Origin of the sequence: Serratia sp. 1D1416, assembly GCF_003641105.1 — a bacterium.
Classification (GTDB): Bacteria; Pseudomonadota; Gammaproteobacteria; order Enterobacterales; family Enterobacteriaceae; genus Serratia; species Serratia ficaria.
The window spans coordinates 4,661,054-4,716,173 of sequence record NZ_CP032738.1 but is presented as its reverse complement, the minus strand read 5'-3'; the positions used below and the strand labels follow the sequence as shown (position 1 = coordinate 4,716,173).

Here is a 55,120-nt window from a genome sequence, read left to right as displayed (position 1 = left end):
TCGTTAATCCTCCCACAGGCCGCAACGGCGGCCTGTTTTTCACGGTACTTTCATGAATCTTCATTTACCTCATTTGATGCCGCTGGTGCTGTCCGCGACCTTGCTTGGCGGCTGCACGGTGGTGCCGGGCACCCATCTGCCCACCGGCGGCAAAGCCACAGTCACCCAGCAGGACGACGACTTCAGTCTGAACGAACAGGTGCAGGTCTACCGCATGACGCCGATGCTGCTGGAAAAAATGCGCCGGGTGGAACCGGTGGCGCGGCCCAACCCGGCGCTGGAACAGCGGCTGCAGAGCTATCAATACCGCATCGGCGTCGGCGACGTGCTGAACGTGACCGTCTGGGATCACCCCGAATTGACCACGCCGGCCGGCCAGTACCGCAGCGCCAGCGACACCGGCAACTGGGTGCATGCCGACGGGGCGATCTTTTACCCCTATATCGGCCGGGTGCAGGTGGTGGGCAAAACCGTCTCCGAGGTGCGCAACCTGATCGCCGGTCGGCTGGCGCAGTACGTCGAAAGCCCGCAGGTCGACGTCAGCATCGCCGCCTTCCGCTCGCAGAAAGCCTATGTCACCGGCGAAGTGAAAACCTCCGGCCAGCAGGCGATAACCAACGTGCCGCTGACCATTCTGGACGCCGTCAACGCCGCCGGCGGCCTGACGGAAAACGCCGACTGGCGCAATGTGGTGCTGACGCATCAGGGCAAGGAGCAGCCGATATCGCTGCAGGCGCTGATGCAGCGCGGCGATATCAGCCAGAACGTGTTGCTGCAGCCGGGCGACATCCTCTACGTGCCGCGCAACGACGAGTTGAAAGTGTTCGTGATGGGCGAGGTCGGCAAGCAGTCGACGCTGAAGATGGACCGCAGCGGCATGACGCTGACCGAAGCGCTGGGCAGCTCGGAAGGCATCAGCCAGACGGTCGCCGACGCTACCGGCGTGTTCGTGATCCGGCCGAACGGCGGCAGGCAGCCGCAGCGGCTGGCGACGCTGTACCAGTTCGACCTCTCCGACGCCACCGCGCTGGCGATGGGCACCGAATTCCAACTGCAGCCTTACGACGTGGTGTACGTCACTGCGGCGCCGATCGCGCGCTGGAACCGTTTGATCGGTCAGCTGGTGCCGACCATCAGCAGCTTTAACGATCTCAGTGAGGCAACCTTGCGCGTGCGCAACTGGTAAATCCGCCGGGTGAATAAGGAACATAAGATGAAAAACAATGCGCTGCCAATCGTCATGGCCGAACAGGACGAAAAGCTGGAGTGGGAACGCCTGGTGGGGCCGCTGTGGGACAGCCGCTGGCGCATCGCCCTGGCCACCGGCGTGGCCGGTGCGCTGGGCGCGGTCTACGCGCTGCTGGCGACCCCGGTGTATCAGGCCACCGCGCTGGTGCAGGTGGAACAGCCGGCCGCCGGCGCCTCGCTGCTGCAGGAGACATTGGCCACGACGCTGGGCCAGTCCGCGTCGACCCAGGATGAAATGGTGCTGGCCAACTCACGCTTTGTGCTGGGAAAAACCGTTGACGACATGAACCTGACCGTCAGCTCCCGGCCGGACTCTCTGCCGTTGGTCGGCAAGGGGCTGGCGCGTCTGCGCGGCGAGACCGCGCCGGTGCTCAGCATCGCCGCCATGACGGTGCCCGGGGAGATGCTGGGGGAAACGCTGCGGCTGACCCTGGACGACAAACGGCATTTTACCCTGAGCAGCGATGGCAGCCCGGTTCTGTCGGGTGTGGTCGGGCAGGCGGCGGCCAAGGGCGCCTGGAGCATCAAGGTCAGCGCGCTGGACGCGCCGGCCGGCACCCGCTTCCGGGTGATGAAGGTGGCGCGTCAGCAGGCCATCGACGATCTGCGCGACAGCCTGAGCATCGCCGGGGTGGGCAAAGACAGCGGCATCATGAGTTTCCGGCTGGAGAACGAGGATCCGCAGAAGGCGGAAGCGGTGCTGAAGAATATTGCCGACAACTATTTGCAGCAGAACGTCGATCGCAAAACGGAAGAGGCGCAGCGCACGCTGGCGTTCCTCGGGGAACAGCTGCCGCGCACCCAGGCCGCGCTGAATTCGGCGGAAAACCAGCTCAACCGGTTCCGCCAGCAAAACGACTCGGTGGATCTGTCGCTGGAGGCGAAGTCGGTGCTGGACACCTCGGTGCAGCTGGAGGCGCAGCTTAATGAGCTGACGTTCAAGGAGGCCGAAATTTCCAAACTCTACACGCGCCAACACCCGGCGTATCGCGCGCTGCTGGAAAAACGCGCCACGTTGGAGGAAGAGAAGGCGAGGATGGGGCGGCAGGTGCAATCGCTGCCGAAGACTCAGCAGGAGATCCTGCGTCTGACCCGCGACGTGCAGGTGGATCAGCAGGTGTATATGCAGCTGATGAACAAGCAGCAGGAGCTGAGCATCAGCAAGGCGGGCGCGGTGGGCAACGTGCGCATCATCGACGAAGCGGAAACCGCCATCAAGCCGGTCAAACCGCAGAAGGCGCTGATCGTGCTGTTGGCGCTGATGCTGGGCGCCGTGCTGTCCGCCTCGGTGGCGCTGCTGCGCGCGGTATTCCACCGCGGGATCAACGATATCGATACCCTGGAGAAACGCGGCATCAATGTGTACGCCACCGTGCCGCTGTCGCCATGGCAGGTCAAACACAGCCGGGGTCAGCAGCAGTTGCTGGCGAAAAGCGGGGCGGAGCGCCTGCCGATCCTGGCGTTGGCCGAGCCGACGGATCTGTCGGTGGAGGCGATCCGCAGCCTGCGTACCAGCCTGCACTTCGCCATGCTGGAGGCAAAAAATAATATTCTGATGGTGTCGGGCGCCAGCCCGGAAAGCGGAAAAAGCTTTACCAGCACCAATCTGGCGGTGGTGATCGCCCAGGCGGGGCAGCGGGTGTTGCTGATTGACGCCGACATGCGCAAAGGGTTTCTGCACCGCTGGCTGGCGACAGACGCGCGCAACGGGTTGTCCGATATGCTGGTGGGCAAGGTGACGGCGCAAGACGCGGTGCGGAAAACCGCGACCGCCAACCTGGATTTCGTTTCGCGCGGCCGGGTGCCGCCGAATCCCTCCGAGTTGCTGATGCATCACCGCTTCGCCGATTTTCTGCATTGGGCCGGGCAACGCTACGATCTGGTGCTGATCGATACGCCGCCGGTGCTGGCGGTGACCGATGCCGCCATCGTCGGCAACCATGTCGGCACCGCGCTGATGGTCGTGCGCTTCGAGGTGAACACCGTCAAGCAGATTGAAACCAGCCTGCGTCGCTTCGAGCAAAACGGCGTGGCCGTCAAAGGGGTGATCCTCAACGGCGTGGTGAAGAAGGCGGCGACCGACATGAGCTATTACAACTTCGCCTATCCAAGCCATCGCGAAGATCTGCCGCAGGCAGGGGAATAAGCGGGTGAAGGCCATTATCGCCAATGCCCTGTGGCTGATGCTGGAACGCGTCTCGCTCAGCCTGTCCGGCATCTTCGTCTCCATTTACGTCGCGCGCTATCTGGGCCCCGCGCAGTTTGGCGCGCTCAACTATCTGTTGGCGACGATCGCCATCCTGGTGCCGCTGGTGCAGCTGGGCGCCGACAGCGTCATCTTCAACCGCATCGCCCGCCGACGGTCGAGCGGCATTCGCCTGATGCTGGCCTCGATGCGGCTGCGCCGTCGGCTGTTCCTGGTGGCGGCGCTGCCGATGCTGACGTGGAGCCATTTCAGCCAGCCGCCGGCCACCCAGCTGATGACGCTGCTGCTGCTGATCAGCGCCTATTTCTCGATTCAGGACGTATACAAAATTTATTACGACGCCCGCCTGCAGTCGAAGCGCAATACGCTGATCAACAACCTGGCGCTGCTGCTGTCGATCGCGCTGCGGCTGGCGCTGGTGAGCGCCGCGCTGCCGCTGGTGTGGTTCGCGGTGCCTTACATCCTCAGCAGCGCCGTTCCTTACCTGGCGCGCCTGTGGTTATTCCGCGGGGAAGCGGCGGCCTCGCCGCGGGTTACGCCGCGCCAGGCCGGGCGCTATGGCCGTTATCTGCTGAAGGTGGGGCTGCCGCTGGCCATCTCCAGCCTGTCGATAGTGATCTATACCCGCATCGATCAAATCATGCTGGGCAATCTGGTCGGCGAACAGGCGGTCGGCTGGTTCAGCGCCGCCACCACCCTCAGCCAGGGCTGGGTTTTTGTGCCGATGGCGCTGATCACCTCGCTGATGCCGGGCATTGCCGGCTGCCGCGATCCGCTGGAGCAGGAGTACCGCATCCGGCTGCTTTATCTGGTGATATTGGGCCTGTCGTTGCCGGTGCTGCTGGGCCTGTGGTGGTTCGCTCGCCCGGCCATCGCGCTGCTGTATGGCGCCGCTTTTCAACCGGCCGCCGACATCCTGGCGGTCTGTACGCTGACCTCGCTGTTCTCGGTGATGGGGACGGTTTCGTACCGCAGCATCGTGCTGTTCGCCGGTTATCGCTTCATCGCCATCAAGATGCCGCTGGTGGCGCTGGCGAACGTGGTGATGAATCTGCTGCTGATCCCGCGCTACGGCCTGATCGGCGCGGCGGTGTCTACGCTGCTGGCGGAATTCATTTCGTTTTTCGTTCTGAACAGTTTTTTCCGCGGCGGAAAAATCACCCGACTGCAGCTGACCTGTTTTTACTGCCTGCCGCGTCTTATCAGCAAATTAAGGAGAGAGCATGTTAAACACCCTGGTTAAAAACATTTCCAAGCGCCTGCCCGATGCCTGGCACCATCAGGTTAAATACGCGCTCTGTTTCAAAAAGCTGCCGCACCTGTCGAAACCGACCGGCTTCAGCGAAAAGATCATGCGTCGCAAAATTTACCCGCGCAGCATCTACACCACCCTGTCGGACAAGTACAAGGTGCGTGAATTCATCGCCGGCCTGTGGGGCGAGGAGTATCTGGTGGAGCTGTATGCGCACGGCACCGAGCTCAGCTACGACACCTTCAGGCAGTTGCCCGACGCCTTCGTGCTGAAGGCCAACCATGGCAGCGGCTATAACCGGTTGGTGTTCGACAAGCGGCAGGTCAGCTACGCGGAGCTGTACGATCTCAGCAGCGCGTGGATGCGCAGCAACTTTTACGAGCAGAGCCGCGAAAAGCATTATCAGGACATCGAACCCTGCATCATGGTGGAGCGCATGCTGCTGGACGGCGAGCAGGTGCCGAACGACATCAAGTTTCATTGTTTCAACGACAATCATGAAATTCGCATGTTCATCCAGGTGGATTACCAGCGTTTCGGCACCCATCGGCGCGACATTTTCGATATCGACTGGAACCGCACCGAAATCCGCATCGGTTTGCCGAATGCCGACGAACCGATGCCGCGCCCTACGCGGCTGGAGGAAATGACGCGTCTGGCTCGCCAAGTAGCGCAGCAGTTCGCTTATGTCCGCGTGGATTTCTACCAGGCCGGCGAGCAGGTGTATTTCGGCGAGCTGACGTTTACGCCCGGCGCGGGGTTAAGCAAGCTGATGCCGAAAAACATCGAGCAGGAATGGGGCAGTTATTTTACTGAGTAAACGCTTATGCAGAGAGTCGCCTCCAGTTTTCACGCGCATGCCAATGCCGGTTATAATCAGTCGCGGGACTTGGTCAATCAATCAATAGTGTTGACCTTTCTGTTGATATTTTTCGTGAAAACCTTCCTGACCTCGGGATCGTTCAACAGCGATCTGATCAATAAAGCCGTGATGGGGCTTAATGGCCTGATGTTGCTCTATGTCGGCTATGCTTTTTTTATCGCCACGCTGGCGGAAAAGGCGGTGGCGGGATTTTTGGTTCTGCTGTTTCTGATTAATATCGCTACCGGGCATGGCGATTATCTTTTTGGCGCGGTATTCAGCACGGCGGTGATCATTTTATTTCGCCGCATCGAGATGGCGCGCGGCGCTGAAATGTTCGCCATCGCCTTTGTGGTCGCCGGGCTGTTGATGGTTATTCCCTATACCTTTTACACCGATGGATTTGTTTATCTGGATGAACGTTACGGCAACAGATTAACGCTGGGTTTCGATAACCCGAATACCCTGGCGTATTATTTTTTTGCCCTGTTCGCCATGCTGCTGTGCCTGATCGACCTGGCGAAATTAACGCGCGGCATGAAAAACATCGCCTCGCTGGCGGTGTCGGCGTTAATTCTGCCGGTGCTGATGTATTCCTATTCTCGCACCTGTTTCATGCTGGCGTTGTTGATGCTGCTGCTGTTTTGGCTGGCGCCGCTGCTGCGCGTCGCCCCCAATAGAAAAGTCTGCATCGCGCTGACGTTGGCCATTCTCGGCTTTCAGTTCGCCAGCGTGATGCGTTGGGGGAGCAATCCGGCGTTGGACGTACTGCTGAACCAGGCGCTGACCGGGCGCATCTGGTTCTCATGGCAGATGTTTCAGGCGGTGGGGCTGCCCAATCCGCTGTTCGGCATGAACATCGAACCTTATAAGCCGGTCGACTTCTTTTACATCGCCATGTTTTATTCGGCCGGCGGGATCGCCTCTGTCGTCATGCTTTCCTGTTATTTCCAGCTGTTGGGAAACATGCGCAGGCTGAGTCGGTTCATGCGCTGGGTGGTGGCTGTTTTCCTGCTGACAACTTTTACGGAAACCTATTTCCTGGTCCCGGTATTCAACGTGTCTTTATTGTTGCTTTGCCGTGGAAAAGAAATGATCAATTCGAAACTGGAGGGGTAAGAAATGGATTTCTCGATCGTGATTCCTATTTATAACAGTGCGCGCTACCTGCCTAAAACCCTGAAGCGGATTTTCAACGCCTGCCAAGGGTTCGATTATCAGGTGATTCTGGTTGATGATTGTTCCGACGAGGACGACATCAAACATATTCGCCAGATAGCGGCGACCAACAGCAACGTGATGCTGCATGAGAAAAAACAGAAGAGCAATGCGGCGGTGTCGCGCAATCTCGGCAGCCGATTGGCGCAATCGGAGATCGTGTTTTTTCTCGACTCGGACGATTACTTCACCACCAACTATATTATTCGCCGCATGAAGAAACACGAAGATCGCCATATCGATATTATCTTCGGCAACTATGCGGAGGTGAGCGGCGATTCGGTGCGCGACTTCAACTTCCACTATAAAACCGGTTCTTCCGGCGAGGATTTTCTTTTTCTGGAAATGGGCGATATTCGCTCATCCACCATCAGCATGCGTAAAAAAAGCGATCGCCGCTTTTTATTTCCCGAGTTTCTCAACAAGCATCAGGATTGGGGCTTTCTGGTCAACGCCACCAATTTGGGCGCCCATGTGGCGCACGACGCCGGCGGCGGGGTGTTCCTCGACGTGGGGCGCGACGGCCGCATGACGGCGAAGCTCAATCTGGAGGCCAGCGACCGCTTTATCAACACCTTCCTCAGCCCCAGCGATCGCCATATCAGCGGATTCGCCTGCAAGCACCTGCTGGCCTCGCTGTATTCCGAAAACGCCCAGGCGTTCAATTATTACTCGTCGCGCATCGTGCGCCACAGCCTGAGCGGCAAGTTCAAGATGATCAAATGGTATGGCGATTGCCTGGCGCGGTTGGGGTTGTTCCCGGTCGGCGGCCGGCTGCTGCGCAATGTGCGCCAGGGATTCAGGAGATGATATGCAACCACGCAAGGTAATCGTCGTTATCGAAAATATGGCGGGCAAGGGCGGCACCGAACGGGTCGCCAGCGGTTTGGCCAATGCGCTGGCGCGCCTGCCGGATTACGAGGTGGCGGTGTTTTCGCTGTTTGGCGAGCGGAGCTTCTTTCCGCTGGCCGCCGACGTCCGGCTGCGCTGCGGCGGCGGCGGCTCGCTGTTTTGGCCATGGCGGCTGGCGTTGGCCCTGCGGCGTGAACGCGCGGACGTGATCATCACCGTTTCCATGGGAAAACTGTCGGTGGTGATGACGCCTTTTCTGCGTTTGTTTTGCGCCCGCAGCCGGCTGTTATTGAGCGAACACGTCAGTTTTCACCAGTATCCGCGCGTATTCAAGTGGCTGAAGCTGCTGGTTTACCGGCTGGGCGATCGGGTGATTTTCCTGACGCGGCAGGATCGCGACGCCATCGCCCGCTGGGTGGGCGCCGGGAAGTGCCGGGTGATCGAGAACGTTTCGCCGTTCGGCGCGCAGGCGCCGACGCCGGAGCTGCAGCAAAAGGTGGCGCTGGCGGTGGGGCGGTTGAGCAACCAGAAAGGCTTCGATCGTCTGATCGCGCTGTGGCGAGGGGTGGCGGCGCAGGCGCCGGATTGGCGGCTGCTGATTGTCGGCGACGGCCCGGAGCGCGACGCGCTGCGGCGGCAGATTGCCAGCGCCGGGCTGGAGCGGCAGGTGAGCCTGCTGCCGGCCACCGCCGACGTGGCGGCCTATTATCGCCAGGCCAGCCTGTATCTGATGACGTCTCGCTATGAGGGGTTGCCGATGGTGCTGATCGAAGCCATGAGCTTCGGCCTGCCGCTGGTGGCCTACGACTGCAAGACCGGCCCGGCCGAGCTGATCGACGACGGCGTCAACGGCTATCTGGTGCCCGACGACGACGGCGCCGCCTTCAGCGACGGGGTGCTCAAACTGATGGGCGATCCGGGCCTGCGCGAGCGCTTTTCGAACGCCGCGTTGGAGAAGTCTCGCCGTTTTTCTCCCGAACGTATTTATCCCCAGTGGCGACAGCTCACCGAGTGAGGACAGAATGGAAAAAATATCCGTGATAATGCCGGCCTACAACGCGGCGAACTCTATCAAAGAGTCGATTCTTGGCGTGCTGAACCAGCGATTTACCGACTATCACCTGTATGTGATCGACGATGCGTCCACCGACAACACCGCCGAGGTGGTGCGGCCGTTCATCCACGACCGCCTGACCTATATACGCAATGAGCATAATCAGGGCGTGGCGGAAACGCGCAACATCGGCATCGAGGCGGCGGGCGGCGACTATATCGCCTTCTGCGACAGCGATGACGTCTGGCTCCCCAACAAGCTGTCGCGCCAGGCGAGCATCTTGCAGACCCGCCGCTACGACGTGGTGTGTTCGCATTATTACACCTTCGAAGACGACCTGAAGTTGATCAAAAACACCCGCGGCGCGGATGAGCTTATCGGCTATCAGGACATGCTGAAAAGCAACTGGATCGGCAATCTCACCGGCATCTACAACCAAAAGCGCATCGGCAAGGTGTACCAGCAGAAAGTGGGTCATGAGGACTACCTGATGTGGCTGGCGGTGCTGCAGAAGGCGCGTAACGGCCTGGCTTACTGCATTCCCGAACCGCTGGCCTGCTACCGGCTGTCGAGCCATTCGCTGTCGGGCAACAAAATCCGCGCCGCGGACTGGCAATGGCGGATTTACCGTCAGCATCTGGGGCTGTCTTACCAGAAATCCTGCTATCTGTTCGCCACCTATCTGCTCAATGCCGCGATGAAAAGGCAATGACCATGAGGGGCATGTACCGGATGGCGGCGCTGGGCTGCTGCGCCTGGTGGAGCGTTTCGGCTCTGGCGCAGGGCTGCCAACCCACGCTGTTGGCCAACCCCGGCTTTGAGCAGGGGCTCGGCGGCTGGCGCGCGCAGGGCGCGCAGGCCGACGACGATGCGCACAGCGGCAAGCGCAGCCTGCGCTACGACAATGCCGATGCCGCGCAGTACCGGACCTTCAGCCAGGCGCTGCGGGTGGCGCCGGGGCAGACGATCGATTTCGGCGTTTGGCTCAAGACCCGCGGCGTGCGGGGGCAAGGCCGCGACGGCGGCGCCGCGGTTTATCTGCAGAGCTTCGATGCGCAGGGGCGCTTTCTGGAAGGCGCCTATCCGGCCGGGGTGGCCGGCGACAGCGATTGGCGGCAGGTGAGCGCCAGCTATACCGTGCCGCCGCAGGCGGCGCGGGTCACCTTTGGCGTCTATCTGCGCAAGGGCAGCACCGGCAGCGCCTGGTTTGACGACGCCTATGCGTGCGTTCGCGCGCCTGCGCCGGCGTTGTATCAGCTCGGCCCGTCGGCGCAGGGTAAGGTCGACACGCTGCTGGTCACTCCGCAGCCGCAGCATGTGCAGGTCGACAGCGAATTGCTCAATGCCCAGGGGCAGGTTATCCACAGCAGCCGCGGCCGTTATCGGGTCGAAGGGCAGCGCCGCATCGAATACCAACCGCCGACCGGCCTGGCCCAGGGGGAATACCGCCTGCGCCAGCAGGTCAGCGGCGCGCAATCCCGGCAGGCGCAGGGCAGTGAGCTGTCTTTTCGCGTCGGGCAGCCGGCGGCCAAAGTGGCGATCGACAGCGAAGGCTTTACCCTGCGCGACGGCCAACGGATTTTCCCGCTGGGCATCTACGCCAACGTGGCTACCGATGAGCATTTGGCGCGCATCGCGGCGGCGGGATTCAACACGGTGCTGAACTATGACTATGGAGAAAAGAAAGATCCTTACGCCTTTTTCCGCAACGCGCGCAAGCGCGGGCTGCTGGTTATCTATTCCGTCAAAGATCAGTATCGCGGCAGCCGTTTCGCCCCGGCCGTCCGCGGCGGCGGCGACTACGCGGCGATGACCGCCTGGTACGTGCAGCGCTTGCGTTCGCAGCCCAACCTGCTCGCCTGGTACATCAACGATGAGCTGGGGCCGGAATATCTCGATAAAATCGAGGAAAAAAACCTGCAAATCAAGCGGCTTGACGGCGATCATCCCACCTTCCAGGTGCTGAACAAAACCGGGGAGCTGGACGCTTACTTCAACAGCAGCGACATTCTGGCGACCGATCCTTACCCGGTGGGGAACGATCGCGATCTGACGCGCACCACGCGTTATACCGCGCTGACGGTGCAGGCCGCCCGCCAGGCGCGCGGAGCCTGGGTGGTGATGCAAATCATGGATCACGCCGCCTATGACGCCCGCCGCCGGCCGCATCCGCCGTCAGAGGCGGAAATCCGCAATCAGGCCTGGCAGGCGCTGATCGGCGGCGCCAAGGGGCTGCTGCTTTACTCCTATACCGACCTGTTCTACAAGCGCAAAACCGGCCGCTTCGACCAGCGGGAGTTTGACGCCGCCTGGCGTGGGGTGGCCGCCGTGTCGCAGCAAATCGCCGCCTTCACCCCTTATCTGCTGACGGGGAAATCGACTCCGCTGACGGGAAGCGACCCGCAAATCCCGGCGCGGATGTTTATTCTGGGCGATCGCGCCTTGTTGCTGGCGGCCAATCCCTACTATCGAGAGGCCAACACCCGATTGCGCCTCCCGGCGGGCTGGCGGCCGCAGGAGGCGGGCGCGGAGGTCAGGCTGGCGTTGCCCGCGGTGGGCACGGCGACCCTGTGGCTTCAACGCTGAATTCTTCGAGTTAGCGCCACGCGGGAGGTTGCTCCCGCGTTCTACCCCCAAATACCCCATCTCTTATCCTTCCGTCCTCACCCAGTCCGTCAATCCTCGTTTATCGGTTTATTATCAATTATTTATATCGAGTTTTCGGAGTTATACTTTGGTGGTATTCCCGTCGCCTCCGGCGCTTTTTCCACCGCCTTCTCTTGATCGCAATCAAATCGCCGCCGTACCGCCCTCAGTAGGCTGGCGGCAGATTGAGCATGTCTTCTTATAACGACAAGAGCCTTCAGGAGCCTTCCGGATGAGCAAATTTTTAGACCGTTTCCGCTACTTCAAGCAGCTGGCGGAGCCTTTTTCTGGCGAACACGGCCAGACGCTGAACACCAACCGCGACTGGGAAGACGGCTACCGCAGCCGCTGGCAGCACGACAAGGTGGTGCGATCCACCCATGGCGTGAACTGCACCGGCTCCTGCAGCTGGAAGATTTACGTGAAAAATGGCCTGGTGACCTGGGAAACCCAGCAGACCGACTATCCGCGCACCCGCCCCGATCTGCCGAACCACGAGCCGCGCGGCTGCCCGCGCGGCGCCAGCTATTCCTGGTATCTCTACAGCGCCAACCGGCTGAAATACCCGCTGATGCGCAAGCGCCTGCTCAAGCTGTGGCGCGAAGCCAAGGCGCAGCACGGCGATCCGGTCGACGCCTGGGGCGCTATCGTCAGCGATCCTGAAAAAGCCAAAAGCTACAAGGTCGCGCGCGGCCGCGGCGGCTTTGTGCGCTCCAGCTGGCAGGAGGTCAACGAACTGATCGCCGCCGCCAACGTTTACACCGCCAAAACCTTCGGCCCCGACCGCATCATCGGCTTCTCGCCGATCCCGGCGATGTCGATGGTGTCCTACGCCGCCGGCGCGCGCTATCTGTCGCTGATCGGCGGCGCCTGCCTGAGCTTTTACGACTGGTACTGCGACCTGCCGCCGGCTTCGCCGATGACCTGGGGCGAGCAGACCGACGTGCCGGAGTCGGCCGACTGGTACAACTCCTCCTACATTATCGCCTGGGGCTCCAACGTGCCGCAGACGCGCACCCCGGACGCCCACTTCTTCACCGAGGTGCGTTACAAGGGCACCAAAACCGTGGCGGTGACGCCGGACTACGCCGAGGTCGCCAAGCTGTGCGACCACTGGCTGAACCCGAAACAGGGCACCGACAGCGCGATGGCGCTGGCGATGGGCCATGTGATGCTGAAAGAGTTCCACCTCGATCGCGAGGTGAGTTACTTCCGCGATTACGTGCGCCGCTATACCGACATGCCGATGCTGGTGTTGCTGGAGCCGCGTGAAGAGGGGCACTACGCCGCCGGCCGCCTGCTGCGCGCCGCCGATCTGGTGGACGGCCTGGGCCAGGAAAACAATCCCGAGTGGAAAACCGTCGCCATCGACCAGCGCAGCGGCGAGCTGGTGGCGCCGCAGGGCTCCATCGGTTTCCGCTGGGGCGAAAAGGGCAAGTGGAACCTCGAGCAGCGCGAAGGCAAGGAGCAGCAGGACGTCGAGCTGCAGCTGAGCCTGCTGGGCAGCCATGACGAGGTGGCCGAGGTGGGCTTCCCTTATTTCGGCGGCATCAAGAGCGGCGGCGCCGAAGGCGAGCATTTCAACAGCGTCGCGCTGGAAGAGATCCTGCAGCACAAGCTGCCGGTAAAACGCCTGCGCCTGGCGGACGGCCGCGAGGCGCTGGTGACCAGCGTCTATGACCTGACGCTGGCCAACTACGGCCTGGAACGCGGCCTGAACGACGCCAACTGCGCCGCGAGCTACGACGACGTCAAGGCCTACACGCCGGCCTGGGCCGAACAGATCACCGGCGTATCGCGCCACAATATCATCCGCATTGCCCGTGAGTTCGCGCAAAACGCCGAAAAGACCCGCGGCCGTTCGATGATCATCGTCGGCGCCGGCGTCAACCACTGGTACCACATGGACATGACCTACCGCGGGCTGATCAACATGCTGATCTTCTGCGGCTGCGTCGGCCAGAGCGGCGGCGGCTGGGCGCACTACGTCGGCCAGGAAAAACTGCGGCCGCAGACCGGCTGGCTGCCGCTGGCGTTCGGCCTCGACTGGCAGCGCCCGCCGCGCCATATGAACAGCACGTCGTTTTTCTACAACCACTCCAGCCAGTGGCGTTACGAAACCGTCGGCACCGATGAACTGCTGTCGCCGCTGGCGGATAAATCGCGCTTCAGCGGCAGCCTGATCGACCTTAACGTGCGCGCCGAGCGCATGGGCTGGCTGCCGTCGGCGCCGCAGCTGGGCACCAACCCGCTGCAGCTGGCGGCGCAGGCCAAGGCCGCCGGCCAGACGCCGGTGGAGTTCACCGTCGACGCCCTGAAGTCGGGCGCGCTGGGCTTCGCCGCCGAACAGCCGGACAACCCGCAAAACTTCCCGCGCAACCTGTTCGTCTGGCGCTCCAACCTGCTGGGCTCCTCCGGCAAGGGCCATGAGTACATGCTCAAGTATCTGTTGGGCACCGAGCACGGCATTCAGGGCAAGGATCTCGGCCAGCAGGGCGGCGTGATGCCGGAAGAGGTGGAGTGGCGCGCGCAGGGCGGCGAAGGCAAGCTGGATCTGGTGGTGACGCTCGATTTCCGCATGTCCAGCACCTGCCTGTACTCCGACATCGTGCTGCCGACCGCCACCTGGTACGAAAAAGACGACATGAATACGTCGGACATGCATCCGTTCATTCATCCGCTGTCGGCGGCGGTCGATCCGGCCTGGGATTCGAAGAGCGACTGGGAGATCTACAAGGGGATCGCCAAGGCGTTCTCCGCAGTGTGCGTCGGCCATTTGGGCCAGGAAACCGACGTGGTGACCCTGCCTATCCAGCACGACTCCGCCGCCGAGCTGGCGCAGCCTTACGGCGTGCAGGACTGGAAAAAGGGCGAATGCGGCCTGATCCCCGGCAAGACCGCCCCGCACATCATCGCGGTGGAGCGCGATTACCCGGCCACCTACGAACGCTTCACCTCGTTGGGGCCGCTGCTGGACAAGCTCGGCAACGGCGGCAAGGGCATCAGCTGGAACACCCAGACCGAGGTCGACTTCCTGAAGCAGCTGAACTACGTGAAAGCCGACGGCCCGGCGGCGGGGCGGCCGAAAATCGACAGCGCCATCGATGCGGCGGAAGTGATCCTGTCGCTGGCGCCGGAAACCAACGGCCAGGTGGCGGTGAAAGCCTGGGAGGCGCTGAGCAACATCACTGGGCGCGATCATCGTCATTTGGCGCTGAACAAGGAAGACGAAAAAATTCGCTTTCGCGATATCCAGGCCCAGCCGCGCAAAATCATCTCCAGCCCGACCTGGTCCGGCCTGGAAGACGAACACGTGTCCTACAACGCCTGTTACACCAACGTGCATGAGCTGATCCCCTGGCGCACCCTCAGCGGCCGCCAGCAGCTGTATCAGGATCACGAATGGATGCGCGCCTTCGGCGAAAGCCTGCTGGTGTACCGGCCGCCGATCGACACCCGCGCCGCGCAGCCGCTGCTGAACAGCAAGCCGAACGGCAACAGGGAGAAAGCGCTGAACTTCCTGACGCCGCATCAGAAGTGGGGCATCCACTCCACCTACAGCGACAACCTGCTGATGCTGACCCTGTCGCGCGGCGGGCCGATCGTCTGGCTGAGCGAGGATGACGCCAAAGATCTGGGCATCGCGGACAACGACTGGATCGAAGCCTTCAACGCCAACGGCGCGCTGACGGCGCGGGCGGTGGTCAGCCAGCGCATCCCGCCCGGCATGACCATGATGTACCACGCCCAGGAACGCATCGTGAATATTCCGGGCTCGGAAATCACCAGCCAGCGCGGCGGCATCCATAACTCGGTGACCCGCGCCTGCCCGAAACCGACCCACATGATCGGCGGTTACGCGCAGCTGGCTTACGGCTTCAACTATTACGGCACCGTCGGCTCCAACCGCGACGAGTTCGTGGTGGTGCGCAAGATGAACAATATCGATTGGTTAGACGGCGAAGGCAACGACTACGCGCAGGGCAGCCAGCAGGAGAAAACCCAATGAAAATTCGTTCTCAAGTCGGCATGGTGCTGAACCTGGACAAGTGCATCGGTTGCCATACCTGTTCGGTAACCTGCAAGAACGTCTGGACCAGCCGCGAAGGCATGGAATACGCCTGGTTCAACAACGTGGAAAGCAAGCCCGGCGTCGGTTATCCGCACGCCTGGGAAGATCAGGAAAAGTGGCGGGGCGGCTGGATCCGTAAAATCAACGGCAAGCTGGAACCGCGCATGGGCAGCCGCGTCGGCCTGCTGGCGAAAATCTTCGCCAACCCGGACGTGCCGGCGCTGGATGACTACTACGAACCGTTCGACTACGACTACCAGCATCTGCACACCGCCAGGCAGGGCAAACACCAGCCGGTGGCGCGCCCGCGTTCGCTGATCACCGGCCAGCGCATGAAGAAGATTGAAAACGGTCCGAACTGGGAGGAGATCCTCGGCGGCGAATTCGAAAAGCGTTCGCAGGACAAAAACTTCGACAACATGCAGAAGGCGATGTACGGCCAGTTCGAAAACACCTTCATGATGTATCTGCCGCGTTTATGCGAACACTGCCTGAACCCGGCCTGCGTCGCCACCTGCCCGAGCGGGGCTATCTACAAGCGCGGCGAAGACGGCATCGTGCTGATCGACCAGGATAAATGCCGCGGTTGGCGCATGTGCCTGACCGGCTGCCCCTACAAGAAAATTTACTTCAACTGGAAGAGCGGCAAGTCCGAGAAGTGCATCTTCTGCTACCCGCGCATCGAGGCCGGCCAGCCGACGGTGTGTTCGGAAACCTGCGTCGGCCGCATCCGCTACCTCGGCGTGTTGCTGTACGACGCCGATCGCATCGAGCAGGCGGCGGCGGTGGAAAACGACAAGGATCTGTATCAGAGCCAGTTGGATATTTTCCTCGATCCGCACGATCCGGCGGTGATTGCCCAGGCGCTGGCCGACGGCGTGCCGCAGGGCGTGATCGACGCCGCCCAGCAGTCGCCGGTGTACAAAATGGCGATGGACTGGAAGCTGGCGCTGCCGCTGCACCCGGAATACCGCACCTTGCCGATGGTGTGGTACGTGCCGCCGCTGTCGCCGATTCAGTCGGCCGCCGACGCCGGCGAGCTGGCGCACAGCGGCGTGCTGCCGGACGTAGAAAGCCTGCGCATTCCGGTGCAGTACCTGGCCAACCTGCTGACCGCCGGCGACACCGCGCCGGTGCTGCTGGCGCTCAAGCGCATGCTGGCGATGCGCCACTACAAACGCGCCGAGACCGTCGACGGCGTGGTGGACACCAGCGCGCTGGAGCAGGTCGGGCTGAGCGAGGCGCAGGCGCAGGAAATGTACCGCTACCTGGCGATCGCCAACTATGAAGACCGCTTCGTGGTGCCGTCCAGCCACCGCGAACTGGCGCGCGAAGCCTTCCCGGAAAGCAAGGGCTGCGGCTTCAGCTTCGGCGACGGCTGCCACGGCAGCGACGGCAAGTTCAACCTGTTCAACAGCCGCCGCATCGACGCCATCGACGTGACGCAAAAAACCGTACGCCCGGAGGATGCCTCATGATCAGCCTGAAAGTGATCGCCCGCCTGCTCGATTACCCGGAACAGGCGCTGTTTGACCATCAGCAGGCGCTGATCGAAGCGCTGGAGCCGGCCAGTGAGCTGGATCTGCACCACAGCGCGCAGCTGATCCTGTTTATCCGCCGGCTGTGCGCCCGGCCGTTACTGGACGTGCAGGCCGACTATTGCGAGCTGTTCGACCGCGGCCGCGCCACCTCGCTGCTGCTGTTCGAGCACGTGCACGGCGAATCGCGCGATCGCGGCCAGGCGATGGTCGACCTGATGGCGCAGTATCGCGCCGCCGGGCTGGAGATCGACAGCCGCGAACTGCCGGATTTCCTGCCGCTGTATCTGGAATATCTGGCCAGCCGCAGCGGCGAACAGGCGCGCGAAGGGCTGCAGGACATCGCGCCGATCCTGGCGCTGCTCGGCGCCCGCCTGCTGCAGCGGGAAAGCCCTTATGCGGTGTTGTTTGAGCTGCTGCTGGCGCTGTCGGGCAGCGAAGTGCAGGCGCAGGCGCTGGAGACGCAGGTGGCGAAAGAGGCGCGCGACGACACGCCGCAGGCGCTGGACGCCGTGTGGGAAGAGGAACAGATCAGGTTCCTTGGCGAACAACCGGGCTGCGGTTCCGATCGGCAAACCGCACATCAGCGGCGCTTCGCCGGCGCGGTGGCGCCGCAATATCTGGATCTGGCTGCAACGGCACCCAAAGGAAGATAATCATGCAATTTTTGAATCAGTTTTTCTTCGACATCTACCCCTATCTGGCGGGGGCGATTTTCCTGATCGGCAGCTGGCTGCGCTATGACTACGGCCAGTACAGCTGGCGCGCCGGCTCCAGCCAGATGCTGGACAAAAAGGGCATGCGCCTGGCCTCCAACCTGTTCCACATCGGCATTCTGGGCATCTTCGCCGGGCACTTCCTCGGCATGCTGACGCCGCACTGGATGTATGAGTCCTTCCTGCCGATCGAGGTGAAGCAGAAGCTGGCGATGATCGCCGGCGGCGCCTGCGGAGTGATGACGCTGATCGGCGGCGCGCTGCTGCTGAAACGCCGCCTGACCAACCCGCGGGTGCGCGCCACCAGCAGCTTTGCCGACATCATGATCCTGACGCTGCTGGTGGTGCAGGTGTGCCTCGGTCTGCTGACCATTCCGTTCTCCGCCCAGCATATGGACGGCAGCGAAATGATGAAGCTGGTGGCCTGGGCGCAGGCGGTGGTGACCTTCCACGCCGGCGCTTCGCAACATCTGGCGGGCGTGGCGCCGATCTTCAAGCTGCATATGGTGCTGGGCATGACGCTGTTCGTACTGTTCCCGTTCTGTCGCCTGGTGCATATCTGGAGCGTGCCGGTAGAGTACCTGACCCGGCGTTATCAGCTGGTGCGCAATCGCCGCTGAACCTGACCACGCCGCCGCCGGGCCGACAGCGGCGGCTGATTCTGCGGCCGTTGCCGGATCTGCGAAGCGTTGCGCAGTTCGCTAATAAAACGAGCCGATCGGGCAGGTGTTCGAACTGCCGAAGATCGGCGCCTTGCCGCTGGTCACGCTGGTGGTGTCCTTCTACTTTCCCAACCGCGTGGCCAGATAACGCCCGGCGCTAATGCGACTTCATCCCCGCCGCGGTCATCAGCAGGCGGAACAGCGAGGCGACGGCGAACAGCCCCAGCACGCTGGCGCTCCAGATGATCGCCAGCCAGCCGACGCGTTTCCACCAGGGGGCCGGCGCCGGGGTATTTTCACGTTGCATGCTTTTCTCCCTCATCAGTGATAGCCATCGTCATGGCTGACCTTGCCGCGGAACACGTAGTAGCTCCAGAAGGTATACACCAAAATAATCGGGATGATGAACAACGCGCCGACCAGCATAAAGCCGAGGCTTTGCGGCGGGGCGGCGGCGTCCCACAGGCTGATGGACGGCGGGATCAGCAGCGGCCAGATGCTGATGCCCAGCCCGCTCAGGCCGAGGAATACCAGCAGCAGGGTCAGCATAAACGGCGAATAGTGCGCGCCGCGCCTCACGCCGCGTCGAATGCCCCAGGCGCTGAGCAGCACCAGCGCCGGCACCGGCAACAGCCAGAACAGATTCGGCAGCTGGAACCAGCGGGCGGCGATTTCCGGGTGGGCGCTCGGCGTCCAGACGCTGACCGCCGCCAGCACCAGCAACAGGGTTATCAGCAGCGGCGTCGCCAGGCGATACATGCGCGCCTGCAGCTCGCCGGCGGTTTTCATCACCAGCCAGGTGCAGCCGAGCAGGGCGTAGGTCACCACCAGCCCCAGCCCGCAGAACAGCGCGAACGGCGTCAGCCAATCCAGCGCGCCGCCGGCGTAGCTGCGGCCGTTGACCGGAAAGCCGTTGATGATGGCGCCGACCACTACCCCCTGGCTAAAGGTGGCGAAGATGGACCCCCAGATAAACGCCTTATCCCAGATATGGCGTTTTTCCGCCGTGGCCTTGAAGCGGAACTCGAAGGCCACGCCGCGGAAAATCAGCCCGAACAGCATCAGGGTGAGCGGAATGGCCAACGCGTCGAGGATCACCGCATAGGCCAGCGGGAAGGCGCCGAACAGCGCCGCGCCGCCCAGCACCAGCCAGGTTTCGTTGCCGTCCCATACCGGGGCGACGGTGTTCATCATTACGTCGCGGTCACCGCTGTCCCTCACCCACGGGAACAGGATGCCGATGCCCAAATCAAAGCCGTCCATCACCACGTACATCATGGTGCTGAAGACGATGATCACCAACCAAATCAGCGGAAGATCGATGCCCATGTTCAGCTCCTGTCGTCCAAGGTGTCTTTAACTGCGGAGAGCGGGCGCGCCGGCCGGCCTTCGGTGTCGTCTGCGTGCGGCTCATGCCGCTGCGGCCCTTTGCGGATCAGGCGCATCATGTAGGAATAGCCCACGCCGAACACCGAACAGTAGACGACGATAAACGCCAGCAGGCTGATGCTCATATGCAGGTCGCCGTGCGCGGATACCGCGTCCCCGGTGCGCAGCAGGCCGTACACCACCCAGGGTTGGCGGCCGATCTCGGTGGTGAACCAGCCCGCCAGCAGCGCCAGCAGCCCGGAAGGGCCCATCCACAGGATGAAATGCAGGAACGGCCGGGAATGATACAGCCCGCCGCGCCAGCGCAGCCACAGGCTCCATACCCCGGCCAGGATCATCAGCATGCCCAGCGCCACCATGATGCGGAACGACCAGAACACCAGGGTGGAGTTTGGGCGATCTTCCGGCGGGAAGGATTTCAGCGCCGGCACCTGTTCGGTCAGGCTGTGGGTCAGGATCAGGCTGCCGAGGTAGGGCACCTCCAGCTTGAAGCGGGTTTCTTCCCGCTGCATGTCCGGCCAGCCGAACAGGATCAGCGGCGTCGCCTCGCCCGGCGGGTTTTCCCAGTGGCCTTCGATGGCGGCGATCTTCGCCGGCTGGTATTTCAGGGTGTTGAGCCCGTGGGCGTCGCCGATCATCGCCTGCACCGGCGCTACGATCAGCGCCATCCACATCGCCATCGACAGCATCTTGCGCATCGCCGGGGTATCGCGGCCGCGCAGCAGGTGCCAGGCGGCGGAGGCGCCGACGAAGAACGCCGAAGACAGGAAGGCGGCGGTGGACATGTGCAGCAGGCGATACGGGAAGGACGGGTTGAAGATCACCTTCAGCCAGTCGACCGGCACCACCTGGCCGTTGATGATCTCATGCCCCTGCGGGGTCTGCATCCAGCTGTTGGAGGCCAGGATCCAGAAGGTGGAAATCAGCGTGCCCAGCGCCACCATGCAGGTAGCGAAAAAGTGCAGGCCCGGGCCGACGCGGTTCCAGCCGAACAGCATCACGCCGAGGAAGCCGGCCTCGAGGAAGAAGGCGGTCAGCACCTCATAGGTCAGCAGCGGCCCGGTAATGCTGCCGGCGAACTCCGAGAAGAAGCTCCAGTTGGTGCCGAACTGGTAGGCCATCACCAGCCCCGAAACCACCCCCATGCCGAAGTTGACGGCGAAAATCTTCGACCAGAAATGATACAGATCGCGGTAGGCGGCATTGCGCGTTTTCAGCCATAACCCTTCCAGCACCGCCAGGTAGCTGGCGAGCCCGATGGTGATGGCGGGAAAGATGATATGAAAAGATACGGTGAAGGCGAACTGTATTCGGGCAAGTTCCAGTGCATCAAGACCCAGCATGGCGCCCCTTGGGTTGAACATAAATTAACCTCTTGAGTGTGGCTGTCATTTTTGTGTGGAAAGCTTGGCGTCAAGTTAAGCACGGAGTACAGTGACTATAATAGTGACAGTTATTTCACTTTTTCATATAACAGTTAGGGCCTATGACCAGATACGAGCAGCTTGCGCAGCAGATCAGAGAACAGATCCAGAATCGGGTATGGCGGGCGGGCGACAAGCTGCCTTCGCTGCGCGAGAGCGGAAAACGCGCCGGGTTGAGCCTGATGACGGTGGTGCAGTCTTATCAGTTGCTGGAAAGCCAGGGCTGGATCGTCGCCCGGCCGCAGTCGGGCTACTACGTGGCGGCGCGTCCGCAGCCGCTGCCGCAGCCGGCGCGCGGCGAGAAGCTGCTGCTGAGCGAACAGGTCGATATCAACGCCTTTATCTTCGACGTGCTGCAGGCCTGCCAGGATCCGGACATCGTGCCCTTCGGCTCGGCGTTTCCCGACGCCACGCTGTTTGCCCAGCCCAAGCTGGCGCGGGCGTTGAGCAGCGTGGCGCGCAAGTTTACCCCGCACAGTTCGCTGGCCAACCTGCCGCCGGGCAATGACGCGCTGCGGCGGCACATCGCGCAACGTTATGCGTTGAGCGGCATGCAGGTGGCGCCGGATGAGATAGTCATCACCGCCGGGGCGATGGAATCGCTGAGCCTCAGCCTGCAGGCGGTGACCCAGCCCGGCGACTATGTGGCGATCGAGTCGCCGGCGTTTTACGGCGCGCTGCAGGCGCTGGAGCGGCTGCGGCTGAAGGCGGTGGCGATCGCCACCCATCCGCAGGACGGCATCGATCTCGATGCGTTGCAGCAGGCGGTGGAGCAGTATCCGATCAAGGCCTGCTGGCTGATGACCCACTTTCAGAATCCGCAGGGCGCCAGCATGCCCGATGAGCATAAACGGCAATTGGTGACGCTGCTGCGCGAGCGGCAGATTTCGCTGATTGAAGACGACGTGTACGGCGAGCTGTATTTCAGCGCCGAGCGGCCGCTGCCGGCCAAGGCGCTGGACAGCGGCGGCCAGATCCTGCACTGCTCGTCGTTCTCCAAGTGCCTGGCGCCGGGGTTCCGCGTCGGCTGGGTGGCGGCGGGGCGCTACGCCCAGCAGATCCAGCGGCTGCAGCTGATGAGCACCGTCTCCACCAGCGTACCGACCCAGATGGCGCTGGCCGACTACCTGCTGCACGGCGGCTACGACACCCATCTGCGGCGGCTGCGGCGGTTGCTGGCCCAGCGCCAGAGCGCGATGCGTCAGGCGATCGCCCATCACTTTCCGCCGACGGTCAAGGTCAGCCAGCCCGACGGCGGCTATTTTCTGTGGCTGGAGCTGGATGCGGCGCTGTCGTCGATGGAACTGTATCGGCGCGCGCTGGCGCAGGGCGTCAGCATCGCGCCGGGGCGGATGTTTACCACCGGCGACCATTTCAACCACTGCTTCCGCCTGAACGCGTCTTTCGAATGGAACGACAGGATGGAGGCGGCGATCAAAACCTTAGCCAAACTTATCCGGCAGCTCGAACCGGCAGGCTGAACGGCTTCGCCGCGCCGGCCGCGCAATAGAAAAACTCATAATGCTTTTTCCGGCAATGGAATGCCGGTTTCGTTGTTAGACAGCCCTGTGGCCGCCCATTACTCTGCGATAAATTTTGTCACATTTTATCAACGGGTCGATGAGGGGCAGTGGGTGAGCGGAATAAAAAATAACATAAACAAACTGTTGTACAATCGGTTAGCGCCGCTGGCGCTGGCCTGCGCATTGGGCATATCCTTCAGCGCGCAGGGGGAAACGCTGGCGGAAGGCATCACGCCGGCCACCGACGCCGGCCTGGTGCCGACGGCCGCCAAGCTGCGCAAGGACACTGTGGTCGCCGGCATTCTCGAACCGCAGGGCATTTTCAACCCTTATCTGTTCACCAACGGCTGGGATGAGAACGTCACCGAGGTGATCTTCAGCCGGCTGATCGGCCTGGACAGCGCGGGCAAGCCGGAAGGGCGGCTGGCGGAGTCCTGGCAGGTCAGCCCCGATAATTTGACCTATGTCATCAAGCTGCGGCCCAACCTGGTCTACAGCGACGGCTCGCCGCTCAAGGCCGAGGATATCGCCTTTACCCTCACGCTGTTGCATGACCCGGCCTACGACGGCGAAACCGACATTGCCCCGGCGCATATTCAGGGCGGCGAGGCCTATAAAAACGGCACCGCGGACAGCATCAGCGGGTTGAAGGTGATCGACGATCGCACCCTTCAGATAACCACGACCCAGGCGGGCGCCACCACGCTGCAATTGATCGGCGGGCCGGTGCTGTCCAAAGCCTATTACGGCAAAGACTACCGGCGCGGCAAACTCGACGGCGTGCGCGCGCTGAGCGGCAAACCGCTGGGCAACGGCCCGTATATTTACGACAAATACGTGCCGGGTCAGGAGATCCGTTTCCACGCCAACCCGAACTTCTACCTCGGCGCGCCGCCGATGGCGCGGTTTATCTATCGCGTCACCAACCCGGCCACCAACTTCCAGCTGTTCCAGACCGGTGAAACAGACTACGACGCCTTCACCGCAAAACCGGACGATATCGAGCAGTTGAAGCTGCTCGGTTTCGCCAACATCAACCTCTACAGCTCCAGTGATTACAGCCGCATCGATTTCAACCTGAGGCGCCCGGCGCTGCAGGACAAGCGGGTGCGTCAGGCGCTGATCTACGGCCTGGATCGGCAGAAGCTGATCGCCGTGGTCTACCAGGGCTACGGCACGGTGGCCAACCAGCCGATCTCCCCCATTTCCTGGGCCTATGATCCGGCCGGCATCAATCCTTACGCTTACGATCTCGATAAGGCCAAACGGCTGCTGGACGAGGCGGGCTGGAAAGCGGGCGCCGACGGCATTCGGCAGAAAGACGGCAAGCGGCTGGAGCTGACGCTGCTGGTGACCAAAAAGCTGCTCAACGACGCGCTGGTGCCGATCGCCAAGGACAACTACTGCCGGCTCGGCGTGGTTCTGAAGCCGCAGGTGCTGGATTTCAACGCGCTGCTGGCGCAGCGCAAGACCGGCAACTATGACCTGGCGTCGCTGAGCACCAGCACCCTGAACGATCCGCACGACGGGGTGCGCGACTTCATCAGCAGCGAAAGCGAAACCGGCTATAGCAATCCGCAGGTGGATACGCTGATCGGTCAGGCCAACGCCACGCTGGACATCGAACGGCGCAAGCCGCTGTACCACCGGCTGTACCAGACGCTGGCGGAAGATCCGCCGGTGATCCTGCTGGGCAACCGCAAGGTGCTCAGCGCCAGCAGCGCGCGCGTCAGCGGCTTCAAGCCGGACATCTACAACGGTCTGGTCGGCAGCCTGCCGAACGTCAAACTGGCCCGGTAACGGCAATACGCCGCCGCGCCGGGCCGGGCGGCGGTGATGGGATACCGCATGAGAAACTTTATTCTGCGTCGGCTGCTGCAAACCATTCCGATGCTGCTGCTGGCCTCGTTGCTGATTTTCTGCATCTTCGCGCTGACCCCCGGCGATTTTATCGACGGCAACATCAACCTGACGGCGCAGCGCGCGGCGGAGTTGCGGGCGCTGTACGGGCTGGACCAGCCGCTGCTGACCCGCTATCTGCACTGGCTCGGCCAACTGCTGCACGGCGACCTCGGTTTTTCGCTGCAGTATCAGATCCCGGTTAGTACGCTGCTGAACCAGTATATCTGGAACTCGTTCCTGTTGGCGGCGGTGGCGCTGGTGCTGTATTGGGGCATTGCGCTGGCGATCGGGGTCGCCTCGGCGATGAAGCCGTATTCGCCGTTCGACCACCTGGTCACGGTGGGGGTGTTCGCCGCCATGTCGTTCCCGACCTTTTTCCTTTGCCTGCTGCTGATCAAGTGGTTCGCCGTCGATCTGCATTGGCTGCCGGCGGGCGGCATGCTGCGCACCGGCAGCGAAGCGACCGAGTTGGCCTGGGCGCTGGAGGTGGCGGCGCATCTGCTGCTGCCGGTGCTGGCCCTGGTGATGCTGCAGGCCGGCACCCTGACGCGCTATTTCCGCGCCAGCATGCTGGAGGTGATCCGCATGGACTATATCCGCACCGCGCGCGCCAAGGGGCTGAGGGAAAAAACGGTGATCTTGCGCCACGCGTTGCGCAATGCGCTGCTGCCGCTCATCACCCTGCTGGGGTTCGAGCTGCCGGCGCTGTTTTCCGGCGCGCTGATCACCGAAAAAATCTTCAACTGGCCAGGCGCCGGGCACATTCACATCGATTCGCTGGCGGCGCGTGATTACCCGGTGCTGATGGGCTTTACGCTGTTTCTGGCGGTGCTGACCCTGCTCGGCAACCTGCTGGCGGACATCCTGTACGCCTATGCCGATCCGCGCATTCGTTTGAGGTAATACCATGTTGGCTACGCTGTTTCTCGGTCGCCGTCGCCGCTGGCGGCAGGCGCAACTTCCGGCGCTGGCGCAGCTGTCGCCGCCGCCGACCGCGCAGGCCTGGCGGCGTCTGCGGCGGCATCGGCCGGCGATGATCTCGCTGACGCTGCTGCTGTTGCTGGCGCTGCTGTGCGTCTTCGGGCCGATGCTGTCGCCGTGGCGGGATGACGCCGGCGACGCCCTGAACATCAATCAGGCGCCGACGGCCGCACACTGGCTCGGCACCGATTTTCTCGGGCGCGATATCGGCACCCGTTTGCTGCTGGCGGGGCGCATTTCGCTGACCATCGGCCTGGTGTCGATGCTGCTGTCGGTCACGCTCGGCTACCTGCTCGGCGCGCTGTCAGGCTATCTGGGCGGCGTGGCGGACAAGCTGATTATGCGCTTCGCCGATCTGGTGATGACCATCCCCAGCCTGCCGTTGCTGATCGTCATGGGCGCGATGTTGAACGAGCTGGACGTTTCGTCGGACTACCGCATCTATATGGTGATGATGATGCTGAGCCTGCTGGGTTGGCCGTCGCTGGCGCGGCTGGTGCGCGGGCAAATCCTGTCGCTGCGCGAACGCGACTTCATGCTGGCTACCGAGGTGCTGGGATTGTCCGCCCGTCGGCGCATTTTCGGCCATCTGCTGCCCAACACCGTACCGATCCTGGTGGTGGTGGCCACCATGGGGGTGGCCAATGCGATCCTGAGCGAGTCGGCGCTCAGCTATCTCGGGTTGGGGGTGGTGCCGCCGATGCCCTCCTGGGGCAACATGATGGACGCCGCCAACAGCCTGATCGACTTTCAGCGCCGCCCCTGGCTGTGGATGCCGCCCGGGCTGGCGATCTTCATCACCGTAGTGGCGATCAACATTCTCGGCGACGGCCTGCGGGACGCGCTGGATCCGAAAATGAACGGGGTAAGACCATGAGCCAGCCTTTGGTGGCCTTCAGGCAGCTGTCGGTGTCCTTCCACGGCGAACAAGGGCGGGCCAGGGCGGTGCAGCAGCTCAGCCTGGAATTGCATGCCGGGCAAACGCTGGGGATCGTCGGCGAGTCGGGCTGCGGCAAAAGCGTCACCGCCATGGCGCTGATGGGGTTGTTGCCGCCGCCGGGGGCGCGGATTGACGGCGGGGAGATCCGCTTTGATGGGCAGAACTTGCTGCAGTTACGCCCTGCGCAGATGGCCGACCTGCGCGGCAATCGATTGGCGATGATCTTTCAGGAACCGATGAGCGCGCTCAACCCGGTGCTGACGCTCGGCGAGCAGCTGATGGAGCCGCTGATCCGCCACCGCGGCTTGTCGCCCAAAGCCGCCTGGCGGCAGGCGATCGGGTTGATTGCGGAGGTGGGGCTGGCGCGGGCGGAAGCGCTGATGAAGTGCTATCCGCATCAGCTGTCCGGCGGCATGCTGCAGCGCATCATGATCGCCATGGCCATCGGCTGCCGCCCGGCGCTGTTGATCGCCGATGAGCCGACCACCGCGCTCGACGTCACGGTGCAGGCGCAGATCCTGGCGCTGCTGCATGAGCAGACGCGCCGGCACAATATGGCGATGATGCTGATTACCCACGATCTGGGGGTGATCGCCCAGATGGCCGACCGGCTGGCGGTGATGTTCGCCGGGCGCATCGTCGAGCAGGGGCCGACGCGCGAAGTGCTGGCCGATCCGCAGCATCCTTATACCCAGGGGCTGATGGCTTCGCGTCCGGTGCCCGGGCAGCGCCGTCGCCGGCTGTATTCCATTCCCGGCCAGGTGCCTGACCTGACCCGCCTGCCGGACCACTGCGCCTTCGCCGAGCGCTGCGCGCAGGCCACCGCCCGCTGCCGCGACGGCGTGCCGCCGCTGTATGGCCCGCTGCAGCGCCAGTCGGCCTGTTTTCTCAACGCCGGAGGGCGCATAAATGTCGGTTGAACCTTTGGTCGAAGTGAAAGGACTGAAAAAATATTTTCCCTTGCGCGAGGGCCTGTTCGGGCAAACCACCGGCCAGCTGCGCGCGGTGGACGACGTCAGCTTTAGCATTCGCAAAGGCAGCATTTTCGGGCTGGTGGGCGAGTCCGGCAGCGGCAAAACCACCGTCGGCCGCACGCTGTTGGGGCTGCACGACAAGACCGCCGGCGAGGTGCTGTTCCGGGGGCAGGCGCTGGACCGCCTGAGCGCCGGCCGGATGCGCGCCCTGCGGCCGAAAATGCAGCTGGTGTTTCAGGACCCCTACAGCTCGCTGAATCCGCGCCTGCGGGTCGGCGATGCGATTGGCGAAGCCCTGTTGCAGCACGGATTGGCGCGCAAAAGCGAGGTGCGCGATCGGGTGATCGATACCCTGGAGATCTGCGGATTGTCGGCGCAACATTACGGGCGCTTCCCGCACGAGTTTTCCGGTGGACAGCGCCAGCGTATCGGCATCGCCCGCGCGCTGATCCTGCGGCCGGAATTTATCGTCGCCGACGAGCCTATTTCGGCGCTCGACGTGTCGATACAGGCGCAGATCATCAACCTGTTCTCCGATCTGCAGGAACGGCAGGGAGTGACGCTGCTGTTTATCTCGCACGATCTCGGGGTGGTGGAGCATCTGTGCCAGGACGTGGCGGTGATGTATCTCGGGCAGATTGTCGAAAGCGCCGATCGCGACACGCTGTTTCGCCAGCCGCGCCATCCCTATACCCGGGCGCTGCTGGCGGCGGTGCCGACGCTGGATCCGCAGCGCCGCGCGCCACAGGCGGCGCGCGGCGAACCGCCTAATCCCGCCAATCCGCCGTCCGGCTGCCGTTTCCATCCCCGTTGTCCGCAGGCGACGGCGCAATGCCGCGAGCAGGCGCCGCGGCTGCGCAGCGTGGCGCCCGGCCATCGGGTGGCCTGCCATTACGCCGGTCAGGACAGGTAGTGCCTCAGCGCGCGCCCGGCCTGATGCAGGGCGGAGTGCACCGCCGGCACCTGGGCTAGCGGGTTGAGCAAGCCGTAGTCGTGGATCAACCCGTTGTAGCGGGTAGCGGTGACCTCGACCCCGGCGGCGTTCAGCAGCCGGGCGTAGGCTTCGCCTTCGTCGCGCAGCACGTCCAGCTCGGCGGTCTGCACCAGCGCCGGCGGCAGACCTTGCAGCTGCTCCAATGAGGCGTTGAGCGGCGAGGCGGTGATCTCTTTGCGCTGCGCCTTGTCGGTGGTGTAGTTGTCCCAGAACCATTTCATCATGTTGCGGGTGAGGAAGTGTCCTTCGGCGAACTGGCGGTAAGACGCGGTATCGAAGCTGGCGTGGGTCACCGGCCACAGCAGGATCTGGCAGCGCAGCGCCGGGGTGCCTTTCTCCTTCGCCATCAGGCTGACCACCGTCGCCATGTTGCCGCCGACGCTGTTGCCGACCACCGCCAGCCGCGCGCCGTCGACGTTGATTTTCTCACCGTATTCGGCCACCCATTCGGTGGCGGCGTAGGCCTGGTTGATGGCGGTCGGGTAATGCGCCTCCGGCGACGGGGTGTAGTTGACGAACACCGCGGCGGCGCCTGAGGCGTGCACCAGATCGCGCACCAGCCGTTCATGGGTGGGGAAATCCCCAGCACCCAGCCGCCGCCGTGGAAGAACATAAACACCGGCAGTTTCTCTTTTACCCGGGCCGGCCGCACCAGGTGCAGCAGGATGTCCTGTCCATCGACGTGAATGGTTTTCTCGCTGATCTCCACCTCGCGCAGCGGCACTTCGACGCTGCTCTGCGCGCCTTCCAACACCTTGCGCGCCTCTTTCGGTTTCATCTGCTCCATCGGCTTGCCGCCGCCGGCGTTCAACGCGTCGAGAAAGGCGCGGATATCGCGCTGTGCGGCCGGCTGGCCGAGATCGACAGTTTTTTTGGACATGGTGTCTCCTGGTGAGCCGAAATAAGAAAAATGCGGTCAGGATCACAGTGTAGTCGCTGGTTAATCAAGATGGGCTCCGCGGCAAAAACGGCGCGCCGCCGAGCGCATCGCGCGGGGGCAACGCGCCGCGCAACGCCTGAGTTGACGCGGCCTTGCCCGATAATGGTGCGGGGCCTGCACTTTGACGGGGCAAAAGTGTGACCTTAAGCAAATCGGGCCAAATTATTTTTGCGAGCGCGATCAGAAATTTTGAAGTTTTTTGCAATTGAATAGGATTTCGCGGCCGATGATGATTTCCGGCCTTATTTTTTCAATTATTCATTACCAATGCATAAATATTGAATAAGTATGCATTATAAGCCGTTGTTTTAACGAAAAAAATCCAAAAATCCCCCGAAAATCCCGTTTTGGCACGATAGCTGCTCTACACTCTTTATCAAACGGCATGTATTTTAACTGCTCGTTAACATTTATTCCCCGTTCCGGACCCGATACGCGGCATAAATAGCGAAAAATCGATTTTATGTAACAGATTTGTTTCTGAATGGCCGGTGAATGGCAAAGTTATCACCGGTCGGAAAGTCGGTGTCGCGCTGCGTTTTTTTTGTTTTGTTGCGGAACATCCGGGCAGGAACGGCCCTTACAGTCAAAATTCAGCCTTTGCTGAAGTTATGAGGTCACTATGGAACAGCCAATCGCAGTTACCCGCCAGTCTTTCGACGACTGGATGGTCCCGGTTTATGCCCCCGCTGATTTTATTCTGGTGCGGGGAGAAGGTTCACAGGTTTGGGATCAACAGGGCAAGTCTTACATCGATTTCGCCGGCGGCATCGCGGTCAACGCGCTGGGCCATGCGCACCCGGCGGTGAAGGCGACGCTGGTGGAGCAGGCGGGCAAGCTGTGGCACCTGGGCAACGGCTACACCAACGAGCCGGTGCTGCGCTTGGCCAAACAGCTGATCGACGCCACCTTTGCCGACAAGGTGTTCTTCTGCAACTCCGGCGCAGAAGCCAACGAAGCGGCGCTGAAGCTGGCGCGCAAACATGCGCACGACCGGCATGGCGCCGGGAAAGACCAGATTGTGGCGTTCAATAACGCCTTCCACGGCCGCACGCTGTTCACCGTTTCCGCCGGCGGCCAGCCGAAGTACTCGCAGGACTTCGCTCCGCTGCCGGGCGGCATCACCCATACGCCGTATAACGATCTGGCCGCCGCCGCCGAGCTGATCAACGACCGCACCTGCGCGGTGATCGTCGAGCCTATCCAGGGCGAAGGCGGGGTGCTGCCGGCCGACGCCAGCTTCCTGCAGGGGCTGCGCGAACTGTGCGACCGCCACAATGCGCTGCTGATCTTCGATGAAGTGCAGACCGGCGTGGGCCGCACCGGCCACCTGTACGCCTACATGCAGTACGGCGTGGTGCCGGACGTGCTGACCACCGCCAAGGCGCTGGGCGGCGGCTTCCCGATCGGCGCGATGCTGACCACCGACGCGCTGGCGAAAACCCTCGGCGTCGGCACCCACGGCACCACCTACGGCGGCAACCCGCTGGCGACGGCGGTGGCGGGCACGGTGTTCTCGATCATCAACACCCCTGAAGTGCTGGAAGGCGTCAAGCAGCGTCACCAATGGTTCCTCGAGGGGCTGAACGCGATCAACCGCCAATACCCGATCTTCTCTGAGATCCGCGGCGGCGGTTTGCTGATCGGCTGCGTGCTGAACCAGGATTACGCCGGCAAGGCGAAACACATCACCCAGCTGGCCAACGAAGAAGGGTGATTGCCCTGATCGCCGGGCCGGACGTGGTGCGCTTCACCCCATCGCTGATCATTCCTGAGCAGGATGTGAAAGAGGGGCTGGCGCGATTCGCGCGCGCCGTGGCGCGGATTTGCAGCTAACAAACGGGCTGCGCCTTCAGCGGCGCAGCCTGATTCAGAAGAGGTTCGCATTATGATGATTATTCGCCCTATAGAGCGTCGCGATTTGGCTGATTTACTGCGGCTTGCCGGCAAGTCCGGCATCGGTCTCACTTCACTGCCGCAAAATGAAGATACCCTGTCGGCACGCATTGAGCGGGCGTTAAAAACCTGGCAAGGCGAACTTCCGCAAAGTGACCAGTGTTATCTGTTTGTGCTGGAAGACAGCGAGCGTCAGCAGGTGGTGGGGGTCTGTGCGATCGAAGTGGCCGTCGGGCTGGCGGAACCCTGGTACAGCTTCCGCGTCGGCACTCAGGTGCACGCGTCCAAACAGCTGAACGTGTATAAGTCGGTGCCGACGCTGTTCCTCAGCAACGATCACACCGGGCATTCCGAACTCTGCACGCTGTTCCTTGATCCGGACTATCGCCACGGCGAGAACGGCAAACTGTTGTCGAAGGTGCGTTTCCTGTTTATCGCCGCGTTCCGCGAACGCTTCGCGCGCCGGCTGATCGCCGAGATGCGCGGCTTTTCCGATGAAAACGGCCGCTCGCCGTTCTGGGAAAGCGTCGGGCGCCATTTCTTTTCCATCGAGTTCGCCAAGGCGGACTACCTGAGCGGCACCGGGCAGAAGGCGTTTATCGCCGAGCTGATGCCGAAGCACCCGCTGTACGTCGACTTCCTGGCAGAGGACGCGCAAAAAGTGATCGGCGAAGTGCATCCGCAGACGGTGCCGGCGCGCCGGGTGCTGGAGTCGGAAGGTCTGCGCTACCAGGGCTACGTCGATATCTTCGACGGCGGCCCGACGCTGGAGGCGGAAATCGACCAGATCCGCGCGGTCAGACACAGCCGCCTGGTGAAGGTGGTGCTGGACGAGACCCCGATGCGTCCCGATGCCCCGGCGCTGCTGGTGGCTAACGATCATTATCAACACTACCGCGCACTGCTGGTTAATGCCGATCTGTATGACGATCGCCTGCACGTCAACGCCGCCACCGCGGCGGCGCTGGGCGTCGAACAGGGCAGCCCGGTGCGGGTGATCCCCTTATTGCACAGGAGAAAGCGTGATGTCGCATCCCGCACTGTTTATCAACGGCGTCTGGCGGCAGGGCCGCGGCGCTGAATTCGGCAAAACCGATCCGGTGAACAATCTGCCGCTGTGGCGCGCCAACGCCGCCGACGCCGACGACGTCGCCGCCGCCTGCGAAGCCGCCCGCGCGGCTTTTCCGGCCTGGGCGCGTACGCCGTTTGAGCAACGCGAGCAGCTGGTGAAGCGTTTCGCCGCGCTGTTGGAGGAGCACAAGCCGTCGCTGGCTGAAACCATCAGCCGCGAGACCGGCAAGCCGCGCTGGGAAACGCTGACCGAAATCCAGGCGATGATCGGCAAGGTGGGCATTTCCCTGCAGGCCTATCAGGTGCGCACCGGCGAGAGCCATACGCCGATGGCCGACGGCGCTTCGGTGCTGCGCCATCGGCCGCACGGCGTGCTGGCGGTGTTCGGCCCGTATAATTTCCCCGGCCACCTGCCGAACGGCCATATCGTGCCGGCGCTGCTGGCGGGTAACTGCGTGGTGTTCAAGCCGAGCGAACTGACGCCGCTGACCGCAGAGGCGACGCTGAAGCTGTGGCAGCGGGCCGGTTTGCCCGCTGGGGTGATCAATCTGGTGCAGGGCGGCCGGGAGACCGGCGAGGCGCTGGCCGCCAGCGCCGACATCGATGGCCTGCTGTTTACCGGCAGCGCCGGCACCGGCTATCACCTGCACCGCCAACTGGCGGGGCAGCCGGAGAAGATCCTGGCGCTGGAGATGGGCGGCAACAACGCGCTGATCGTCGACGGTTTTGAAGACCGCGATGCGGCGGTCAACCTGGCGATCCAGTCGGCGTTTATCTCCGCCGGCCAGCGCTGCACCTGCTCGCGCCGCATTCTGGTGAAGCAGGGCGCTGAGGGCGACGCCTTTATCGAACGCCTGGTGCAGGTGGCCAGCGCGCTGCGCATCGGCCGCTGGGATGCCGACCCGCAGCCGTTTATGGGCGGGGTGATCTCATCGGCGGCGGCCGAGAAAATGCTCGAGGCGCAGCAAAACCTGCTGGCCCTGGGCGGCAAGCCGCTGCTGACCATGCAGCGCCTGGAGCAGGGTAATTCTCTGCTCAGCGCCGGCATTATCGATCTGACCGGGGTGCGCGGGGTGCCGGATGAGGAGTATTTCGGTCCGTTGACCACCGTGATCCGCTACCGCGACTTCGACGAGGCCCTGCGGCTGGCCAACCAGACGCGCTACGGCCTGTCGGTCGGGCTGGTGTCGCCGCGGCGCGAACTGTTCGACCGGCTGCTGCTGGAGGCGCGCGCCGGCATCGTCAACTGGAACAAGCCGTTGACCGGCGCTTCCAGCGCGGCGCCGTTCGGCGGCGTGGGCGCCTCGGGCAACCACCGCCCAAGCGCTTACTACGCGGCGGATTACTGCGCCTGGCCGATGGCGTCGCTGGAAAGCGAAAGCCTGTCGCTGCCGGCCAGCCTGTCGCCGGGCTTGTCGTTCCGTTAATCGTCGGCGGCGCCATGGCGCCGCCGCACGTCATCCCCAGGGGATCAACATGTCAGGATATGAAGTCAATTTCGACGGTTTAGTGGGCCCGACGCACCACTACGCCGGGCTGTCGTTCGGCAACGAGGCGTCGACGCAGCATCAGAACAGCGTATCGAACCCGAAACTGGCGGCCAAACAGGGGCTGCTGAAGATGAAAACGCTGGCGGATCTCGGTTTCCAGCAGGGGGTATTGCCGCCGCAGGAGCGGCCGCATTTGCCGATGCTGCGCCGGTTGGGGTTCAGCGGTTCCGACGAAGCGGTGCTGGCGCAGGCGATGCGCCAGTCGCCGCGCCTGCTGTCGGCGCTCAGCTCGGCCTCCAGCATGTGGACCGCCAACGCGGCCACGGTGTCGCCTTCGGCCGACAGCGCCGACGGCAGGGTGCATTTCACCGCCGCCAACCTGAACAATAAATTCCATCGCGCGATTGAGGCGGAAACCACCTCCGCCGTGCTGCGGGCGATGTTCAACGATGAACGGCATTTTTCCCACCATGAGGCGCTGCCGCAGGTGGCGCTGTTTGGCGACGAAGGGGCGGCTAACCATAACCGCCTGGGCGGCGACTACGCCAAACGCAGCGTGCAGATGTTCGTTTATGGGCGCCAGGAGTTCGGCGGCCAAACCGCGCCGACGCGTTATCCGGCGCGCCAGACGCGCGAAGCCAGCGAGGCGGTCGCCCGTCTGCATCAGCTCGACGAACGCCATACGGTGTTTGTGCAGCAGAACCCGGCGGTGATCGATCAGGGGGTGTTCCACAATGACGTGATTGCGGTCAGCAACCAGAACCTGCTGTTCCATCATCAGCAGGCGTTTTATCAGCAGCAGCGGGCGCTGGACGAAGTGCGCGGCAAAATGGCGACGCTCGACAGCGAACTGCTGACGATCGAAGTGCCGACGGAGCGCGTGTCGGTGGCCGATGCGGTGGCGACCTATCTGTTCAACAGCCAGATTCTGACCAAGCCGAACGGCAAAATGATGATCGTGGTGCCGGAAGAGTCGCGTCAGCACGCCGGCGTATGGGGTTATCTGAGCGATATGGCGTCCGGCGGCGGGCCGATCGATGAAATCCGGGTGTTCGATCTGCGCGAGAGCATGCGCAACGGCGGCGGTCCGGCCTGTTTGCGTCTGCGCGTAGCGCTCAATGAACAGGAGCTGCGTGCGGTCAATCCGCGCGTCATGATGAACGATACGCTGTTCGCCACGCTGAATCAGTGGGTCGATCGCCATTACCGCGATCGCCTGACCCAGGACGATCTGGCCGACCCGCAGCTGCTGCGCGAGGGGCGCGAAGCGCTGGATTCGCTGACGTCGATCCTCGGTTTGGGTTCCATTTATCCGTTCCAACAATAAGCGGGGCCATCATGTTTGATTTATTGCCCCTGACGCTGGAGGGGGCCGTGCCCCCGAGCCAGCAGGGTGAAACGGCGCAGCTGCGCTGGCGCTGGCTGGGCGAAGGGCTGCTGGAAATGACGCCGCGGCGCGACTATCGCCAGGCGGTGGTGCTGTCGGCCGGCATCCACGGCAATGAAACCGCGCCGATAGAGCTGCTGAATCAGTTGGTCAGCGATCTCTTGGCCGGCCTGCGGCCGCTGGCGGTGCGGCTGTTGGTGGTGCTGGGCAATCCGGCGGCGATGCGCGCGGGGAAACGTTATTTGCACAGCGATATGAACCGCATGTTCGGCGGCCGCTTCGGCGATTTCGCCCACAGCGGAGAAACCGCGCGGGCGCAGCAGCTGGAGCAGGTGCTCGAGGGGTTCTTTGACGGCGAGAAAGCGGAGCGTTTCCATTACGATCTGCATACCGCCATCCGCGAGTCGCTGTTGCCGCGCTTCGGCATCCTGCCTTTCCAAACGCGCCCCTACAGCGGCGGCATGCTGGCGTTGCTGGATGCGGCAGAGCTGGATGCGTTGGTGATCCACAGCGCGCCGGGCGGCACCTTCAGCCATTTCTCCAGCGAGCACCTCAATGCGGCCAGCTGTACGCTGGAGCTGGGCAAGGCGCGGCCGTTCGGCGGCAACGATCTGCGGCAGTTCGCCGCGATTGACCGCGCGCTGCAGGCTGCGGTGAGCGGTGAAGCGTTGCCTGAGCGCGCAGGCCCTGCGGTGCGGGTATTCCGCGTCGCGCAGTCGTTGATTAAGCGCAGTGACGATTTTACGCTGCACCTGAGCGACGATACCGCCAACTTCACCGAACTGAAGCAGGGGACCTTGCTGTGCGAGCAGCCGGGCGAGGCTTACCGCGTTAGCCACCCGCGCGAATGGGTGCTGTTTCCCAACCCCAATGTCGCGCTTGGCTTGCGTGCCGGCATGTTGCTGACCGAGGTTCCGCGCACCACCCTGTATTAATTTCCCACCGCGGCGGCGTTATCGCGCCGCGGTCATAATATTCCCGCTGTAAACTCCGCTTTTTATCGTTTTATTCCTTGTCGAATAAATGCAGGTTAATACACGCTTTTTGTTTCTCTCTGGCGCCGCTTGATGACGGTGGCTAAAGGGAGGGGAAATAAATATTGACGCCGCTATATTCGCCTGTCGGTTTTGTTAAGACGAAAATGTGAAATCCGTAACGTTATTAGTAACCATGCTAATTTTAATGTTATTTTCGATTGGTATGAAAAGCATACAAAACGAAACCGCTGCGCACCAAATTGGTGCGATGCACCATTTTGGTTATAAGATATGAAGCAAAAAATGCGTGTAATCAATGCGTTGTGAATAACTTGATTGAAACATAAAGTTACAAATAAACATGCTTTATCCACGGTGTTTTATGAACTTTTCGATTTGAAGTTTGGATTCATGATGCTAATGTCACATGGCTCCTGTATTAGAGGGGCTCATAAAATAGCAAAATATAAAGATCACAGCCCAAAGTATAAATTGGGCGTGACAGGCAGGGTTTTAATTATAATATCTAGGAAAATAAATGATGAAACGCAGTGTATTAGCCTTAGCCGTTGCCCTCGGGGCAATCACCACCTTCGCCAACGCGGCTGAAATTTATAATAAGGATGGCAATAAACTCGACCTGTATGGCCGTGTTAACGCCAAACACTATTTCAGCGACGCCAAATCCAACGACGGCGACATGACCTATGTGCGTCTGGGTTTCAAGGGTGAAACGCAAATCAATGATCAACTGACCGGTTACGGCCAGTGGGAATACAACGTCCAGGCCAACCACGATGAAGCGCAGGGCACCGCGGGCACCAAAACCCGTCTGGGCTTCGCCGGTCTGAAATTCGGCAGCTACGGCTCGTTCGACTACGGCCGCAATTACGGCGTAGTGTATGACGCCGAAGCCTATACCGACATGCTGCCGGAATTCGGCGGCGACTCCTACAGCTACACCGATAACTACATGACCGCCCGTTCCAACGGTCTGGCGACCTACCGCAACCGCGATTTCTTCGGCCTGGTGGAAGGTCTGAACCTGGCGGTGCAGTATCAGGGCAAAAACGACGGCGACAGCCGCAGCGTGACCAAGCAAAACGGCGACGGTTACGGCCTGTCCCTGGATTATCAGGACATCGGCGGTTCCGGCATTGGCGTAGCGGCGGCCTTCTCTGACTCCAACCGCACCAGCGACCAGAAGAAGCTGGCCTATGGCCAGGGTGACAGCGCCACCGCCTGGACCACCGCGGTGAAATACGACGCCAACCAGGTTTACCTGGCCGCCATGTACGCGGAAACGCGCAACATGACGCCAATCAGCGTGAACGGCACCTCCGGCTTCGCCAACAAAACGCAGAACTTCGAAGTTGTGGCTCAGTACCAGTTCGAAAACGGTTTGCGTCCTTCCGTGGCCTACGTGCAGTCGAAAGGCAAGGATATCGAAGGCATCGGCGATGCCGATCTGGTGAAATACGTGGAAGTGGGCGCGACTTACTACTTCAACAAAAACATGTACACCTACGTGGATTATCAGATCAACCAGCTGAGCGACGACAACAAGCTGAAACTGGCCAATGACGACATCGTGGCGGTCAGCCTGACCTACCGTTTCTAATCAGAGGCCATTACCTTCATCCTGTGTCGGGATCGGTAACCAGGCAGGGCGCAAGCTCTGCCTTCCTTATATAGAAAGCTATCCCCTGGGCGCCAGGCCCACCAGCTCAATCGCTGAACGCAGCGTGGCGGATCGCCGCGGGTTCTGTTCGCGCTCGATCTCCACCACCAGCTGCGCCAGAATATTGCCGCCGGAAACCTTTTTATTATTATTGATCAGCTGAAGCACCGCGCCGCCGAGCGCCAGGCTGACGTCGTGCAACAGGGTTTGATAATGCTCGTCGGAATGAGCAGAGACTGGCATGCAGGGTATCTCCGTATCTTTCGGAGCGTGCAATTTAGCAAAATGGCGGCCTGAAGCCGTAGCGCCAGCCGCATTTTCCGAGGAAATCAGAAATTCCTCAGGCGCGCAGGCCCGGGGGATCAGAAGGTTGAATACTCGCTGGCGGGCAGCCAGAAGCCGTCGATAAAATCTTCCATCGGGTAACAGCCGGCATGACGCAGGTTTTGTTCCTTCATGGCGACCAGGCACTGGCGTTCGTCTCGCAGCACGTCGACCACCATTTCGCTGCAGCCGCCATCCAGATAGCATACAAACATCACCAATGCGTACATAGTTTCTCGCATCCTCCGTCACGCTGCGGGTGTCTTGCGAACATTGTAGGTAAAAAAGCGCGATTTTTCAGCGTCATCACTGGGGAATAGGCCGAATTGACAGATAAACGTCGTATTTTCGGATTACTCCAACCCTTTAATCCCGCAGGCCGATTGAATATCCCTTTTGCGGTGCTAAGCTTAACAGGCCTTAACTCAATGCAATATTGCAACCATCAAAAGGAGCGGATATGGGATTGTTTAACTTCGTCAAAGAAGCCGGCGAGAAACTGTGGGACACGGTCACCGGCAATGCGACTGCCGAAGATCAAAGCGCCAAACTGAAGGAGCATCTCAATAAAACCGGCCTGCCGGGCATCGACAAAGTCGATGTGCAGGTCGTTGATGGTAAAGCCGTGGTGACCGGCGATGCCGCCAGCCAGGAGTTGAAAGAGAAAATTCTGGTGGCGATCGGCAACGTGGCGGGCATCAGCGGCGTGGAAGACAAGGTGGCGGTGGCCCAGTCCGCAGCGGAAAGCCGTTTCTACACAGTGAAGAAGGGCGATACCCTGAGCGCCATTTCCAAAGAGGTATACGGCGACGCCAATCAGTACAACAAGATTTTCGAAGCCAACAAGCCAATGCTCTCCAGCCCGGACAAAATTTATCCGGGGCAGGTGCTGCGCATACCGCAGTAAGCGTCTTAACCCAGCAACCCGGTCATTGACCGGGTTTTTTTATGTCAGGGTATTAGACGTGCTAATGATTGTGGGTTCGTCATAAAAAATAGACATGCTCTGTGCGCTTGGTCGCCCTCCAGGTGGGGGAGTGTTGACCCTGAGGAGGAAAATTGGTAGCGTCGTGCCCCGGTTGAGGTCTGAGAAGCATTGGACGCAAAATCTTGAACAGCCCGCTCTGACGGCGCTCATCAATCACCCTATAACAACAATGCCCGCAGTTGACGAGTTAAGACAGATTTTGTGAAACCACAGTGTAATGCCTCACCGGATAAAAACTATCGAGAAACCCTGGGAGATGCGCAATTTGCCATCATAGTGCTGGCGATTGCCTCTTGCTCCCTGATTATTTTTACGCTGACGGTCACGCTGTGGCTGACCTGAGGCCGTTAACCACAGGGGATAAAATGGAGCCCAATCTCCACGATGAAACCAAACTGCTGGCGATTATTGGCCTGTTGGTCTCGGTGTTGCTGGTCGTGTCGATTCTCTTTGGCGTGACCTACTTCTCCGATTTGAAACATGCGCGCGATGATATCGATATAAAAGGCTGTTATATCAAGGCCCCTTGAGCGAGCGTTTGAGACCTTTCCGGCCGGCGGCCCTGTGCTAAGCTGGAGCCTGGCATCTTTTGGCCACGGCGTCTTTCAGGAGGTCTTTGCAATGAGTCATTCCCGCCCAACCCCGTCTTCGTCTTCCCGCTTGTGCCCGACGCCCGACGGCGCGAGCCAAATCCAACGCATTGCGGTGCGCACCGCCGAAGTCGGCGGCGTGCCGATCGCCCGCGCGTTGCCCACCCGGGAACGGCGCACCGTTGGCGCATGGTGTTTTCTCGACCATGCGGGCCCGACGGTTTTCAACGGCGACGATCCCGGCATGGACGTCGGCCCGCATCCGCACACCGGCCTGCAGACCTTTACCTGGATGATTGAAGGCGAAGTGCTGCATCGCGACAGCCTGGGCAGCGAGCAGCTGATCCGGCCGGGGCAGGTAAACCTGATGACCGCCGGGCGCGGCATCGCGCATACCGAGCAGTCGGCGGGAAAGCAACGGCGCCTGCATGCCGCGCAGCTGTGGATTGCGCTGCCGGCGGAACACGCCGATATGGCGCCGCGATTTGACCACTACCCGGATTTGCCGCAATGGTTGGACGGCAATGTTAATCACCGGCTATTGGTCGGTGAATTTGGTCAATATCGTTCGCCGGTGTTTACGCTTTCGCCAATAATCGCCCTCGATCTGGAATGGCAGGCCGATGGCGATTTGCAATTGCCGCTGAATAATGATTACGAAATAGGCCTTTTGCCCCTTATTGGTGCATTTGAGCTTAATGATGAAAAATTTTCACCTGATGAGTTCGCCTATTTGGGCATGAACATTAACTCTATTGGGTTAAAGGCTGCGAAAGGCAGCCGGGGATTATTAATCGGCGGAGTGCCATTAAACGAAGAGATTCTCATTTGGTGGAATTTCGTTGGTCATACCAGAGAGGAGATAATTCAGGCGCAGCGAGATTGGGAGCAGGGGAATAGCCGTTTTCCCGAGGTGAACGGCTATTCGGGAGGCCGCATGACCGCGCCGCGCTTGCCCTGGAGCGATGTTTGATGCCTTCGGGCTATAACGAGGCGAAGATCTTATTCATTTCGCTCTATTAACGCCGAATTAATGTGATCGGAAGTCCAAGTTTCTTAGAATATATAGTTGATATGGTAAATAGTGATCTGGCGCAAATAAATTGACCGGGCAGAAGATTAAGATAAATCCCAAGCAGTGATGTTATCTACCCGTTAGTCAGAAGCCAGTGAGGTCATTATGAGCCAAGTACTCTATCGTGCAAGATTATCCCATGTTGTTGTTGCTACGGCGGCGTTTTGGATCTCTATCGCGGCACTTTTGGTGGTGGCGCTGAACTAACGCTGAATGAGTCAACAATCAAACCCGCTGCGGCGGGTTTTTTTATGTCGGTTAATGATTCAATTTCCCGGGAATGATTATACTTGATTAGATGCATGCCAATTAACCATGTGGGAAATAATGATAATAATTTTTGATACTCTGGTGTTGCTTATCGCCGCGCTGCATCTGTATATCCTGGTGCTGGAAATGTTCCTGTGGCAAAGGCCGGCAGGGAGGAGGGCGTTCGCCACCACGGCGGAGTTCGCCGCCTCGACGCGGGTGCTGGCGGCTAACCAGGGGTTGTATAACGGTTTTCTGGCGGCGGGGTTAGCCTGGGGATACTGGCGTGAAGACCCGGCGCTGCAGCTGTTTTTCCTCGGCTGCGTGCTGGTGGCCGGCGTTTTCGGCGGGTTGACCGCCAGCCGCAAGATCCTGTGGGTGCAGGCTTTGCCGGCGCTGATTGCCATACTGGCGGGCTGGTTGGCGTGGTAACCCGCCGTCAGGCGCTCTTCTGGTGGATGACGTGCAGCGGCGGAGCGATGTGCAGGTCTACGCTCGGATCCTGGCGGAAGTCATAAGGCGTAATGTTAAAGCGCTTTCTGAACATATAAGTGAAATGCGATTGTGAGCCGAAACCGAAATCCAGGGCGATATCAAAAATCGACGCTTCACTGCTGCGCAATTGATAAACCGCGCCGGCCAGCCGGCGTTCGCGAATGTACTTGCCCAGCGAAATCCCTGTCGCTTCTTTGAACAACTTCTGCATGTGCCACAGAGAGTAGCCGGAGTATTCGGCCAGCTCTTCGAGATGGATCACTCTTCCCAGATGAGTTTCGACCCATTTGCTGAGGGCGCAGACCAACGAGAGATGGTGTTCTTGTATCATCAGTGCGTCTGTGTGAGATCTACATAGCGGTGAAGTATACACAACTTGCCGCCGCGGACAAAAACGCCGCCGGCGCCGGCGCGAAATTATTCGGAAATACCATCGGCAAGTGGCTTGTCAGCCGGAGGGAAAAACGGCTACTCTGGCTTGGCCCGTTACCGCCGAATATGCAGGGGTGCCGGCCGCAGCAATACCCGCTTAAACCGAGTCAGCCGTAACAACGCAGCGTTGATGGGGTGATCGCATGTTGATGACAGTGATTATTACTCTGGTTGTAATCGTGGGCGTCGGCGCTTTTATCGCCACGCCGGTGATGAGAATGAATAATGCGGAAGGCGTGGGAGGTGAAGAGCCGTGATGTCAGGGCGCATTGTTCCCCGCGGAACGGATTGACCGACTGCCGAAAAAGCCTGGGCTGAACGCCCGGGCTTTTTGTTGCCGAACCGGCGATCAGACGTTCTTTCTCTCGACGGTTTCTTCACCCCAGTACAGCTGATCGGCACTGGTTTTGGCGAAGGCCATCTGCAGAGCCTCGTCGCTGCCTTCCTCCCAAATCTTCTGCGCCAAAATTTCATCATTTCCCGCCAGTTCGAAGATTGCCTCGGCAATTTCGACGGAGGTCTCACGCACTGTCGCCCAGGATTTCACATTGTGGTTCGCCATAACTTTCTCCCTTCGGGTTGTGGCTTGGTGAGCGGCGCCTGACGGCGCCCATGCCTGCAGTATAGGCCAAAGCGGGGAAGGATTTTGCCGCCCGATGCGCATTGGCGCTGAATAATCAGCGTTGCGCGGACAGGGATCGGCAAGCGGCGGGCGCCATGTTATCCTGTGCGGCGTCTGAATTAAGAGGGAAAGTGTATTATGTCTGACATGCTGAGCAACGATCAGGAACTGGCTTCCGATCTGGTCGCCTGCCAACTGGTCATCAAGCAGATTCTGGACGTCATTGACGTGATTGCGCCGACCGAGGTGCGAGACAAGATGGCCGGCCAATTGAAAAGCATCGATTTTTCCACTCACCCTGCGGGAGCCGATCCGGTGACCCGACGGGCGATCGAAAAAGCGATTGCGCTGATTGAGATGAAGTTTACCCGCAATTGATGCGGCCGCCGCAGAGCGGCGGCGTCGGACGGTGGGGGTTAGTCCACCACCGTTTCGATTTTCTTGAACAGCGGACAGTCGGTGACGCCGATGATGCCGTTATCGCCATTCACGTACTGTGCGGTCGCCACGTTGCGCGCCGTCAGATACTTGCACTGCAGGCCCAGCCCGCCGACGTTGGCATTGCTGCCGATCAGCACGCCATAGCCCGAAATCAGAAAGCCGCCGTAAATCACCGCCAGCACGACCACCCATTTAATCAATTTGCTCATTGAGGTTCCTCGCTATCTTCGATGAGAAGATCTAGCCACGCCGGGGCGCAGGCGACAAGGGTAACAATCTGAAAAATAACCCTTGTCGAGAAATCTAAACGACGGGTTAAACTTCGTTTAAGTTAGCTGTGATAGCATGGGCAATAGATTACCAAGATAACAATGAGGCTGCTAAATTTGTTGCGAAAAAAAATCCTCGTGATCGTTGCGGCCGTCGCTGCCTGCCTGTTCTTTTATCTGCTGGCGCTGGACAGTTACTGCGACGATGGCGGGAATTTTGCGTTGGGGGTGTGTTCGGTGACTCGCTTCATCCCCTGGTGAGTGAAGGAGCGGAACAATTTTTTGCCGGGATGTTCGCGGCCCGGCTTCGGGTGCTAAGATGTCGGCCTGATTTTCGCAGTAGGTAGGTTGTCCATGTTTGATTTAGGTGTTGGCCAGAACGGCCTGGTGTCGCTTGCCGTTGCAGCCCTGGCGCTGCTGGTGGGATTGTGGGTCTGGTTCCTGGTGAACCGCGCCAGCGTGCGCGCCAACGAGCAGATCCGTTTGCTGCAGGAAATTGCCGAGCAGCAGCGCCAACAAACGGCGCTGTTGAAGAGCCTGGCGCAAAACGCCCGCGGCGAAGGCCTGGCTGACGATGACGACCTCAGCCCGGCGCTGGATTTCAAAGGTTTTATCCCCGAGCGTTAATCGAGCGCGGCGGCGGACGGCGCCGTTAGCCCTCCGCCCCGTCAGAAAAACGTCATTCCCTGATAGGGCTTTTCCCGGCAGGCCGCCAATCGGCTGGCCAGGCTGCCGGCGTGAATCTCCAACTGATGCCCATCGGGATCGAGAAAGTAGAGCGATTCCCCTTCGCTGCGATTGCGCTTCCACTCCTTGACGCCGGCCTGCCGCAAACGTTGCGCGACGAGGGCGAGCTGTTCCTTTGCGGCGCTGAAGGCGTAATGCGTATAGTCGCGGCTATTCGCCGGCGAGCGGGCCGCATCCAGCGACAGACACAGCCACAGTTCCCCCAGCGACAGATAGGCGCCGCTTTGCCAGCGCGCGTGCGGCACAAATCCCAGCAGGTCGCGGTAAAAGTCGAGGCTGCGGTCAACGTCGGTCACGGCGAGCGTCAGGTGGTTAAGCCCGGTGAGCATAGTGAGATTCCGGCAGTCAGATCCATGGCGAAAAGTGTAATCAGGCTCTTGCTAAAGATAAAGTGAGAAAAACATTAGTAGGGATAATGTGAAAGCCGCCGCTTTGTCATAAATCTGTCGTATTGGCATCGTAATGTAGCGCCAACCTTACGAAAGACGGATAAAGCCGATGATTAAATGGTATGAAGAAAGCGACGCCGAAGTGAACCGCAGCATTGCGCTGATCACCGGAGAAAACCCGGATAAATGGTATCCCTACGGCGGCGTGAAAGGTAAAGATTACTGCAAGAATCCCTCCGATGCCTGGCCGATTATCTGCGCCAATAAAATCAGCCTCAACCCCGACGGCCAAAGCGACAGCCCGCAGTGGCAGGCGCGCATGAAAACCCAGCGCGGTGAATGGCAGGCGGACTGCGCCAGCCCGTTGCGCGCGGCGATGATCTGCTTCCTGCTGAGTCAGCAGGCCGGCGAGATGGCGCGCTAAACCCGCAGCGACAGAAATACCGATGACCGGCGAATAGTTTTTCCTTTTTCTTATAACAGAACTGTCTTTGGCGGAGCCTGTTTATGAAGCGCATTATCAAAGGTGATAAAAACTTGTCTCATCTGGTGATTGCCCATGCGGCGATCGATCGTCATGCCGAAAGCTTCGGGCAGCGCCGTCAGGGCTGGCCCTCGACCTATCTGATCAAATATCAAAACGATCGCGTGGCGGTGGAAGTGGTCACGCGCCGCCAGTCTTATGTCGCCACGCTGATGATCGGCGCGCGCAATCTGACCAAACTGTGCGGCATGCCGGGCTAACCGCCGCCGCTCTGCCGTTTCTCCCGATCAAAAATAGCGCCCTGGCCATTGGCTTCGGGGTGCTAATCCTTGATGCACACGGGGTTAAGTGTTAAAAAGCCGCCCGCAGATACATTTATTGATTGGTGAAATCTTGTCCGACAACGGCAAGATGATGCGCCACATGAGGATAAGATGGGCGGTCAGCGACAGGATACCCCGCTAAAACGCGGTTTAAAAAACAGACATATACAGCTTATTGCCCTTGGGGGCGCCATCGGCACCGGTTTATTTCTCGGCATCGCGCAAACCATAAAAATGGCCGGGCCTTCGGTACTGTTGGGCTATGCCATCGGCGGCTTTATCGCCTTTCTGATCATGCGCCAGCTGGGGGAGATGGTGGTGGAAGAGCCGGTTGCCGGATCCTTCAGCCATTTCGCCTACAAATACTGGGGCGACTTTGCCGGCTTTCTCTCCGGCTGGAACTACTGGGCGATGTTCATTCTGGTCGGCATGGCGGAATTGACCGCCGTCGGCATTTACGTCCAATACTGGTGGCCCGAGATCCCCACCTGGGCATCGGCGGCGCTGTTTTTCGTGCTGATTAACCTGATTAACCTGGTCAACGTGCGGCTGTATGGCGAAACCGAGTTCTGGTTCGCCATCATCAAGGTGGTGGCGATCGTCGGCATGATCCTGTTCGGCGCCTGGCTGCTGGTCAGCGGCAACGGCGGACCGCAGGCCAGCTTCAGCAACCTGTGGCTGCAGGGCGGTTTCATGCCGCACGGCATCTCGGGCCTGGTGATGGCGATGGCGGTGATCATGTTTTCCTTCGGCGGGCTGGAAATGGTGGGCATCACCGCGGCGGAAGCCGCCGATCCGCGCCGCAGCATTCCCAAGGCCACCAACCAGGTGGTGTACCGCATTCTGATTTTCTATATCGGTTCGTTGACGGTGCTGCTTTCGCTGTATCCGTGGGGGCAGGTGGTGGAGGGCGGCAGCCCGTTCGTGCTGATCTTCCACGCGTTGAACAGCAATCTGGTGGCGACCATTCTCAACGTGGTGGTGTTGACCGCCGCGCTGTCGGTATACAACAGCGGCGTCTACGCCAACAGCCGCATGCTGTTCGGCCTGGCGAGCCAGGGCAATGCGCCGCAGGTGCTGACCCGCGTCAACGCACGCGGCGTGCCGGTGTTGTCGATCGCGCTCTCGGCGCTGGTGACTTCGATTGGCGTGCTGATCAATTATCTGATGCCCGGCAAGGCGTTTGAGCTGCTGATGGCGCTGGTGGTCTCAACGCTGGTGATCAACTGGGTGATGATCTGCCTGGCGCACCTCAAGTTCCGCGCCGCGAAGAATCGCCAGGGCGTGATCCCCAGCTTCAGGGCGCTGTGGTATCCGTTCGGCAACTACCTGTGCCTGGCGTTCCTCGGCCTGATCCTGGTTATCATGTATTTCAGCGCAGGGATCCGCATTTCGGTATTGTTGATGCCGGTGTGGGTGGCGGTGCTGTGGGTCGGGTTTATGCTGACCCGCCGCAAAGGCGCCAGGCGCTAGATCGAGGCTCTGCGGAGGCGCATTGCGCGCCTCCGCCGTCGCGCTTAGCTGCGCGGCATGAAGGCGCGGCCTTCGTTATTGCGCCCCCGCCCCAGCAGCTTCCTGCACAGCAGCAGCAGGGTGCTGATCACATCGATAGCCACCACGCTGAGCATCAGCATGGCCAGCATAAAGAAACCGACCAGCGAACCCGCCAGCAGCACCAGCGGCGCAGGCACCCGCACGCGGCGCAGCTTCATGGCGAAATACATTTTCCAATACTGTTTCTGCGCCAGCAGCGCGCGGCGCATGCGGCTCAGGCGGACGCCCGATTTGCGTGATGTAGAACGGCCCATGACTTCTCCTTTTCTGAATGTGCTGTAAGTAAATCATAAAGATCTTAAGAGATGCTTAACGGGCTCTTGGCGGCCCTGGCATACCTACAAGGACTGTGACAACGGAATGGGGAGAAAGGTCCCTCGGTACAGCGCACTGTTCACAAAGCGCGTTCTCCGGCTATCTTGTTAAGCTGAAAGCCGTGCCCGTACAGGGTGTCCGCAGGGTCGGGAGAACAGACAGGATGAAGATAACCAATCGTTATTATGACGCCGCCAAGGCGCACCATACGCCGCAGGGCTTTCGCAACCCGGAGCCTTCGCAGCGGCGGGAAGGCGACCTGCAGCGCTGGCAGGACGAACGCAAGCGGCAGGGGTTGCCCAAGCCGCCGCAGATGGGCTATCAGCAATTCACCCAGCGCTGGTGGCAGCCCGCCGATCTCAGCGGCAGCGACGACAGCATCTGGTGGCTGGGGCACGCGTCGATGCTGCTGCGGCTCGGCGGGCGCCATGTCCTGATCGACCCGGTGTTGTCCGAACGCGCCTCGCCGCTCAGTTTCTATGGCCCAAAGCGCAGAACGCCGCCGCCGCTGACGGTGCGGCAATTGCCGGCGGTGGATGTGATCCTGATCTCCCATAACCATTATGACCACCTTGATCGGCGCACCGTGCGGCAGCTGGCGCGGCGTTTCCCTCAGGCCACCTTTATCGTGCCGCTGGGGCTGAAGCGCTGGTTCCGGCGCTACCGGCTGCAAAAAGTGCGCGAGCTGGACTGGTGGGAAAGCCTGACGCTGGGGGCGCTGACGTTTTACGCGACGCCGGCGCGCCATTGGAGCATGCGCACCCTGTGGGATCGCAACCGTTCGCTGTGGTGCGGTTGGGTGGTTCATCATCCGGCGCTGCGCTTTTATTTCTCCGGCGACAGCGGCTATTCCGACCGGCTGGCGGAGATCGGCGAGCGGCTGGGGCCGTTCGACGTGGCCGCGCTGCCGATCGGTGCCTATGCACCACGCTGGTTCATGCAGGAACAGCATATGGATCCGCAGCAGTCGGTGAGCTTGTATCGGCAGCTGCAGGAGCCGCGGGTGATCCCCATTCATTGGGGGGTGTTCGAGCTGGCCGATGAATCGCTGGATGAACCGCCGCAGCAGTTGAACCTGGCATTGAGCGAGGCGGGGCTGGAACGGCATCGCTTCCACCCGCTGAAGATTGGCGAGCGGATTGCGCTGGCGGCTACTTCTTAAGGGGTAATCGGCTGGGGCCCGCGCCGCAAGCCGCGGCCGGTGCGGGTTGGCGGGCGGTGATCCGAGGGCGAGCCGGATGCCGCCCGCGGGGAATAACGCAGCCGTTCGCGGCGGCGGCGAAATAATTAGGCGAATTGATAAGCACGAAAGGTGATTCAAATAACCGTGGTGTTTTAAAGATTTAATTCCGCTATAAGTTTTCGCTATCCATACGCTTATTCCTGTTATTTAAGCCCGCGCCGGCGGAGGTATTTATGCATCGCTGCACTAAGGTGAGGCATAAATTTGCCCGTTGCATGCTTATGCAGCAGCCGCAGGCGGCGGTGACGCGCCGGTTTGTCACGGCCGCCAATAATAAGCGCCGGCGTTATTGCCCGGGCGGCGGTCGCGGGGTGACCACCATCAGGCAACGGCCGCCGCGGCGTCGGCGGTCAAATGGTCGGATGAGCGAGGGCGGCGCGTCACCCGTTCATCGATATTCAAATGTTGCATATAAAATTCCATAAAGATTCAAATTTTTTAACGTTATAAGCGGCGGCGAGCGTTTATATGTTGTCATGATCATGCGTCAGCGCGATGAAAGAATTGTTAAAATACAGTCAGGATGCGGAGTGCAGCGCGGTGGCATGGTTAAGCAGAAAATAGCCAAGGCTTCAACATCTTTTAGCCTATTTAAGCAAATGTGGCTCTCGACCGTTTCAAATATGTGCGACATGTCCATCGGTGATTAAAAATGGCTTGCCATCGAATACAGAGTATGTGATAACGCATCTGGGTAAAACGAGGTACAGTTCTGTATATGTGTGGCATTTTCAGTAAAGAAGTTCTGAGTAAAGACGTTAGCGTTGAATACCGCTTCTCTGCCGATCCTTATCTTAGTGCCTCAAGCAGTAACGACTCTAGTTTGTCTATGTAACGCCTACGGGCGGTTTAAACAATCCAAAGGAAATACTCAAGATGGCAAAGATCAAAGGTCAAGTTAAGTGGTTCAACGAGTCTAAAGGTTTCGGTTTCATCACCCCGGCTGACGGCAGCAAAGACGTGTTCGTACACTTCTCTGCAATCCAGGGTAACGGCTTCAAAACCCTGGCTGAAGGCCAGAACGTTGAGTTCGAAATCCAAGATGGCCAGAAAGGCCCATCTGCAGTAAACGTTACTGCTATCTAATCAGCGTCAGCTGTACAAAAAGCCCGCCTTCGTGCGGGCTTTTTCGTGTGCGTCATCCGGTGGCGATGATGATGCCCGCGTACTGGTTGCGGCCGGTAATCCCCGGGTGGCTCGGATCCTGCGCGCGGCGATGGCTGTTGCGGCGATAGCTGGTGTATTTAAAGCGCTGCGCTCGCTGCGGGTCGGTGTCCGGGGTGCAGATGGTGCAGCTGCCGGCGCGATCGACGGCGGCAAAGCCTAAGGCGCCGAGCTGGTATTCCGCGATGGCGGCGAGGTCCAGGTGGCGATAGCGCGGGCTGATCAGCGCGGCGGGCAGCGGCAGCCGCTGCTTGAAGTTAGCCACCAGCGCGTCATCGACCTGGTAACAGCAGGGGCCGGCGGCGGGGCCGATAGACGCCACCCAGTTGGCGGTGGCGTCGTCGCGGTTGATGTGCGCCGCCATCTGCTCAAGAATGCCATCCAGCAGGCCGCGCCAGCCGGCATGCACGGCGGCAACCGCTGAACCGTCGCGGCGGCTGAACAGCACCGGCAGGCAGTCCGCCGTCAACACGCCGAGCAGAATGCCGGGTTGGCGGGTATAGAAGCCGTCGGCTTCACCGCAGGGCTGCGCCGGCCGCAGCACCTCAACGATGCGCGTGCCGTGCACCTGTTTTTTTTCCGGCAGGGTGGCGCGGTAGGGCAGCAAATGCCCGGGCAACAGCGCAGCCTTGCTGCCGAAACCGTGTTGAATGTGGGGAACCGCTTCGAGCAGCGGGGAACGATCGCTCATGGAATATCTTCACCTGCGTCAGAAAACAGACTCTCAGTGTAGCCAGCTTTTTCCTTCGTTGGCTAGCGCCGGCGGGGGATGCGCCTTGCATCGCACCGGCGCCTTCTTTAGACTAGCCGCGCCCTGTTTCTCTGGAATCCACCTCATGTCTTATCAGTGCCCCCTGTGCCACCGGCCGCTTCATTTTTCGCAACAACAATGGCGGTGCGACAGCCACCATCAGTTTGACTGCGCCAAAGAGGGCTACGTCAATTTGTTGCCGGTGCAGCACAAGCGTTCCAGGCAGCCTGGAGACAGCGCGGAGATGATGCAGGCGCGGCGCGCTTTCCTCGATGCGGGCTATTACCGACCGCTGCAGCAGCGGGTGGCGGAGCTGCTGGATTCGTCGCTGGCGGCCGGTGCCGCGGCGCTGCTGGATATCGGCTGTGGGGAAGGGTACTACACCGCCGAAGTGGCCGCACGCTTGGCGCAGGGGCGCACTATGGCGGTCTATGGGCTGGACGTCGCCAAGGTGGCGATCCGCTATGCGGCCAAACGCTACCCGAAGGTCTCTTTCTGCGTCGCCTCCAGCCATCGGCTGCCGTTCGCCGAAGGCGCTCTGGATGCGGTATTGCGCATCTACGCCCCGTGCAAGGCGGAAGAGCTGGCGCGGGTGGTGAAGCCGGGCGGCATCGTCGTCACGGTCTCGCCCGGGCCACGCCATCTGTATCAGCTCAAAGAGCGGGTATACCCGCAGGTGCAGCTGCATGACGAGCAGGATGAGCAGTTTGAGGGGTTTGACCGCGAGAGCCGGGAGGCGCTGGCCTATGACATGGCGCTGCCGGGTGAACAGGCCGCCAACCTGCTGCAGATGACGCCGTTCGCCTGGCGCGCTTCGCCGGAGGTGCGCCAGCGGCTGGCCGCCAGCGAAAACTTTAGCTGCGAAACCGACTTCGTCATCGCGGCGTATCGCCGCCGGGCCTGATGCCCTGAAACGAAAAAACCTGCCGCGGCAGGTTTTTTATTGCTCGATGTGCTGTCAGGACAGATAGCCCAGGTGTTCCAGCAGGATGTTGACGCCGATGCCGATCAGCACCACGCCGCCGAGAATTTCCGCGCGCTTGCCCAACAGCGGGCCGATAAAGCGCCCGACCATCATGCCGAGCGTCGCCATGATCATGGTGGCGCAGCCGATGGCCATGGCGGTATGCACGATGTTCACCTGCAGGAAGGCCAGCCCCACGCCGATCGCCATGGCGTCCAGGCTGGTGGCGATGGCGGTGGCGACCAGCAGCCAGAAACCGTGGCGCTTCACTTTCTCTTCTGCGTCCGGGCGATTTCTGACGCCTTCAACAATCATGCGCATGCCGAGAATAAACAGCAGCGAGAAGGCGACCCAGTGGTCCCACTCCATGATGTACTGGCTGGCGAACAGGCCGATAGCCCAGCCGATGATCGGCGTAATGGCTTCAACGACGCCGAAAATCAATCCGGTGCGGATGGCTTCACGGAAACGCGGTTGATGCAGGCTGGCGCCTTTGCCTATCGACGCGGCGAACGCATCCATGGACATGCCAAAAGCGAGAATGAGCGTTGCTGAAAGGTTCATCTAAAATAGCCTCGGCCGGGCGGCTCCATATACACGTAACCCACCCCCAACCATACGACGGAGTTACGTGTCTATGGTCTCGCCAACCTTACCTGGCTGCCCGCACCACGTTTCTTGCGGCGAAACGAGTATGTTGATACGGGCGTTTCTGACTTTTTATTGCTCAGAAACCGGCTACTCCCCAATGACGGCGCAACCATACCATATTATTTCCGCAGGCGACAACTTTATTCTTTGCGGGGATTGACGCTGAAATCGAGAATTGTTTTCATCAATGATCGTGCAAGAGGGAATATAATGTAGTCTGATGCAACAATGTTGCGGAAATAATAATCAGAAAGCCTCGGCGCTGCGGGTTAATTAACCACATGCAGCGCGCGGTCGTAGGGGTGAAAGGACGCAAGTGCATTTTTTAATCACTGATTATTCAAGAAAAATTGATATATCTTCTCCAGATCGTCTAATTGGGTGACCTGAATCAGCAGCCGGCGGCGCTCCAGGTCGATGACCAAAATGCCGTCTTCCGATAAATTCATGGCCTTAATGCGGTTATATTCGATAAAGGCATTGGCGTAAAAGAAACCCTGCGCTTTAAACAACATCTTCGGCCAGCGAATATAAGAAATATACACGGCGATTAACGCGAGGGAAATAAGCAGGTAGGTGGTTAATACCGTACCGTTGTCGGTGACATTGCGGTAAATAAGAATGGCGATCAGGCCGACGAAAATCAGGCAGTCGATCCGGTTGCGGCGCTTCAGCGGCACCCTGAGCAAGGTCTTGCCCTTCAGCAGGTTCATGCCGAACTCGTCATACAGCGAGTACAGCAACATCAGCGCGATAAATACCAGCAAAACGCCATCGGTCAGCGACATCTTCTACTCCACACATAAAAAAGCCGGGGGTTTCCCCCCGGCGGTCCATGACGATTACAGGCCCAGCAGGCCGATCCAGTAGCCAAAGATGCCGATGGCAAAGAAGCCGATGATGATCCACAGCGCGTTCACCTTGCGACGCAGCAGCCACATGCAGCCGAAGGTCAGCAGCAGCGGCACCAGGCCCGGCATCAGCTGGTCGAGAATGGTCTGCACCGTGGTCACCGTGGTATGCCCGGTCTGGTCGGTGATTTTCGACACCACCAGCGGGATATTCACGTGCGTCCACTTATTGACCAGCGCCCCCATGACAAACAGGCCGAGAATGGACGCTCCTTCCGTCAGTTTTTGCAGGAAGCCGCCGCCCATATCGTTAACGATGTCCACCCCTTTGCGATAGCCGTAGGCCACGCCGTAGTAGCGGGTCAGCAGGCGCACCAGGTTAAACAGCACGAAGAACAGGATCGGCCCGAGCAGGCTGCCGCTCATGGCGATACCGGCGCCCAGCGCGGCGAATACCGGCCGCACCGTGCCCCAGAAGATCGGGTCGCCGACGCCGGCCAGCGGCCCCATCAGGCCAACCTTGATGCCGTTGATCGCCGCGTCGTCGATCGGCGCGCCGTTGGCGCGTTGTTCTTCCATCGCCATGGTTACGCCAAGCACCGGCGCCGCCACGTAAGGGTGGGTGTTGAAGAACTCAAGATGGCGTTTGATCGCCTGCTTGCGGTCGTCGTTGTTTTCCGGGTACAGGCGACGGATCACCGGCACCATGGAGAAGCAAAAACCCAGCGCCTGCATACGTTCGAAGTTCCATGAACCCTGGAACAGGTTCGAGCGCATGAATACGCCGCGAATATCGGCCGGCGTGAGTTTCTTTTGAACTGTCGTATCAACCATTTCTCTCACCTATTCCTAGTCGAGTTCGTTATCGAGATCGTTGGCATTAGCCGGGCCAGCCTGAACAACCTGTGACTTGTTGTATTTCGGGCTGAGCTGGATATACAGCACCGCCATCACCACGCCGATGACGCCGAGCGCCACCAGGTTGAAGTTGGTGAAGGCTGCGGTAACGAAGCCCAGATAGAAGAAAGGCATCAGGTAGCCGGCGCGCATCATGTTGATCACCATCGCGTAACCGACCACCACGATCATGCCGCCGGCGATGTTCAGCCCGCTGGTGACCACTTCCGGGATCGAGTTGAGCAGCGCGTGAACCCCTGCGGTGCCGACCGAAATGGCGACGATCACCGCCGGAATGGCGATGCGCATCGCCTGCAGCAGCAGGGCGGAGATGTGGATCCAGGTGATGGCGCGCAGGCTGCCGCGCTCCGCCGCGCTGTCCGCCGCGTGCTGGAAGGCCACGGTCAGGGTACGCACGATGATGGTCAGCACCTGGCCCGCCGCCGCCAGCGGAATGGCCAGGGCGATGCCGGCGCCGACGCTTTGCCCGCCGGCGATGACCAGAATGGTGGAAATGATTGACGCCAACGCCGCATCCGGCGCAACCGCCGCACCGATATTCATCCAGCCCAGGGCAATCATTTCCAGCGTACCGCCGATGATGATGCCGGTTTTCATATCGCCGAGGATAAAGCCGATCAGCGTACAGGCGACCAACGGGCGGTGAAACTGGAACTCGTCGAGAACGGAACCCATCCCGGCGATACAGGCAACGATAAATATCAGTACAATCTGAAGAGTGGTAATCTCCATTGCACTTCTCCTATGACCAAAAAGCTCTGAGTAAAATAATTACTGGCGTGCGCCATTAATTGAGTTTGTTAATCAGGTCCATCATTTTTAACTGGCTGTCGGACGACACTTTGCGGACTTCCAGTTCGATACCGCGTTCGTTTAATTTCTTAAACGCTTCGATATCTTTTTCATCGACGGAAACGGCGTTGTTAACCTGAGTTTTTCCCTGGCGGAACGCCATGCCGCCGATATTGACCGACTTGATGTCCACGCCGCCCTCAACCAGCCGCCACACGTCCGTCGGGTTGGTGAACAGCAGCATCACGCGATCGCCGGCGTATTTCGGGTTGTTCCACACGCGGATGGCTTTCGCCACGTCGACCACGTGAGCGGTAACGCCCGGCGGGGCAACCTGCGTCAGCAGGGTTTTACGGACGTGGTCGGCGGCCACTTCGTCGCTGACGACGATGATGCGGCTGACGTTGGTTTCCTTGGTCCAGCGGGTGGCGACCTGGCCGTGGATCAGGCGGTCGTCGATGCGCGCCAGGCCGATTTTCATGTGATCATTCGGGCCAAGCGGCGCCTGCGGGGCGGCGGCCCTGGCGACGGGCGCCGCGGGCTTGACGCTCTCTTCCTGCGGTTTCTTGAGGGCCTTCACGCCTTCGCGGCCGG

General features: G+C 60.8%; 55 protein-coding genes, 2 pseudogenes and 1 riboswitch (2 of these 58 cut by a window edge). Of the genes and pseudogenes, 40 read left to right on the top strand and 17 right to left on the bottom strand.

What is annotated here, in order from left to right:
* The 14 genes from wecA to narI form a co-directional block, all read left to right on the top strand.
* Positions 1 to 7: the final stretch of a UDP-N-acetylglucosamine--undecaprenyl-phosphate N-acetylglucosaminephosphotransferase gene (gene wecA / locus D7I37_RS22920; protein ID WP_061794635.1), read on the top strand. It extends 1,043 nt beyond the left edge of the window; 7 of the gene's 1,050 nt are visible here — the last part of the coding sequence; its start codon lies beyond the left edge, outside the window; it ends in the stop codon at positions 5 to 7.
* A gap of 45 nt (positions 8 to 52) precedes the next feature.
* The gene (locus D7I37_RS22915) at positions 53 to 1,186 is read left to right on the top strand and encodes a polysaccharide export protein (protein WP_061794634.1); all 1,134 of its coding nucleotides are present in this window, start codon (positions 53 to 55) and stop codon (positions 1,184 to 1,186) included.
* Between the two features lie 27 nt (positions 1,187 to 1,213).
* A complete protein-coding gene (locus D7I37_RS22910) occupies positions 1,214 to 3,394 on the top strand; it encodes a polysaccharide biosynthesis tyrosine autokinase (protein WP_061794633.1) in 2,181 nt (726 codons plus the stop codon).
* Positions 3,395 to 3,398: 4 nt separating this feature from the next.
* The gene (locus tag D7I37_RS22905) at positions 3,399 to 4,697 is read left to right on the top strand and encodes a flippase (RefSeq protein ID WP_129544430.1); all 1,299 of its coding nucleotides are present in this window, start codon (positions 3,399 to 3,401) and stop codon (positions 4,695 to 4,697) included.
* The gene (locus D7I37_RS22900) at positions 4,678 to 5,526 is read left to right on the top strand and encodes an ATP-grasp fold amidoligase family protein (protein WP_061794631.1); all 849 of its coding nucleotides are present in this window, start codon (positions 4,678 to 4,680) and stop codon (positions 5,524 to 5,526) included. Before D7I37_RS22905 ends, D7I37_RS22900 begins: the two co-directional genes overlap by 20 nt.
* 87 nt (positions 5,527 to 5,613) lie before the next feature.
* Positions 5,614 to 6,687, top strand: coding sequence for a hypothetical protein (locus D7I37_RS22895; protein ID WP_231922055.1), 1,074 nt, complete (start codon positions 5,614 to 5,616; stop codon positions 6,685 to 6,687).
* A gap of 3 nt (positions 6,688 to 6,690) precedes the next feature.
* Positions 6,691 to 7,596, top strand: coding sequence for a glycosyltransferase family A protein (locus tag D7I37_RS22890; protein ID WP_061794629.1), 906 nt, complete (start codon positions 6,691 to 6,693; stop codon positions 7,594 to 7,596).
* 1 nt (position 7,597) lies between these two features.
* Positions 7,598 to 8,653 (top strand): glycosyltransferase family 4 protein, encoded by a 1,056-nt coding sequence (locus D7I37_RS22885; protein ID WP_129544429.1) that lies wholly within the window; start codon positions 7,598 to 7,600, stop codon positions 8,651 to 8,653.
* Positions 8,654 to 8,660: 7 nt separating this feature from the next.
* Positions 8,661 to 9,404: a glycosyltransferase family 2 protein gene (locus D7I37_RS22880; protein ID WP_061794627.1), complete on the top strand. Its 744-nt coding sequence runs from the start codon at positions 8,661 to 8,663 to the stop codon at positions 9,402 to 9,404.
* A 2-nt stretch (positions 9,405 to 9,406) separates the two neighbouring features.
* Complete coding sequence (locus D7I37_RS22875; RefSeq protein ID WP_262119227.1) at positions 9,407 to 11,278, top strand: carbohydrate binding domain-containing protein; 1,872 nt, start codon at positions 9,407 to 9,409, stop codon at positions 11,276 to 11,278.
* A 292-nt stretch (positions 11,279 to 11,570) separates the two neighbouring features.
* Complete coding sequence (locus D7I37_RS22870) at positions 11,571 to 15,347, top strand: nitrate reductase subunit alpha (RefSeq protein ID WP_129544428.1); 3,777 nt, start codon at positions 11,571 to 11,573, stop codon at positions 15,345 to 15,347.
* A complete protein-coding gene (gene narH, locus D7I37_RS22865) occupies positions 15,344 to 16,888 on the top strand; it encodes a nitrate reductase subunit beta (RefSeq protein WP_129544427.1) in 1,545 nt (514 codons plus the stop codon). Before D7I37_RS22870 ends, narH begins: the two co-directional genes overlap by 4 nt.
* Positions 16,885 to 17,604 carry a nitrate reductase molybdenum cofactor assembly chaperone gene (narJ, locus tag D7I37_RS22860; protein WP_061794625.1) on the top strand — a complete coding sequence of 240 codons (720 nt, stop codon included), beginning with the start codon at positions 16,885 to 16,887 and terminating at the stop codon, positions 17,602 to 17,604. Before narH ends, narJ begins: the two co-directional genes overlap by 4 nt.
* A 2-nt stretch (positions 17,605 to 17,606) precedes the next feature.
* Positions 17,607 to 18,284 (top strand): respiratory nitrate reductase subunit gamma, encoded by a 678-nt coding sequence (narI, locus tag D7I37_RS22855; protein ID WP_061794624.1) that lies wholly within the window; start codon positions 17,607 to 17,609, stop codon positions 18,282 to 18,284.
* Between the two features lie 199 nt (positions 18,285 to 18,483).
* On the opposite strand, the gene D7I37_RS22850 is transcribed toward narI, so the two are convergent.
* Genes D7I37_RS22850 through D7I37_RS22840 form a run of 3 tightly spaced genes read right to left on the bottom strand, consistent with a single transcriptional unit; the run spans position 18,484 to position 21,058 of the window.
* Positions 18,484 to 18,633, bottom strand: coding sequence for a DUF2474 domain-containing protein (locus D7I37_RS22850; protein ID WP_370671102.1), 150 nt, complete (start codon positions 18,631 to 18,633; stop codon positions 18,484 to 18,486).
* A gap of 14 nt (positions 18,634 to 18,647) precedes the next feature.
* Positions 18,648 to 19,655, bottom strand: a complete 1,008-nt coding sequence (gene cydB, locus D7I37_RS22845; protein ID WP_061794623.1) for a cytochrome d ubiquinol oxidase subunit II — start codon at positions 19,653 to 19,655, stop codon at positions 18,648 to 18,650.
* Positions 19,656 to 19,657: 2 nt separating this feature from the next.
* The gene (locus D7I37_RS22840; RefSeq protein WP_129544808.1) at positions 19,658 to 21,058 is read right to left on the bottom strand and encodes a cytochrome ubiquinol oxidase subunit I; all 1,401 of its coding nucleotides are present in this window, start codon (positions 21,056 to 21,058) and stop codon (positions 19,658 to 19,660) included.
* A 143-nt stretch (positions 21,059 to 21,201) separates the two neighbouring features.
* Between D7I37_RS22840 and D7I37_RS22835 the strand changes: the two genes are divergently transcribed.
* From D7I37_RS22835 to D7I37_RS22810, 6 genes are all read left to right on the top strand, one after another.
* Entirely contained in the window at positions 21,202 to 22,620 is a 1,419-nt protein-coding gene (locus tag D7I37_RS22835) for a PLP-dependent aminotransferase family protein (protein ID WP_061794621.1), read from the top strand.
* A gap of 153 nt (positions 22,621 to 22,773) precedes the next feature.
* Entirely contained in the window at positions 22,774 to 24,462 is a 1,689-nt protein-coding gene (locus D7I37_RS22830; protein WP_207205540.1) for an ABC transporter substrate-binding protein, read from the top strand.
* Positions 24,463 to 24,510: 48 nt separating this feature from the next.
* Positions 24,511 to 25,467 carry an ABC transporter permease gene (locus tag D7I37_RS22825; RefSeq protein ID WP_129544425.1) on the top strand — a complete coding sequence of 319 codons (957 nt, stop codon included), beginning with the start codon at positions 24,511 to 24,513 and terminating at the stop codon, positions 25,465 to 25,467.
* Between the two features lie 4 nt (positions 25,468 to 25,471).
* The gene (gene opp4C, locus D7I37_RS22820; RefSeq protein WP_061794619.1) at positions 25,472 to 26,422 is read left to right on the top strand and encodes an oligopeptide ABC transporter permease; all 951 of its coding nucleotides are present in this window, start codon (positions 25,472 to 25,474) and stop codon (positions 26,420 to 26,422) included.
* Entirely contained in the window at positions 26,419 to 27,405 is a 987-nt protein-coding gene (locus tag D7I37_RS22815) for an ABC transporter ATP-binding protein (RefSeq protein ID WP_129544424.1), read from the top strand. Before opp4C ends, D7I37_RS22815 begins: the two co-directional genes overlap by 4 nt.
* Positions 27,395 to 28,372, top strand: a complete 978-nt coding sequence (locus D7I37_RS22810; RefSeq protein WP_061794617.1) for an ABC transporter ATP-binding protein — start codon at positions 27,395 to 27,397, stop codon at positions 28,370 to 28,372. Before D7I37_RS22815 ends, D7I37_RS22810 begins: the two co-directional genes overlap by 11 nt.
* On the opposite strand, the pseudogene D7I37_RS22805 reads toward D7I37_RS22810, so the two are convergent.
* Positions 28,360 to 29,333: pseudogene (locus tag D7I37_RS22805) on the bottom strand (alpha/beta hydrolase). The gene D7I37_RS22810 and the pseudogene D7I37_RS22805 overlap by 13 nt on opposite strands.
* Positions 29,334 to 30,015: 682 nt before the next feature.
* On the opposite strand from D7I37_RS22805, the pseudogene D7I37_RS22800 reads away from it, so the two are divergent.
* From D7I37_RS22800 to D7I37_RS22775, 6 genes and pseudogenes are all read left to right on the top strand, one after another.
* Positions 30,016 to 31,229, top strand: a pseudogene (locus D7I37_RS22800) (aspartate aminotransferase family protein).
* 52 nt (positions 31,230 to 31,281) lie between these two features.
* Positions 31,282 to 32,370, top strand: a complete 1,089-nt coding sequence (astA, locus tag D7I37_RS22795) for an arginine N-succinyltransferase (RefSeq protein WP_242502730.1) — start codon at positions 31,282 to 31,284, stop codon at positions 32,368 to 32,370.
* Positions 32,315 to 33,787 carry a succinylglutamate-semialdehyde dehydrogenase gene (gene astD, locus D7I37_RS22790; protein ID WP_129544423.1) on the top strand — a complete coding sequence of 491 codons (1,473 nt, stop codon included), beginning with the start codon at positions 32,315 to 32,317 and terminating at the stop codon, positions 33,785 to 33,787. The genes astA and astD overlap by 56 nt, the downstream gene beginning before the upstream one ends.
* A gap of 49 nt (positions 33,788 to 33,836) precedes the next feature.
* Positions 33,837 to 35,177 carry an N-succinylarginine dihydrolase gene (gene astB, locus D7I37_RS22785; protein ID WP_061794612.1) on the top strand — a complete coding sequence of 447 codons (1,341 nt, stop codon included), beginning with the start codon at positions 33,837 to 33,839 and terminating at the stop codon, positions 35,175 to 35,177.
* 11 nt (positions 35,178 to 35,188) lie between these two features.
* Complete coding sequence (astE, locus tag D7I37_RS22780; RefSeq protein ID WP_061794611.1) at positions 35,189 to 36,172, top strand: succinylglutamate desuccinylase; 984 nt, start codon at positions 35,189 to 35,191, stop codon at positions 36,170 to 36,172.
* Positions 36,173 to 36,752: 580 nt separating this feature from the next.
* Positions 36,753 to 37,835, top strand: coding sequence for a porin (locus tag D7I37_RS22775; RefSeq protein WP_061794610.1), 1,083 nt, complete (start codon positions 36,753 to 36,755; stop codon positions 37,833 to 37,835).
* A gap of 78 nt (positions 37,836 to 37,913) precedes the next feature.
* On the opposite strand, the gene D7I37_RS22770 is transcribed toward D7I37_RS22775, so the two are convergent.
* Positions 37,914 to 38,138, bottom strand: coding sequence for a biofilm development regulator YmgB/AriR family protein (locus D7I37_RS22770; protein ID WP_095097917.1), 225 nt, complete (start codon positions 38,136 to 38,138; stop codon positions 37,914 to 37,916).
* Positions 38,139 to 38,257: 119 nt separating this feature from the next.
* Positions 38,258 to 38,449 carry a YebW family protein gene (locus tag D7I37_RS22765; RefSeq protein ID WP_061794608.1) on the bottom strand — a complete coding sequence of 64 codons (192 nt, stop codon included), beginning with the start codon at positions 38,447 to 38,449 and terminating at the stop codon, positions 38,258 to 38,260.
* A gap of 230 nt (positions 38,450 to 38,679) precedes the next feature.
* Here D7I37_RS22765 and lysM point away from each other — a divergent pair, with 230 nt between their 5' ends.
* From lysM to D7I37_RS22750, 4 genes are all read left to right on the top strand, one after another.
* A complete protein-coding gene (lysM, locus tag D7I37_RS22760) occupies positions 38,680 to 39,126 on the top strand; it encodes a peptidoglycan-binding protein LysM (protein ID WP_061794607.1) in 447 nt (148 codons plus the stop codon).
* A 446-nt stretch (positions 39,127 to 39,572) separates the two neighbouring features.
* A complete protein-coding gene (locus D7I37_RS27125; RefSeq protein WP_165283120.1) occupies positions 39,573 to 39,737 on the top strand; it encodes a hypothetical protein in 165 nt (54 codons plus the stop codon).
* Between the two features lie 91 nt (positions 39,738 to 39,828).
* On the top strand, positions 39,829 to 40,770 hold the full coding sequence (locus D7I37_RS22755) for a pirin family protein (RefSeq protein ID WP_061794606.1): 942 nt from the start codon (positions 39,829 to 39,831) through the stop codon (positions 40,768 to 40,770).
* Positions 40,771 to 41,199: 429 nt separating this feature from the next.
* Complete coding sequence (locus tag D7I37_RS22750) at positions 41,200 to 41,553, top strand: DUF1304 domain-containing protein (protein ID WP_129544422.1); 354 nt, start codon at positions 41,200 to 41,202, stop codon at positions 41,551 to 41,553.
* 7 nt (positions 41,554 to 41,560) lie between these two features.
* Here the strand turns inward: D7I37_RS22750 and D7I37_RS22745 are convergent, their stop codons facing one another.
* Both D7I37_RS22745 and D7I37_RS22740 read right to left on the bottom strand, forming a co-directional pair.
* Positions 41,561 to 41,947 (bottom strand): helix-turn-helix domain-containing protein, encoded by a 387-nt coding sequence (locus D7I37_RS22745; RefSeq protein WP_061794604.1) that lies wholly within the window; start codon positions 41,945 to 41,947, stop codon positions 41,561 to 41,563.
* Positions 41,948 to 42,397: 450 nt separating this feature from the next.
* Entirely contained in the window at positions 42,398 to 42,610 is a 213-nt protein-coding gene (locus D7I37_RS22740) for a YccJ family protein (protein WP_061794602.1), read from the bottom strand.
* 198 nt (positions 42,611 to 42,808) lie between these two features.
* On the opposite strand from D7I37_RS22740, the gene D7I37_RS22735 reads away from it, so the two are divergent.
* Entirely contained in the window at positions 42,809 to 43,048 is a 240-nt protein-coding gene (locus tag D7I37_RS22735) for a DUF2766 family protein (RefSeq protein ID WP_061794601.1), read from the top strand.
* A gap of 38 nt (positions 43,049 to 43,086) precedes the next feature.
* Here D7I37_RS22735 and D7I37_RS22730 read toward each other — a convergent pair whose 3' ends face one another.
* On the bottom strand, positions 43,087 to 43,320 hold the full coding sequence (locus D7I37_RS22730) for a YobH family protein (protein ID WP_061794600.1): 234 nt from the start codon (positions 43,318 to 43,320) through the stop codon (positions 43,087 to 43,089).
* A gap of 162 nt (positions 43,321 to 43,482) precedes the next feature.
* Between D7I37_RS22730 and D7I37_RS22725 the strand changes: the two genes are divergently transcribed.
* Positions 43,483 to 43,641, top strand: a complete 159-nt coding sequence (locus D7I37_RS22725; RefSeq protein WP_061794599.1) for a PhoP/PhoQ regulator MgrB — start codon at positions 43,483 to 43,485, stop codon at positions 43,639 to 43,641.
* A gap of 93 nt (positions 43,642 to 43,734) precedes the next feature.
* Entirely contained in the window at positions 43,735 to 44,007 is a 273-nt protein-coding gene (locus D7I37_RS22720; RefSeq protein WP_061794598.1) for a YebO family protein, read from the top strand.
* Positions 44,008 to 44,048: 41 nt separating this feature from the next.
* Here D7I37_RS22720 and fos read toward each other — a convergent pair whose 3' ends face one another.
* Positions 44,049 to 44,456, bottom strand: coding sequence for a fosfomycin resistance glutathione transferase (fos, locus tag D7I37_RS22715; protein ID WP_129544421.1), 408 nt, complete (start codon positions 44,454 to 44,456; stop codon positions 44,049 to 44,051).
* Between the two features lie 169 nt (positions 44,457 to 44,625).
* On the opposite strand from fos, the gene D7I37_RS22710 reads away from it, so the two are divergent.
* The 3 genes from D7I37_RS22710 to D7I37_RS22700 all read left to right on the top strand — a co-directional run bounded on the left by D7I37_RS22710 (position 44,626) and on the right by D7I37_RS22700 (position 46,796).
* Complete coding sequence (locus D7I37_RS22710; protein WP_061794597.1) at positions 44,626 to 44,940, top strand: phage protein NinX family protein; 315 nt, start codon at positions 44,626 to 44,628, stop codon at positions 44,938 to 44,940.
* An 83-nt stretch (positions 44,941 to 45,023) separates the two neighbouring features.
* Entirely contained in the window at positions 45,024 to 45,260 is a 237-nt protein-coding gene (locus D7I37_RS22705; protein ID WP_025303167.1) for a DUF4060 family protein, read from the top strand.
* 174 nt (positions 45,261 to 45,434) lie between these two features.
* Positions 45,435 to 46,796, top strand: a complete 1,362-nt coding sequence (locus D7I37_RS22700) for an amino acid permease (RefSeq protein ID WP_095097911.1) — start codon at positions 45,435 to 45,437, stop codon at positions 46,794 to 46,796.
* A 44-nt stretch (positions 46,797 to 46,840) separates the two neighbouring features.
* Here the strand turns inward: D7I37_RS22700 and D7I37_RS22695 are convergent, their stop codons facing one another.
* A complete protein-coding gene (locus tag D7I37_RS22695; RefSeq protein ID WP_061794594.1) occupies positions 46,841 to 47,131 on the bottom strand; it encodes a hypothetical protein in 291 nt (96 codons plus the stop codon).
* Positions 47,132 to 47,355: 224 nt separating this feature from the next.
* Here D7I37_RS22695 and D7I37_RS22690 point away from each other — a divergent pair, with 224 nt between their 5' ends.
* The 3 genes from D7I37_RS22690 (at position 47,356) to cspE (ending at position 49,521) form a co-directional block, all read left to right on the top strand.
* A complete protein-coding gene (locus D7I37_RS22690) occupies positions 47,356 to 48,354 on the top strand; it encodes an MBL fold metallo-hydrolase (protein WP_129544420.1) in 999 nt (332 codons plus the stop codon).
* A 799-nt stretch (positions 48,355 to 49,153) separates the two neighbouring features.
* Positions 49,154 to 49,270: a DUF2627 domain-containing protein gene (locus D7I37_RS22685; protein ID WP_002211058.1), complete on the top strand. Its 117-nt coding sequence runs from the start codon at positions 49,154 to 49,156 to the stop codon at positions 49,268 to 49,270.
* 41 nt (positions 49,271 to 49,311) lie between these two features.
* Entirely contained in the window at positions 49,312 to 49,521 is a 210-nt protein-coding gene (gene cspE / locus D7I37_RS22680; RefSeq protein WP_002221949.1) for a transcription antiterminator/RNA stability regulator CspE, read from the top strand.
* Positions 49,522 to 49,573: 52 nt separating this feature from the next.
* Here the strand turns inward: cspE and D7I37_RS22675 are convergent, their stop codons facing one another.
* Positions 49,574 to 50,290 (bottom strand): polyphenol oxidase family protein, encoded by a 717-nt coding sequence (locus D7I37_RS22675; protein WP_061794592.1) that lies wholly within the window; start codon positions 50,288 to 50,290, stop codon positions 49,574 to 49,576.
* 145 nt (positions 50,291 to 50,435) lie between these two features.
* Between D7I37_RS22675 and rlmA the strand changes: the two genes are divergently transcribed.
* The gene (gene rlmA, locus D7I37_RS22670; RefSeq protein WP_129544419.1) at positions 50,436 to 51,254 is read left to right on the top strand and encodes a 23S rRNA (guanine(745)-N(1))-methyltransferase; all 819 of its coding nucleotides are present in this window, start codon (positions 50,436 to 50,438) and stop codon (positions 51,252 to 51,254) included.
* A gap of 54 nt (positions 51,255 to 51,308) precedes the next feature.
* Here the strand turns inward: rlmA and mntP are convergent, their stop codons facing one another.
* The 5 genes from mntP to manX form a co-directional block, all read right to left on the bottom strand.
* The gene (gene mntP / locus D7I37_RS22665) at positions 51,309 to 51,878 is read right to left on the bottom strand and encodes a manganese efflux pump MntP (protein ID WP_061794590.1); all 570 of its coding nucleotides are present in this window, start codon (positions 51,876 to 51,878) and stop codon (positions 51,309 to 51,311) included.
* A 7-nt stretch (positions 51,879 to 51,885) separates the two neighbouring features.
* A riboswitch (yybP-ykoY riboswitch) is annotated at positions 51,886 to 52,073 on the bottom strand.
* A 221-nt stretch (positions 52,074 to 52,294) separates the two neighbouring features.
* Positions 52,295 to 52,753 (bottom strand): DUF986 family protein, encoded by a 459-nt coding sequence (locus D7I37_RS22660; RefSeq protein ID WP_129544418.1) that lies wholly within the window; start codon positions 52,751 to 52,753, stop codon positions 52,295 to 52,297.
* A gap of 54 nt (positions 52,754 to 52,807) precedes the next feature.
* Positions 52,808 to 53,650 (bottom strand): PTS mannose transporter subunit IID, encoded by an 843-nt coding sequence (locus tag D7I37_RS22655; protein WP_061794588.1) that lies wholly within the window; start codon positions 53,648 to 53,650, stop codon positions 52,808 to 52,810.
* Between the two features lie 15 nt (positions 53,651 to 53,665).
* On the bottom strand, positions 53,666 to 54,466 hold the full coding sequence (locus D7I37_RS22650) for a PTS mannose/fructose/sorbose transporter subunit IIC (RefSeq protein ID WP_004945641.1): 801 nt from the start codon (positions 54,464 to 54,466) through the stop codon (positions 53,666 to 53,668).
* Positions 54,467 to 54,521: 55 nt separating this feature from the next.
* A protein-coding gene (gene manX / locus D7I37_RS22645) for a PTS mannose transporter subunit IIAB (protein ID WP_061794587.1) crosses the window boundary here: on the bottom strand, positions 54,522 to 55,120 show its 3' portion. It continues 361 nt past the right edge of the window; 599 of the gene's 960 nt are visible here — the last part of the coding sequence; its start codon lies beyond the right edge, outside the window; the stop codon is at positions 54,522 to 54,524.

What these genes read in the sequence shown, in the direction of transcription:
- cydB (WP_061794623.1), bottom strand. Translation starts at nt 19,655, where the DNA reads ATGGGCATCGATCTTCCGCTGATTTGGTTGGTGATCATCGTCTTCAGC.
- D7I37_RS22660 (WP_129544418.1), bottom strand. Translation starts at nt 52,753, where the DNA reads ATGTCGCTGACCGATGGCGTTTTGCTGGTATTTATCGCGCTGATGTTG.
- lysM (WP_061794607.1), top strand. Translation starts at nt 38,680, where the DNA reads ATGGGATTGTTTAACTTCGTCAAAGAAGCCGGCGAGAAACTGTGGGAC.
- D7I37_RS22750 (WP_129544422.1), top strand. Translation starts at nt 41,200, where the DNA reads ATGATAATAATTTTTGATACTCTGGTGTTGCTTATCGCCGCGCTGCAT.
- D7I37_RS22745 (WP_061794604.1), bottom strand. Translation starts at nt 41,947, where the DNA reads ATGATACAAGAACACCATCTCTCGTTGGTCTGCGCCCTCAGCAAATGG.
- D7I37_RS22710 (WP_061794597.1), top strand. Translation starts at nt 44,626, where the DNA reads ATGATTAAATGGTATGAAGAAAGCGACGCCGAAGTGAACCGCAGCATT.
- D7I37_RS22870 (WP_129544428.1), top strand. Translation starts at nt 11,571, where the DNA reads ATGAGCAAATTTTTAGACCGTTTCCGCTACTTCAAGCAGCTGGCGGAG.
- D7I37_RS22695 (WP_061794594.1), bottom strand. Translation starts at nt 47,131, where the DNA reads ATGGGCCGTTCTACATCACGCAAATCGGGCGTCCGCCTGAGCCGCATG.
- D7I37_RS22700 (WP_095097911.1), top strand. Translation starts at nt 45,435, where the DNA reads ATGGGCGGTCAGCGACAGGATACCCCGCTAAAACGCGGTTTAAAAAAC.
- D7I37_RS22730 (WP_061794600.1), bottom strand. Translation starts at nt 43,320, where the DNA reads ATGAGCAAATTGATTAAATGGGTGGTCGTGCTGGCGGTGATTTACGGC.
- rlmA (WP_129544419.1), top strand. Translation starts at nt 50,436, where the DNA reads ATGTCTTATCAGTGCCCCCTGTGCCACCGGCCGCTTCATTTTTCGCAA.
- D7I37_RS22720 (WP_061794598.1), top strand. Translation starts at nt 43,735, where the DNA reads ATGTTTGATTTAGGTGTTGGCCAGAACGGCCTGGTGTCGCTTGCCGTT.
- fos (WP_129544421.1), bottom strand. Translation starts at nt 44,456, where the DNA reads ATGCTCACCGGGCTTAACCACCTGACGCTCGCCGTGACCGACGTTGAC.
- narI (WP_061794624.1), top strand. Translation starts at nt 17,607, where the DNA reads ATGCAATTTTTGAATCAGTTTTTCTTCGACATCTACCCCTATCTGGCG.
- D7I37_RS22850 (WP_370671102.1), bottom strand. Translation starts at nt 18,633, where the DNA reads ATGCAACGTGAAAATACCCCGGCGCCGGCCCCCTGGTGGAAACGCGTC.
- D7I37_RS22690 (WP_129544420.1), top strand. Translation starts at nt 47,356, where the DNA reads ATGAAGATAACCAATCGTTATTATGACGCCGCCAAGGCGCACCATACG.
- D7I37_RS22735 (WP_061794601.1), top strand. Translation starts at nt 42,809, where the DNA reads ATGTCTGACATGCTGAGCAACGATCAGGAACTGGCTTCCGATCTGGTC.
- D7I37_RS22875 (WP_262119227.1), top strand. Translation starts at nt 9,407, where the DNA reads ATGAGGGGCATGTACCGGATGGCGGCGCTGGGCTGCTGCGCCTGGTGG.
- astA (WP_242502730.1), top strand. Translation starts at nt 31,282, where the DNA reads ATGATGATTATTCGCCCTATAGAGCGTCGCGATTTGGCTGATTTACTG.
- D7I37_RS22890 (WP_061794629.1), top strand. Translation starts at nt 6,691, where the DNA reads ATGGATTTCTCGATCGTGATTCCTATTTATAACAGTGCGCGCTACCTG.
- opp4C (WP_061794619.1), top strand. Translation starts at nt 25,472, where the DNA reads ATGTTGGCTACGCTGTTTCTCGGTCGCCGTCGCCGCTGGCGGCAGGCG.
- D7I37_RS22650 (WP_004945641.1), bottom strand. Translation starts at nt 54,466, where the DNA reads ATGGAGATTACCACTCTTCAGATTGTACTGATATTTATCGTTGCCTGT.
- D7I37_RS22885 (WP_129544429.1), top strand. Translation starts at nt 7,598, where the DNA reads ATGCAACCACGCAAGGTAATCGTCGTTATCGAAAATATGGCGGGCAAG.
- astB (WP_061794612.1), top strand. Translation starts at nt 33,837, where the DNA reads ATGTCAGGATATGAAGTCAATTTCGACGGTTTAGTGGGCCCGACGCAC.
- D7I37_RS22705 (WP_025303167.1), top strand. Translation starts at nt 45,024, where the DNA reads ATGAAGCGCATTATCAAAGGTGATAAAAACTTGTCTCATCTGGTGATT.
- D7I37_RS22810 (WP_061794617.1), top strand. Translation starts at nt 27,395, where the DNA reads ATGTCGGTTGAACCTTTGGTCGAAGTGAAAGGACTGAAAAAATATTTT.
- narH (WP_129544427.1), top strand. Translation starts at nt 15,344, where the DNA reads ATGAAAATTCGTTCTCAAGTCGGCATGGTGCTGAACCTGGACAAGTGC.
- D7I37_RS22755 (WP_061794606.1), top strand. Translation starts at nt 39,829, where the DNA reads ATGAGTCATTCCCGCCCAACCCCGTCTTCGTCTTCCCGCTTGTGCCCG.
- D7I37_RS22655 (WP_061794588.1), bottom strand. Translation starts at nt 53,650, where the DNA reads ATGGTTGATACGACAGTTCAAAAGAAACTCACGCCGGCCGATATTCGC.
- D7I37_RS22815 (WP_129544424.1), top strand. Translation starts at nt 26,419, where the DNA reads ATGAGCCAGCCTTTGGTGGCCTTCAGGCAGCTGTCGGTGTCCTTCCAC.
- D7I37_RS22675 (WP_061794592.1), bottom strand. Translation starts at nt 50,290, where the DNA reads ATGAGCGATCGTTCCCCGCTGCTCGAAGCGGTTCCCCACATTCAACAC.
- D7I37_RS27125 (WP_165283120.1), top strand. Translation starts at nt 39,573, where the DNA reads ATGGAGCCCAATCTCCACGATGAAACCAAACTGCTGGCGATTATTGGC.
- mntP (WP_061794590.1), bottom strand. Translation starts at nt 51,878, where the DNA reads ATGAACCTTTCAGCAACGCTCATTCTCGCTTTTGGCATGTCCATGGAT.
- D7I37_RS22880 (WP_061794627.1), top strand. Translation starts at nt 8,661, where the DNA reads ATGGAAAAAATATCCGTGATAATGCCGGCCTACAACGCGGCGAACTCT.
- D7I37_RS22825 (WP_129544425.1), top strand. Translation starts at nt 24,511, where the DNA reads ATGAGAAACTTTATTCTGCGTCGGCTGCTGCAAACCATTCCGATGCTG.
- cspE (WP_002221949.1), top strand. Translation starts at nt 49,312, where the DNA reads ATGGCAAAGATCAAAGGTCAAGTTAAGTGGTTCAACGAGTCTAAAGGT.
- D7I37_RS22775 (WP_061794610.1), top strand. Translation starts at nt 36,753, where the DNA reads ATGATGAAACGCAGTGTATTAGCCTTAGCCGTTGCCCTCGGGGCAATC.
- D7I37_RS22685 (WP_002211058.1), top strand. Translation starts at nt 49,154, where the DNA reads ATGTGTGGCATTTTCAGTAAAGAAGTTCTGAGTAAAGACGTTAGCGTT.
- D7I37_RS22910 (WP_061794633.1), top strand. Translation starts at nt 1,214, where the DNA reads ATGAAAAACAATGCGCTGCCAATCGTCATGGCCGAACAGGACGAAAAG.
- astD (WP_129544423.1), top strand. Translation starts at nt 32,315, where the DNA reads ATGTCGCATCCCGCACTGTTTATCAACGGCGTCTGGCGGCAGGGCCGC.
- astE (WP_061794611.1), top strand. Translation starts at nt 35,189, where the DNA reads ATGTTTGATTTATTGCCCCTGACGCTGGAGGGGGCCGTGCCCCCGAGC.
- D7I37_RS22740 (WP_061794602.1), bottom strand. Translation starts at nt 42,610, where the DNA reads ATGGCGAACCACAATGTGAAATCCTGGGCGACAGTGCGTGAGACCTCC.
- D7I37_RS22725 (WP_061794599.1), top strand. Translation starts at nt 43,483, where the DNA reads ATGAGGCTGCTAAATTTGTTGCGAAAAAAAATCCTCGTGATCGTTGCG.
- D7I37_RS22835 (WP_061794621.1), top strand. Translation starts at nt 21,202, where the DNA reads ATGACCAGATACGAGCAGCTTGCGCAGCAGATCAGAGAACAGATCCAG.
- narJ (WP_061794625.1), top strand. Translation starts at nt 16,885, where the DNA reads ATGATCAGCCTGAAAGTGATCGCCCGCCTGCTCGATTACCCGGAACAG.
- D7I37_RS22900 (WP_061794631.1), top strand. Translation starts at nt 4,678, where the DNA reads ATGTTAAACACCCTGGTTAAAAACATTTCCAAGCGCCTGCCCGATGCC.
- D7I37_RS22770 (WP_095097917.1), bottom strand. Translation starts at nt 38,138, where the DNA reads ATGCCAGTCTCTGCTCATTCCGACGAGCATTATCAAACCCTGTTGCAC.
- D7I37_RS22765 (WP_061794608.1), bottom strand. Translation starts at nt 38,449, where the DNA reads ATGTACGCATTGGTGATGTTTGTATGCTATCTGGATGGCGGCTGCAGC.
- D7I37_RS22915 (WP_061794634.1), top strand. Translation starts at nt 53, where the DNA reads ATGAATCTTCATTTACCTCATTTGATGCCGCTGGTGCTGTCCGCGACC.
- D7I37_RS22840 (WP_129544808.1), bottom strand. Translation starts at nt 21,058, where the DNA reads ATGCTGGGTCTTGATGCACTGGAACTTGCCCGAATACAGTTCGCCTTC.